The sequence below is a fragment of the Streptomyces sp. NA02950 genome (assembly GCF_013364155.1).
Taxonomy (GTDB): Bacteria; Actinomycetota; Actinomycetes; order Streptomycetales; family Streptomycetaceae; genus Streptomyces.
Genome location: NZ_CP054916.1, coordinates 4,447,763 through 4,503,117, shown reverse-complemented (window position 1 = coordinate 4,503,117; position 55,355 = coordinate 4,447,763). Strand labels below are relative to the sequence as shown.

The following is a 55,355-nucleotide window of genomic DNA, read 5'->3' as shown; positions in this document are numbered from 1 at the left end:
GCCGTGACCGCACCGCGTAGGGCGCCACCGCCGTCTGCGCGTACGCGTTCCGCTGGATGTCCAGGTAGAGCCGGCCACGCCGGTTGGCCTTGCGGGTCTCCGTGGTCAGCCGGTCGGGGTGGCGGGCGGCCAGTACTTCGGCGGTGTCCCGGGCGAAGGTCCGCACCGTGTCGAAGTCCGCGCCGCGGTCGAGCCGGACGACGACATGGAGGCCGCGTGAGCCGGTGGTCATCAGCTGTCCGGGCAGTCCGATGTCGCCGAGCAGTGCGCACACCCGCCGGGCCGCCCACCGCACCGCCTCGAAACCGGACTCCCCGGGCGGATCGAGGTCGAAGACCAGCCGGTCGGGGTGGTCGGGACGGTCGGCGCGGGAGAGCCAGCGGTGCGGGGTGATACACGCCTGGTCGACGAGGTAGACGAGGGTGGCGCTGCCGTCGCACACCACATGGGTGACCTCGCCGCCTTCTTTCGGCAGCACGGCCCGGCGCACCCAGTCCGGAAAGTAATCGGGGGCATTCTTCTGCATCAGCGGCTTTCCGCCGATTCCGTCCGGATGGCGTTCCATCATCAATGGGCGCCCGCGCAATTGCGGCACCATGAGCCGGGCGACCGCGCGATAGTGATCGACAAGATCGGACTTGGTGATTCCGTCATCGGGGAAGAGCACTTTTCCGGGCCGGCTGATCTCGACTGTGTGATGCCCGGCCCTGACCTTCCGTACATCGGGCCCTTTCGCGCTCATAACGGGCGTCCCCTTTCGTGGGCATATCGAGGCCGAGTAACCGTCGGGATCCGTGACTAAACTCGTCAGTCCTGAAAAAAGGATGGACAGTGAAAGCGGGGGAAAACATGGCGAGATCGGGTGCGCTCGGACCGCCGTCCGCGGGCGGCCGGAGCAGGCTTCTGCAGAGCCCGCTCGCATTGATGGACACCACCATGGACCAGCTCCGTACGCTGATCGTGGTCCACGAGGCCGGAACGGCCTTGGGCGCGGCGCGTGTTCTGGGACGGGAGCAGTCGAGTGTGCAGAAGCAGCTCGACACCATGAACCGCAACTTCCGTGAGCTGTGCGGCGAACCGCTGGTCCTCAAGCAGGGGCGCGGCAAGGACGTGCTGTTCACCGGCACCGGGGAAACCCTCGTCGCATTGGCGCGCGACACGCTCGGCGACTGGCTGGAGGGGATCCACGAGTCACGGCGGCGGCTCGGCCGAACGCTGATGGTGGGCACCACCCGCTTCACCCTCGGCTATCTGGCGGGTGCCGGGGAGCGGGTGGCCGAGGAGTTCCGGCAGCGCGGTATCGAGCTCAAGGTCGGCCATGTCCGCACCCGCGACGTACTGGCCAAACTGCGCGCCAAGGAGGTGGATCTGGTCTGCGGCAGTGTGGTGACCAGGCCCGGCGGTGACCATGAGCTCGGCGACTTCGATGTGATGGAGTGGCGCCGCAACGGTGTCTCGCTGCTCACCAATCTGCCCGAGGAGGAGCTGCCCGGCCCGACGGTCGAGGCCGGTGAGCTGCGCACCGTCCCACTGGTGATCTCGGCGAGCGGGCTGATGAACGGGGTACTGCACACCTGGTTCGGCGCCGACTACCGCGGCAAGCTGCATATCGCCGCCGAGATCGACACCGTCAACTACGGCTTCGAGCTGCTGCGTTCGGGGCTGCTGCGCGGCTGCATGCTGGTGACCAAGGGGGTGGCGGACGCCGCGGGCGATCCGCGCGTCGCCCAGGGTCGGGAGCTGCGCGCCGTGGAACTGGTCAATGACACCGGGCCCCGACTCGAGGTGCTGCTCGGCGCCTTCACCCGCCGCGGGGAGCGCGACCACTACGACGCCTCCCATCCGCTCAATCAGCTGTGGAGCGCGCTGGCGCTGGAGAACGAGCGGTGGCAGCGCGAGCAGCGCTGGCCCACGGCGGGTTTGGAGCCCGATCCGTTCGAGCTGGCCAACTCCTGGGATCCGAGCGAGAGCTGACGACGGCCGCTCAGCGCTCCGCGGGAAGTGCCGCGAGGTGCCGTCATGCGTCTGCGGTCGCGTCGTGGCCGTCGCGCCCACGCGGCGAAAGCCGCATATCGACACAAGCCCCGCCCCCCTTCGGGGCGCGACCGAACCGCACCGGACTTGAGCGAGGCCGCTCAGCGCCCGGTCCGGTGCAGATCCAGCTCGACCAGCAGGGCCCGGTGGTCGGTGTCGGGCAGATCCAGGAAGCGGGCCGTACGCGGCCGCAGCGCGTCGCTGACCAGGACGTGATCGATCTGCGTGCCCAGTGCCGGGGTGGTGGCGCTCGGCCAGCTCGGCGTCCGGGAAAGCCCCGCGGCGCGGGCGCTGTCCCGCATCCCCGTGTCCAGAATGGCCCGGAAGGCGGTATGGTCCTGGCTCGCGTTGAAGTCCCCGGCGATCAGGGTGGGGTGCTCGCCCCGCTCGGCGGCGTAGCTCCGCAGCCGTCCCAACTCGGCGCGCCAGATGCCCAGCTGGCCCGGCATCGGCGGCATGGGGTGGGCGACCTGCACCCGCAGCCGCTGCCCGGCTATCCGCGCCACCGCCCCGGGCATCGCCAGCTCACCGGGCAGCCCCTTCCCGTTCTCCAGCGGGAAGCGGCTGAGGATCGCCGAGCCCTGGGCGGGGCGGCCGGTGACCACGTTCCGGTACGGATACGCCGCGCGGATGTCGGCCGAGCGCAGCGCCGCCGCACAGCGCCGGTCGCACTCCTGGACCGAGACGAGGTCCGGCCGCTCCCGGCGCAGCGCGTTCAGCAGCCCGTCCGTGGCGCCGCCGAACTCCAGGTTGGCGGTCAGCACCCGCAGATGGGCGAGGACCGGGCCGCGCGGCGCGGGGGCGGGACCGCTGTCGTAGGGCTGGACGAACCAGGCGGTGACCGCGGCGGCGGTCAGCGCCCAGCCGCATCCCAGCGGCCAGCGGGCGACCACGCTGAGCAGCAGCCCGAGCCCGGCGGGGAGCAGCAGCCAGGGCAGGAAGGCCAGCAGCTGGGGGATCGGGGTGATGCCGTCGGTGTCGGCGGCCCGGCAGCCCACCACCACGCTCACCGCGGCCAGGAGGAGTGCCGCGCACCAGGCCGCCGCCTGCCGCCCGCGCCCGTCGGGGAGCCGTGCCAGCCGGCGGGCGGCTCTCCGGGCGGGTGCGGTGGCACGGTCCTCCGCGACGGTCGTCTCCACGCCGGGCCTCTCGATCGGAGCGGGATCCCACATTCTCTCCCGCGCCCAGGACGCCCGGCCGGGCCGCCCGTTCGGCCCGGCCGTCCGCCCCGCCGTCCCGGGCCCAACGGTCCAGTACGGAGATGATCTTGCGTAATCGTCAGCGTACGGCGTGTGAGCATTGACACTTCGTCAGAGGTTTGGTGTGTGCCAAAATGTTCCTCAGCGTTTTCGCGTGCTCCGGGGTCGGTGCAACTCCGAACCGGCGGTGACAGTCCGCGACCCGGCCGAATCCATCGGCCGGCCGATCCGGTGGAATTCCGGGACCGACGGTGACAGTCCGGATGGGAGGAGGTACGCGGCGGTATCCGTGGCGCACGGTGGGACCCGCCGGACGGCAGGGCGGCCCGGACCGTGCACCGCGCCGCTTCTGCCCGCGTCCCCGGAATCGATCCGCAGGGAACAGGGGCAGGAGGGCCACAGCCCATGGCAGTGATGGAGCAACGGGTCGGGACGGAACGTCTGCTGGCCGTGGAACAGGCGAGCGAGGCATTCGCCGAGGGCGGCTTCGTGGTCGTCTTCGACGACGCGTCGCGGGGGCGCGAGGGCCATCTCGTGCTCGCCGCGGAACACACCCATGAGGGCGCCCTGCGCCAGATGCTGGACCATACCTCCGGCGTGGTGTGTGTGGCCCTGCCGCACGACCGCGCCGCCCGGCTGTCACTGCCGCAGATGGTGGAGGAGAACACCGGTCTCCAGGCGACCGCCTTCACCGTCTCGGTCGATCTGCTCGGGCCCACCACCACCGGCGGCTCCGCCCTCGACCGCTCGCACACCATCCAGGCCCTCGCCGATCCGCGCACCACCCCCGAGCAACTGGGCCGCCCCGGTCATGTCTTCCCGGTGCGCGCGGTGCCCGGCGGGGTGCTGGAGCGGGCCGGATACCCCGAGGCCGCCGTCGATCTGTCCCTGCTGGCCGGGCTCTCCGGCGTCACCACGATGTGCGAGGTCGTCCGGGCGGACTGGAACACCGCGTGCCACGGCGACCTCAGCAGACTGGCCGCGAGCCGTCTGATGCCGATGATCTCGGTGACCGACCTGGCCGCGTACCGGCTGGCCGCGCGGGCGCTGGGCCGCTGAGCCCGCGTCCCGCGCCCGTGTCCCCGGCGGCCGCTAACCGCCGTTCCGCCGCAGCGCCAGCACCGTTGCGACGGTGTCCGCCTGGTCCGCCGGTTTGTCCTCCCGGTAGCGCAGCACCCGGGCGAACCGCAGGGCGACCCCCGCCGGATAGCGCGAGGAGCGCTGGAGACCGTCGAAGGCCACCTCCACCACCAGTTCCGGACGCACCCGCACCACCCAGCCGTCGTCGCTGACGGCGATCGCGAGCAGTGCCTCGGTCTGCCAGGACAGCAGCTTGTCGGTGAGCCCCTTGAACGTCTTGCCGAGCATCGCGAACGTGCCGTCCGGCCGCCGCGCGCCCAGATGCAGATTGGACAGCTTCCCGGTGCGCCGGCCGTGCCCCCACTCCGCCGCCAGCACCACCAGATCGAGGGTGTGCACCGGTTTGACCTTGAGCCAGGAGGCCCCGCGCCGCCCCGCGCCGTACGCCGACTCCAGCCCCTTCACCAGCACCCCTTCATGCCCCCGGGCCAGTACGTCGGCGGCGAACTCACCGGCCGCGCGCCGGGTTTCGGGATCCTCCGGGTCCTCGGCCACCAGCCGCCGCACCCGCCGGGGCTCGGGCGCCACCCGGGCCAGTTCGCCGTGGCGCTCCCGGGCCGGGAGCCCCAGCAGCTCGCGGTCGTCCACGGCCAGCAGGTCGAAGAAGACCGGGGACAGCGGCAGCGCCGCCGAGGCCCCGGCCACGTCGAGGCGGGAGCCGACCCGGGCGGAGGTCTCCTGGAACGGCCGCGGCCGCCCCTCGGCGTCCAGGGAGATCACCTCCCCGTCCAGGACCGCCCGCTCCACCGCCAGCTCCCGCGCCGCCGCGACCACCTCCGGCAGCCGCCCGGTGATCTCGTCGAGGGTGCGGGTGTAGATCCGTACGTCGTTCCCGTCCCGGTGCACCTGGACCCGGATGCCGTCCAGCTTCTCCTCGACCGCGCAGGGGCCGAGCCGGTCCATGGCCTCGTCCAGGTCCTTGGCGGTCTGCGCGAGCATCGGCAGCACCGGCCGCCCCACCTCCAGCCGGAAGTCGGCCAGCGCCTCCGGGCCGCGCCCCAGCAGGGCTTCGGCCACCGCGCCCAGCGAGCCGCCCAGCATCACCGCCCGGCGCACCTCCACCGGCGGCGCACCGGCCGCCGCCGCGAGCCCCTCCACCGCCAGCGCCTCCAGCGCGCCCTGCCGCAGCTCCCCGCTCAGCAGCCCGAGCAGAAAGCGCTGCTCGTCCTCGGTCGCGGAGCACATCAGCTCGCCCACCATCTGCTTCCGCGCCGCGGCCGCGCCGGTGCCCGAGACCGCCGCGATCCGGTCGAGGGCCCGGTGCACCTCCAGCACCGTGAGCCGCGGCTCGTCGGCGGGCTCGTACCGCTCCCGCAGGGTGGACCAGCCCACCCCGGTGCGGCGCTGCGGCAGCCTGCCCGAGAGATACGTGATCACCACCGGGGCCTCGGCAGGCTCCGTGCGGCGGAACAGCCCGGCCAGGGCGGCGGTCTTCTCCGAACGGGCGGAGGTGGCCGCCACCTTCCGGGAGGTCCGCGCGACATCTGCCAGCAGCATGGCTTCAGCCTGCCCCGCCCGGGGCCCGGCCGCACCCGGGCCGGAGGGGCCCGCGCCGGGGGGGCCGGGACGGCGGAAGCGGCATACATTGGCACAGGGGGCCGGGTGGAGGCGGGTGCCGACACAGGGAGCGCGCCACGGGACAGCAGATCGACTACGAGGCCATCTTCGAGGCCATCCCGACCCCGGTGCTGATTCTGGGACGCGACCTGGTCATCGTCGCGGTGAACGACGCGTATCTGCGGGACACCCAGCGCACCCGCGAGGAACTGGTCGGGATGCACGTCTTCGACGCCTTCCCCGAGAACCCCGACGACCCGGAGCACACCGCCACCCGCAGTCTGGAGTCCTCGCTGCGCCGGGTGCTGCGCACCGGGGAACGGGACACCATCGGGATGCTGAAGTACGACATCCCGGTGGCGGGGGAGGGCGGCGGTTTCGAGGAGCGGTACTGGAGCCCGATCAACACTCCCGTGCTGGACCGGGAGGGCCGGGTCGAGCTGATCATCCACCGGGTCGAGGACGTGACGGAGTTCGTCCGCGGGCACGAGGAGGGCGGCGGGGCGCGGTCCCCCCTGAGCCCACGGGCCGAGCACATGAGCGCCGACCTCTATATCCGCACCCGTGAGCTCCAGGAGCTGAACGAGCGGCTGCGGCAGGCCCACGCACGGGAGCGGGCGACCGCGCTCGCGCTCCAGCGGGCGATGCTGCCCGCCGGCTCACCGGAGGACCATCCGTACGCGGCCGTGCGTTACCGACCCGCCGTGGGCTCGCTCAATGTGTGCGGCGACTGGTACGAGCTGACCGAGCTGTCCGAGGGCCGGATCGCCGTCGCGGTGGGGGATGTGGTGGGGCAGGGGCTGGAGGCGGCCTGTGTGATGGGACAGCTGCGCAGCGCGCTGTCCGCCGCGACCCGGGTGGTGGAGGGACCCGCCAATGCCCTGGAGGTGCTCGGGCTCTACGCGCGCTTCGTCGAGGGGGCGCTCGCCGCGACCGCCGTGCAGGTGGTGATCGACCCCCGTGCGCACACCGTCGTCTACAGCTGTGCGGGCCATCCGCCGCCCGCGCTGCTCCATGCCGACGGCCGGGTGGAGCTGCTGGACGGGGCGACCGACCCGCCCCTGGGCGCCCGGGTCGAGCAGCACGTGCCCCGGCCGCAGGCCGATGTCCACTACACCGCGGGGGCTACCCTCGTCCTCTACACCGACGGGCTGATCGAGCGCCGGGACGAGGACATCGACGTCGGGCTGGAGCGGCTCACCGCCGGCCTCGCCCGGCACAGCGGCCAGGGTCCGGAGGAACTGGCGGACGCCCTGCTGGCGGACCTCGGTGTCACCGGCGGCCCCGCCGCGGATGACACCGCGCTCGTCGTCATCGGGCTGTAAAGGTCTCGCGGGGCCTTCCGCCGGGGCCGCGGTGGTGCTCAGACGGTCGCCGGGGCCGCGGTGGTGCTCAGGCGGTGCTGCGGCTCTGCGCGGTGCACAGCGCCCAGATGACGAAGCCGTCCACGACAAGCAGCACCATGGCCCACACCGGGTAGTACGGCAGCCACAGGAAGTTGGCGATCAGAGCGAGTCCGGCGAGCACCACACCGGTGACCCGCGCCCACATCGCCCCGGTGAACGCCGCCAGGCCGGCCACGATGAGGACGATGCCGAGGATCAGATGGACCCAGCCCCATCCACTGAGATCGAACTGGAAGATGTAGTTCTGCGTGGTGACGAAGACCTCGTCGTGGGTGACGGCCGCGATGCCCTGGAACAGGGTCATCAGACCACCGAAGATCATCATGACCGCCGCGAAGACGAGCCGTCCGCTCACCTCGGGGGTGCGTGGGGCGGCGGCTCCTGTCTGGACTCCACCGGCGTGACTGGCCATTTCGGCTCCTCCATCAGGCGCTATCGAAGACCATATGGTTCCGATAAGGGGCGATTCAGGTGAATTTGCCCCTCTTAAGGTTGACACAGACCGCCCGGCTCGGCACCCCGCGTGGCGGGACCCCGCAAGATGATGGAGCGTCACCGAGACGTCACGGACTGTGCTCGGTGTGGGCGGGGCCCCTGGGTGGAGCTCGCCTTCCGGGGGCCTCCGGTGTAGATGTAGGGGTATGGCCCGGTTTATGGGTCGATCGTGGGCTGCCCGTATGTTCCCCGGTCGGCGCCCACGGAGTCAGCGGCGTGAGCGCCCGGAGGTGCCGGGGCGGCGCTCGCGGTCGCGGCTGAGCGTCCGCAGCGTGGCCGGTCAGGTCCTCGTTCTGCAACTGGTGATCGTGCTGCTGCTCGGCGCCGCGGCCACCGTGGCGCTGGTGCTCCAGGTACGCCGTGACTCCACCGAGGAGGCGCGGGGACGGTCGCTGGCCGTCGCCGAGTCCTTCGCCAGCTCCCCCGGGATCGTCCGGGAGTTGCAGAGCCGTCATGCGACCGCGCTGCTCCAGCCGAAGGCCGAGGCCGTCCGCAAGAAGTCCAATCTCGACTTCATCGTGGTCACCGACGACAGGGGCATCCGGATCACCCACCCCGTGCCCGGCCTCATCGGCAAGCACTTCGTCGGCACCATCAAGCCCGCGCTGGCAGGCGGTCGGGTGACCGAGATCGTCAACGGCCCCGGTGGCGAGGTGAGCCAGGCGGTCGTCCCGGTCTTCGACGGCCATCAGCATGTGATCGGTCTGGTGAGCGCCGGGATCCTGGTCAAGAAGGTGAGCGGGTTCGTCGACCGCCAACTGCCCCTGCTCATCGGCGCCGTCATCGCCTCGCTCGCCCTCGCCACCGGCGGTACCACCCTGGTCAGCAGACGGCTGAGACGGCAGACCCGCGGTCTGGACCCGGTCGAGATGACCCAGATGTACGAGCACCACGACGCGGTGCTGCACTCGGTGCGCGAGGGGGTGCTCATCGTCGGCTCCGACGGCCGTCTGGTGCTCGCCAACGACGAGGCGTCCCGCCTGCTGGACCTGCCGCCCCGGCCCGAGGGGCGCCCGGTCGAGGACCTCGGCCTGGAGCCGCACATCACCGATCTGCTGGTCTCCCGTCGGGTGGTCACCGACGAGGTGGTGGTGGCCGGTGAACGGCTGCTGGCCGTGAACAACCGCCTCACCGACCGCGTCGGCGGCCCGCCCGGCAGCGTCGCCACCCTGCGCGACTCCACCGAGTTGCGCGCCCTTTCCGGCCGCGCCGATGTGGCACAGAAGCGGCTGAAGCTGCTGTACGACGCCAGTGTGGAGATCGGCACCACCCTCGATATCGGCCGGACCGCCGAGGAGCTGGCGCAGATGGCGGTGACGCGGTTCGCCGACTTCGTCACCGTCGACCTGGCGGAGCCGGTGGCGCGCGGTGAGGAGCCGCTGGCGGTGAGCGGGGTGGAGATGCTGCGGGCGGCGGTCCACGGCCTCAGCCGCGACCACCCCTTCTACCCGGTCGGCAAGCACTTCTCGTTCGTCGCCTCCACCCCCCAGGCGTGGGGCTACGGCAGCGGGCGGCCGGTGGTGGAGACCGATCTCGCCGAGGCCACCGGATGGCAGGCCCAGGACCCCGAACAGACCGCCAAAGTCGTCGAGTACGGCGTCCGGTCGCTGGTCACCGTGCCGCTGCGGGCCCGGGGCGTGCTGCTGGGGATGGTCAACTTCTGGCGGATGAAGGAGCGGGAGCCCTTCGAGGACGAAGAGGTCTCGCTCGCCGAGGAGCTGGCCTCCCACGCGGCGGTGTGCATCGACAACGCCCGCCGCTACACCCGCGAGCACACCATGGCCGTGACCCTCCAGCACAGCCTGCTGCCGCGCGCCCTGCCCGCCCAGAGCGCCCTGGACGTCGCCTTCCGCTATCTGCCGGCGGAGTCGGGGGTGGGGGGTGACTGGTTCGATGTGATTCCGCTGCCGGGGGCGCGGGTGGCGCTGGTGGTGGGTGATGTGGTGGGGCACGGTCTGCATGCGGCGGCGACGATGGGTCGGTTGCGGACGGCGGTGCACAACTTCTCCACGCTGGATCTGCCGCCGGACGAGATCCTGTCCCATCTCGACGATCTGATCGCCCGGATCGACCAGGACGAGAGCCCCGGTTCCCTGGAGCGGATCGAGGGCCTGGAGGCCGCGGGCGAATCGATCATCGGCGCCACCTGTCTGTACGCGATCTACGATCCGGTGACGCGGCGCTGCACGATGGCGCGTGCGGGCCATCCACCGCCCGCCGTGGTGAGTCCGGACGGTTCGGTGGAGTTCCCCGATCTGCCCGCCGGTCCACCGCTGGGCCTGGGCGGGCTGCCGTTCGAGACCGCCGAACTGGAACTGGCCGAGAACAGCAATCTGGTGCTCTACACCGACGGACTGATCGAGGACCGCCGCCGGGAGATCGACACCGGTCTGGAGCTGCTGCGCGACGCCCTCTCCCTGCCCGGCCGGACACCCGAAGAGATCTGCACCCACGTCCTGGACGAGATGCTGCCCACCACCCCCAGCGACGACATCGCGCTGATCGCCGCCCGCACCCGGGTGCTGGGCGCGGGCCGGGTGGTGTCCTGGGAGGTCGCCTCCGATCCGGCGGTGGTGGCCGGGGTCCGCGCCGCCGTGCTGCGGCAGCTGGAGCAATGGGGCCTGGGCGACTGCGGGTTCACCGCCGAACTGGTGCTGAGCGAACTGATCACCAACGCCATCCGGCATGCCACCGGCCCGATCCGGGTGCAGCTGCTCCGCGACCGCGGGCTGATCTGCGAGGTGTCCGATTCCAGTAGCACCTCACCGCATCTGCGCTACGCGGCGACGACGGACGAAGGCGGCCGCGGGCTGTTCCTGGTGGCGCAGTTCGCGGACCGCTGGGGCACCCGGTACACCCCGGACGGCAAGGTCATCTGGGCCGAGCTGGCGCTGCCGTAGCGGGGTACGGGCGGGGTCGTGGCGGAACGCGGGCCCGGCCGCGGGACGTTCACGTTTACGGCGCTCGGTGGAGGTCGTGTGAGGGTTCCCGCGCTACTGGATCCATTGTCTCCGATCACGGGGCCGATTTCCGGCCTTTCCTCGGAGGGATACGTGACATCACCTCAGAACTGTTCACCTTTGTCCCGGTAAGCGGCGTGCGGAGGTCCTCGGCGGGTGATGGGCCGTCATCGTCCGCCTACTGAGCGGTACCGGTCAAAAATGCGTGAGCAGTACTAACATGTGCCGCCCACGGCTTGATGTCGGCGTGGTCCCGTCTCAACCCCAACGAACGCGCCCATGAGGACCTGATAGATGTCAGCACATATATCCAGCCATCCCTACAAAGGACCTTCGCTGACGCGGCAGGCTCTGGCCGTCCCGCTGCTGGCCGCCGTCGTCGCCGGCGGCGCGGGGCTGTGGGTGACGGCCGAGGTGCCCGCCACCGACCGCACCGCGGTCGCCGTCTTCTGCGGGGCGGCCGCCGTCCTGCTGGCGGTGGCCCTGGCGGTCGCCGCCTTCCGGTCGCGGTCCATCGGCCGCCTCCAGGAGCGGGTCACCACGCTGGAGCGGGAGGCCGCGGCGAAGGAGCTGGAGGCCGCCAGACTCGCTGATGAAACGATTCCGGCAGCGGTGAAGCGGTTGCGGGACGGCGGGTCGGCGGACACCGTGCTGACCCAGGTGACCCGTCCGGTCAGCGCCGCCCACCAGCGGCTGCTGCGGGTGCTGGTGCAGGAGATCGGCACCGGTGAGCGGATGCGCGCCTCCGCGATGGCGGCGTGCGCCAACGCCGCGGGCCGGGTCCAGGCGCTGGCCACCACGATGCTCGCCGATCTGCGCGAGATGGAGAACCGGCACGACGAGAGCGTCCTCGGCGACTTGCTGAAGCTGGATCACACCACCGCCCAGGCGGGCCGGATCGCCGACTCCATCGCCGTGCTCACCGGTGCCCGCTCCGGGCGCCGCTGGACCAAGCCCATCGTGATGGAGTCCGTGCTGCGCGGCGCGGTCGGCCGGATCAGCGCCTTCCAGCGGGTAAGGGTCCACTCGGCCAGCAACGCGGCGGTGGCCGGTTACGCCGCCGAGGGCGTCATGCACGCGCTCGCCGAGCTGATGGACAACGCCGCCAGCTTCTCGCCTCCCACCGAGGAGGTGCATGTGTACGTCGAGGAGACGCACACCGGCGTCGTGGTCACCATCGAGGACGGCGGTCTGGTCATGGGCCCGGCCGCGCTGGCCCGGGCCCAGAAGGCGGTGTCCTCCGAGGCGCTGGACCTGACGACGCTGTCCGGCACCCGGCTCGGGCTCGCGGTCGTCGGCTGCCTGGCCCGCAAGCACGATCTCACCGTCTCCTTCCGGCCGTCCGCCCGTGGCGGCACCGGCGTGGTGGTGCTGATCCCGCAGCAGCTGATCACCCACATCAACCAGGACGCCGTACTCGAGCCGCCCGCCCGCGCCCGTGCCGTCGACGCGGCCCGGCAGGCGTCCGCCACCCCGTCCGCGCGGGTGGTCGAGCGCGCCGGCAGCGCCCCGGCCAAGGCCCCGGCGGCCGCCGAGTCCCCGGCCCCGGCACCCGCCCCCGGTACGCCGTCCCCCGCCGCCCGGCCCCCGCGGTCGGTCAACGGCCTGCCCAAGCGGCGCCGCGGCGAGACGCTGGCGGCGGCCTCCCGGCCCGTACCGCCCGTCTCGCCGGAGGCCGGCAAAGAGGGGAAGACCAGCCGTCCGTGCCCGGAGGAGGCAGGAGCGCGTTTCGGCGCCTTCCGCCAGGCAACCCGCAAAGGCTCCGCCGCCGGTGCCGCGCGTAACGCCGAGTCGACGGAGCCCGCAGAGCACATCGAGTCCGCCGAGTCCGCCGAGCCTGCTGAGAACGACCAGCCGTGACAGAAGGAACGTCGATGAACACCACAGACCGCAGCTTGGACTGGCTGCTGGAGAACCTCCTGGAGAAGACCCCGGGTTCACGGCACGCCCTGGTGCTGTCCCGGGACGGCCTCAAGCTGTGCCTCACCTCCGGGCTGTCCGTGGACCAGGCCGACCAGCTGGCGGCCATCGCGTCGGGCATCCAGAGCCTCGCCCACGGCGCGTCCATCGAGTTCGGCGACGGCAGCGGCGGGGTCCGGCAGTCGATGACGGAGTTCCACGGGGGAATCCTGTTCATCGTCGAAGCCGGTGAGGGCGCCCATCTGGCCGTCGTGGCCCATGACGAAGCCGATGTCGGCGTGATCGGCCACAACATGAACGAGCTGGTCGAGCAGATCGGTGACTATCTGCGGGCCGCGCCACGGGTGGCCGCGGGCGGCGCCGCCGGGACCAACGCATGATCCGAGGGGCGCTCGACAACGAGGACCCGGACCGGCTGTACACCATCACCAGTGGCCGAAGCCGCGCCGACGAGAGCGTCTTCGACATGGTCACGCTGATCGTCAGCGAATGCGAGCCGGTGCCGGGCATGCAGTCCGAGCACATCAAGATCCTCCGGATGTGCCGCAGTCCGCTGTCGGTCGTGGAGCTCTCCTCGTATCTGGACCTGCCCGTCAGCGTCGTCAAGATCCTGCTGTGCGATCTGCTCGACACCGGCCGGATCACCGCGCGCCATCCGCACGCGGCCCGCCCCGGCGGGCGGCTGCCGGAGCCCGAAACCCTGAAGAAGGTGCTCGTTGCACTCCAGAACCTCTGACAGCGCCGTACGCGCCCCGCTGCGGGAGAGCGCGAGCGACGGCCTCAAGATCGTGATCGTCGGCGGGTTCGGCGTCGGCAAGACGACGATGGTCCAGTCGGTGAGCGAGATCCGTCCGCTGAGTACCGAGGAGACGATGACGCAGGCGGGCATCGGGATCGACGACGCCTCCTTCGTCCAGCACAAGACCACCACCACGGTCGCCTTCGACTTCGGCCGGATCAGCCTCGACGAGCAGATGGTGCTCTATCTGTTCGGCGCCCCCGGCCAGGAGCGGTTCTGGTTCCTGTGGGACCGGCTGTTCTCCGGGACCCTCGGCGCGGTCGTGCTGGTGGACACCAACCGGCTGGCCGACTCCTGGTACGCGCTGGACCGCCTGGAACACCACGGCACCCCGTTCATCGTGGCGCGCAACAACTTCACCGAGCCACAGCACTCGCTGGAGGAGGTGCGGGAGGCCCTCGATCTGCCGCCCGAGGTCCCGGTGATCGACTGCGATGCCCGTAAACGCGACTCCTGCAAGACCGTGCTGGTCACGCTGGCCCGCTATCTCTACTCCCTGTCCGCCACCTCCGCCGTGGAGAGCACCGCGTGACGACTCCCGACCCCGCCCTCGCGGCCGCGGCGGACAACCCGCCCGTCCCGGCCGAACCGCTCACCCCACCCGCCCCGGCGTCCGCGCCCGCAACACCCGGCCCGGAGTGCCCCTTTCACCCGGACGCGGTGCCCACGCCCACCGCACGCTTCCAGGACGACCCGGACGAGCTGTACCGGCAGCTCCGCCGGGACCACGGCCCCGTCGCGCCGATCCTGCTCGACGGCGACGTCCCCGCCTGGCTGGTCCTCGGCTACCGGGAGCTGCACCGCGTCACCTCCGACCCCAAGGTCTTCGCCCGCGACTCGCGCCGCTGGCACGCCTGGGACCGCATCCCGGCCGACTGGCCGCTGATGACCTTCGTCGGCTACCGCCCGACGATGCTGTTCACCGAGGGCGCCGAGCACCAGCGCCGGTCCGAGGCGATGTTCGACGCGCTGTCCTCGGTGGACCAGTTCGAGCTGCGGTCCGGCTGCGAACGGGTCGCCGACGAACTGATCGACACCTTCGCGGGCAGCGGCCGCGCCGATCTGGTGGCCGACTACGCCGGCCGGCTCCCGCTGCGCGTGGTCACCCGGCTGTTCGGCCTGGACGCCTCCCAATCGGCCGCCCTCCTGCGCGACATGCTCGACCTCGCCAACGGCAGCGAGGACCAGGCGGCCGCGTACCAGCGGATGTACGACCGGATGGCGGCGCTGGTGGCCAAGGTCCGGGTCAACCCGGTGCCCAGCATCCCCGAGCGGCTGGCCGCGCACCCCGCGGGCCTCACCGACGAGGAGATCGTCAACGATCTGATCGGCACCGTCTACGCCAGCCACCAGCCCACCGCGGACTGGATCGGCAACGCGCTGCGGCTGATGCTCACCGACGAACGCTTCGCGGTCACCATGGCGGGCGGCCGCCGCAGCGTCGGCCAGGCGCTCAACGAGGTGCTGTGGGAGGACACCCCGGTCCCCAACTTCATCGGCCGCTGGGCCGCCGAGGACACCACGCTCGGCGGACAGCACATCAGGAAGGGCGACTGCCTCGTCCTCGGGATGGCCGCGGCCAACGCGGACCCCAACGTCCGCCCGGACTTCCGGGCCGGGGCGTCGGGCAACCAGGCCCATATGTCCTTCAGCCACGGTGAGCACGGCTGCCCGGAGCCCGGGCGCGAACTGGCCGAGGTCATCGCCACGGCGGCGATCGAGGTGCTGATCGACCGGCTCCCGGACGTGACGCTGGCCGTGGCGCCGGAGGAGCTCCAGTGGAACTCCTCCGCCCTGATGCACGGAGTGGCCGCCATGCCGGTCACCTTCACCCCGGCGCCGCTGGGCTGAGTCCCGGCGCCGCGCCCGCGCCGCCGCCGGACAGCCGGACGCCCCGGCCGCGAGGGCCGGGGCGTCCGGTGCGGGAATCGGATGCGGGAATCGGGAGCCCCGGCTCAGGACGGGGCGCGGGCCCCGCGCGCCTTGAGCATGTCGGCCATCAGCGCGATCTCCGCCTGCTGCCCCTGGACCATCGTCCTGGCCAGCCGGGTGACGGTGGAGTCCTCGGCCAGCTCCACCGCGCCCCGGGCCATCGCCACCCCGGCCCTGTGATGGGCGGTCATCAGCTTCAGATAGAGCACCTCGGCCTTCTTGCCCTTGGCCGAACGCAGCTTGTCCAGCTCGGCGTTGGTGGCCATGCCCGGCATCAGCGAGCCGTCGTGCGGGGTGTACCGCCCGCCGTCGTCCATGCCCTCCATCCCCTCGTGGTCCATCGAGCCATGGCCCTTCGAGCCGTGCTCCATCCACGTCATCGGGGGGTCCTCGGAGGTCACGTCGAGCCCCCACAGATCCAGCCAGCCGAGCATCATCCCGCGCTGGTTGGCCTGGGTGTTGATGATGTCGTAGGCGAGCCGCCGCACTTCCTCGTCGTCGGTGCGGTCGCGCACGATGAACGACATCTCCACCGCCTGCTGGTGGTGGACCGCCATGTCCCGGGCGAACCCCGCCTCGGCGGAGGTCGTCGAGGGGGTGCCGGTGTCGGTGCTGCCCTCCGAGCGGTCCGTCATGAGCCACAGCACCCCGACCGCGACCAGGGTCAGCACGGCGACCGCCGCGGCGACACCCGCCACCAGGGGCTGGCGAGACGCCCGGCCGAACCCGGCCCGGACACCGGTCATGAAGGCTTCCCCCCGGTGCAGGCGGCGCCCGGTTCAGGAGTCTGGTCGCCCTGCACGAACGTGCTGAAGAAGGCGGCCACTCGCGGGTCGGACGCCTTGTCGATCTTCAGCTGATGCCCCCAGGCGTTCAGGATGATCGGGGACTTCTGGCCCGGGTACGGACTCATCAGGGAGTACTGGGTCCTCTCCACCCGCGCCTTGAGCGTGGCCACGTCCTTCGCCGACGCCTTGTCGGTGTAGGTCACCCACACCGCGCCGTGCTCGAGGGAGTGCACCGCGTGCTCGTTCTCCAGCGGCTTGTCGTAGACGTCGCCGGAGCAGTTCTGCCAGACCTGGTTGTGGTCCCCGCCCACCGGCGGTGACATGGCGTACTTGACCTTGCCCCGGACGTGGGTCTGGGTCAGTCCCTTCCATGTGGTCATGCCCTTGAACGTACCGGTGCGCACGGTCTGGGAGGTGACCTTGGTCTTCTCGTCCTTGTCCCCGGTGTCCACCAGGAAGTAGCCGCCGACGGCCAGACCGGCGACGATCACCGTGCAGGAGGTGATGGTCAGGATCCGGTAGCGGCGCTCGCGGGCCTTCTCCGCGCGGCGCAGCTCTTCTATCTTCGCGCGGCGGTCGGAGGCCGCGCCCTTCGTCTTCGAGCCCTTGGAACCCATGGCTGTAGTCAGTCCTCGCAATTCGCGCACTGGATGGGTGAAGTGATCGCGTGTACCGGCCTCGGTCTAGGTCCGCAGGACCTGGAGCTGATGGAGGCCGAGGGCGTGGACGGTGCGGTCGGGCGGTGCCCGGATGGAGTCCGCGGTCCGCGGTGCGCCGGGTGGCGGCGCCTCCGTGGGCAGGGGCGGGGGGACGGGGGTGGGCACCAGCGCCTGGCCCGTGCCGCGGGGGCCCGCGACACAGTTGTCGCCGCCCCCGGGGCCGTCCGGATCGGACGGGTGGTCCTGCTCCGCGCGGACCGGCTGGGCGCCGAGGGCGAGGAGGTCGGGCGCGGTCGTGGCCGCGTGGTGGGTGCACCCCGCCGACGGCGGGACGTGGTGCGCGGCGGGGTGGACGCACGACGGCATCACCCAGAGCACCGCGGCCAGCAGCAGGGCGGCGCGCCACAGCCCGAGGAGCGCGGTGCCGTACACCACGCTCCTCGCTATGCCGCCGCCTGCCTCCCGCCGTGTTCCCATCGCGCCAGATCGTAACCAGTGGGCTTGCCGCGACTGAATGGCCACACGGCCCCATCGCGCCTCTGGCGCCGCCCGGTCGCGCCGCCGGAGCGGGTCGGGGGCGGGCCGGAGCGGGTCAGTCGTGCCGGGGCAGGCCGGACAGCTCGTGGTCGGCGTGGCTGAGGGCCTCGGCGACCAGCCGGGCGAGGTGTCCGTCCTGGAGTGCGTAGACCACCCGGCGGCCGTCCTTGCGGGAGGTGACCAGACCGGCCAGCCGCAGCTTGGCGAGGTGCTGGCTGACGGCCGGGCGGGCGGCGCTGCAGGCGGCGGTCAGGGCGGTCACATCGGCCTCACCCGCGGTGAGCGTGTGCAGCAGCACCAGCCGGGTGCGGTCGGCGAGCAGGCCGAGGAGGCGGGCCGCGCGGTCGAACTGCGCGGCGCTCGGTGCTCGCTGATGCGCACGGTGCGCATCTGATAGGTGCATGCGTGCGCTCATACGCACATAATGGCTCTACGGGGAGACCGTGTCCAGCGCATGTCCAGCGCATCGGGCCAGTCGGAGGAAAGGGGAGCGTCGTGGACGACCGGCACGGAGACCACGGACATCAGGACGGCCACCACCACGGGCCCACCGGCCGGTGGGCCCGGCTGCGCCACCGGGCCGGGCATCTGCTCCGCCCCCATTCCCACGACTCCGCCGACCGCACCGACCACGCCCTGGAGACCTCCGCGCGGGGCATGCGCGCCCTGTGGGTCTCCCTCGCGGTGCTCGGCACCACCGCCCTGGCCCAGGCCGTGGTCGTGGCGCTGTCCGGCTCGGTCGCGCTGCTGGGCGACACCGTGCACAACGCGGCGGACGCCCTGACCGCGCTGCCGCTCGCCGTCGCCTTCGTCCTCGGCCGCCGCGCCTCCACCCGCCGCTTCACCTACGGCTACGGGCGCGCCGAAGACCTGGCCGGGATCGCGATCGTGCTCACCATCGCGGCCTCCGCCGCGTTCGCCGCCTGGACCGCCGTCGACCGGCTGCTGCACCCGCGGGAGATCAGCCATCTGCCCGCGGTGGCCGTGGCCGCCGTCATCGGCTGCGTCGGCAACGAATGGGTCGCCCGCTACCGCATCCGCGTCGGCCGGGAGATCGGCTCGGCCGCGCTGATCGCCGACGGACTGCACGCCCGCACCGACGGCTTCACCTCGCTCGCCGTCCTGGCCGGCGCGGGCGGCGCGGCGCTCGGCTGGCGGTCGGCCGACCCGCTGGTGGGGCTGGCCATCACCGCCGCCATCCTGCTGGTGCTGCGCGACGCCGCCCGCGAGGTGTTCCGCCGGGTGATGGACGCCGTGGACCCGGAGCTGGTCGACGCGGCCGAGCGGGCGGTGACGGCCGTCCCCGGCGTGCGGGGCGTGGGCGAACTGCGGCTCCGCTGGATCGGCCACCGGCTGCGGGCGGAGGTCGCGGTGGTGGTCGACGGGCGCTTGCGGGTACGGGAAGCCCACCGGGTCGCCGTCGAGGCCGAACACGCCCTGCTGCACGCGGTGCCGCGGCTGACCGCCGCCCTGATCCACGCCGATCCGGCACCGGTGCCCGGCGCCCCCGACCCGCATGCGCCGCTCGCCCACCACGCCGTCCCGCGCACCGCCGCATAGCCCGTGTCCGGTGGATCACCCCGGGCCCGTACCATCGCGGGCCGGAGGTGGTGCCGATGGCGACCACAGATGGCGGACGGGTCCTGGTGACCGACGACGACGCGGCCATCCGGCGCTCCCTGGAGCGCGGACTGCGGCTCAACGGCTTCTCCGTGTCCCTCGCCGACGGCGGTCGCGCCGCCCTCGCCGCGGTGCGCGACCACGCCCCCGACGTGGTGGTCCTGGACATCTCCATGCCGGACCTGAGCGGTATCGAGGTGTGCCGGGCGCTGCGCGGCGACGGCAACGACATCCCGGTGCTGATGCTGTCCGCCCTCGACGAGGTGTCCGACCGGGTCGCCGGACTCCAGGCCGGGGGCGACGACTACCTCGTCAAACCCTTCGCCCTGCAAGAGCTGGTGCTGCGGCTGCACGCCCTGCTGCGCCGCCGCCCGCCCGCGCCCACCGACCGGGTGCGCGTCGGTCCGCTGGAGATCGCCCCCGAGGCGCGCGAGGCATGGCTGGACGGGGCGCCGCTGCCGCTCACCCGGCGCGAGTTCGAACTGCTGGAGGTGCTCGCCCGCAACACCGGGATCGTGCTCACCCGGGACCAGTTGCTGGACCGCGTCTGGGGCTACGACTTCGAGGTGCGCACCGACGCCGTGGACACTTTCGTCAGCTATCTGCGGCGCAAGATGGAGGCCGGCGGACGGCCGCGCATGCTGCACACCGTGCGCGGAGTGGGCTTTGTGCTGCGCACCCCCGACGGCCCGGGCGGCCGTACGTCATGAGGCTGGCCACCCGTATCGCGCTCGCCGTGGGGGCCGCCGTCCCCGTCCTCGTCCTCGCCTCCGGCTGGGTGCTGTTGCGGCTGGTCGCCACCGATCTGCACCACGAACAGGACGCCCGGCTGCGCCGCGCGGCGCAGGCGGTGGCCCCCGACGCGCGGGCCCTGCTGCGCGCCACCGCGTCGGGCCGCCAGGCGGCCCAGCAGAACCGTGAACGGCGGCTGCTGGGCTCGGCCCTGGACATGGGCATCCGGCTCAACGGTCCGGGCGGCACCGTCGCCGCCGGGCCCCGGCCGGACGACAGCTCCGTGGCCCTGCCGGAGGTGTCCGGACGGCCCGTCACGGTGCGCGCGGACGACGCGAGCTGGCGGGCGCTGTCCCTCCCGGTGTCGATCGGGCAGCGGCAGGGCAGACCAGCGGCGCGGGGCACCTTGTGGCTGTTCTCCCCCGACGCCACCAGCGAGGCCGAACTCTCGCTCGTCCGCCGCCGCGTGGTGACCGTCGCGCTGCTGGCCGCCCCGCTCGCCGGGGCCCTGGCCTGGGCCGCCGCGTCGGGCACGGTCCGGCCGCTGCGCCGTCTCCAGCGCCGTACCAGCGGGCTCGATCCGCGTACCAGCCCGGCCCGGCTGGACCACCGGCGCACCGGGATCGCCGAGGTCGACGATCTGGCGGCCACCCTGCGAACCGTGCTGGACCGCTACGACCAGCAGGCCGCGCGCACCGCGGAGGCGCTGGAGACCGCGCGCTCGTTCGCGGCGGCCGCCTCCCACGAACTGCGCACCCCGCTGATGAGCATGCGCACCAACCTCGACATCCTCGCCGAGTACCCCGAACTGCCCGCCGCCGACCGCACCGAGGTGCTGGCCGACCTCGGCGAGGAGCACGAACGGCTGCTGCGGCTGCTGGTGATGCTCCGGGCGCTGGCCCACGGCGATCTGGTGGAGGCCGACGCCTTCGAACCCGTCGACCTCGCCGAGGTGGTGGAGGCGTCGGCGGCCGATCTGCGCCGCCGCCACCCGGAGGCCGACGTGCGGGTGACCGCCGCTCCGGGGCTGTGGGCGCACGGCTGGGAGCAGGGGCTGCGCTCGGTGGTGGACAACCTGCTCACCAACGCGCTGGTGCACGGCACCCCGGACGGCCGACCGGCCCGGATCGACGTGGCGTTGGGGCCGGAGCGGGCACCGGACGGCCCGGCCGCGCTGCTGACGGTGGACGACCGGGGGCCGGGCATACCGCCCGAGCTCCGCGAGGAGGTCTTCCAGCGGTTCCACCGCCGCCCGGACAGCCCCGGCTCCGGGCTCGGGCTCACCCTGATCGCCCAGCAGATCGCGCTGCACCGCGGCACGGTGGCGGTGGCGAACCGGCCCGACGGGCGGCCGGGCGCGCGGCTCGCCATCCGGCTGCCGGTCCTGGCGGACGGATCCGTGGCGGCCGCCGGGGGCGGGGAGGCCACCCTGCCGCTGCTGCGCCGGGACTGGTACTCCGGGCCCGGCCCGCACCCGGGGGCCGGTCCACAGGAATTCCACAAAGAGCGTCCCTAGCGTCCCGTCCGACAGGCAGGTACGGCCTACGGAAGGACGACACCATGCACCGCGGAAAGAGCGCGGCCGTGGCCCTCGCGGCCACCGCCGCCCTACTCGGCACGGCGGGTCTCGCCCAGGCGGACGGCAGCGCCCCGGCCTCGAGCCCGGCGGCCACCCCGAACGCCGACGGCACGGGAGCCGACGGCAAGGGCGGCGACGGCAAGCGTGGCGACGGCAAGGGCGCGAAGGGCAGGGGCAAGGGCGGCAAGGTGACCGGGGACGGCGCCAAGGCGCTGTGCAAGCGCGCCCCGAAGATCGACAGGCGGCTGGAGCGGGCCCTGAAGCGGCTGCGCGGCCCGGAGACCCGGCGCGGCTCGATCGCCCGCGTCAAGAAGCGGGCCGAGAACGCGAAGAAGGCGGGCCACACCGAGATCGCCACCTTCCTCAACGACCGGCTGAAGTTCCGCAAGGCCCTCGTCCCCACCCTGGAGAAGCGCCAGAAGGACCTGGCGAAGGTCCAGAAGTGGTGCACCGCGCACCACCACGGATCCGCGTCGTGACCCGCCGTACGGCGGGGGCCGCGGTCGCCGCCGCGGTGCTCTGCGCCGCGCTGGTCACCGGCTGCGGCGGCGGCTCGGACAGCTCCGGGACGTCGTCGGGCGCCACCCCGTCGGCCACCGATCCGGCCCCGTCGTCCTCCGAACTCGCCGAGCTGAACCGGCTGGTGGACGACGCCGAGTCGGCCGCGAGCGCGGCGGAGGCCGACGCCGACAAGAACGGATGACGGCGGAGGCGCGCGGGTGCGGGCGGGCTGAGGGTCCGCCCCGCACCCGCCCCTTCCGTCTGTGCGCCCCGCCGGTTCACACCTTGCTGACCGGGGCGATCAGCCCGGCGACGGACCCGGCCGGCACCGGATTGGCGTGGGCGCTCACCAGATCGCCGCGCTCCAGGAACCCGGTGCCGCTGACGTCGACGTGGACCCGCAGTCCGTAGGCGTCCCCGGGGACCAGCTCACCGGGCACCTTGACGCTGAAGGGGACATGGCCTCCGGGGCTCAGCGGCACATCGGTGAGCACCTGCGCGCCCACCACCGACGAGGGCATGTCCGCGCGGGACACATTGCGGACCTCCACCACCACCCGGGCCGCCTGTCCCACCGGGGTGTCGGCGGGCAGGGACACGATGCCGCTCAGGACGCTGCTCATGCCGGGCCGCCGCTCATCGCTCACCTCACCGTGGGGGAAGGAGGGCTTCCCCCGCATTCCGCCACAGGTTCGCCCGCGGCCGGAGGTCTGATACGCCCATCCGGGTGGCCCGCCGCCCGGGGAGCGGCCCGGGCCCGGCCTCGGACCTGTGTCTATGTCCGCAGGTCAGAGCGGCCGGCTCAGGTCGGGCATCAGGTCGGGCATCAGGCCGAGCAGGGGCTGCCGCCGAGGGCGAAGCCGCGGGCCGCCCGCACATCGCCCTCCTTGTCGGCGGTGAAGCCGAAGGAGATCGTGCCGCCCGCCTCCACCCGCGCGTTGTAGCTCTTCGCCGTCACGGTCACCCGGTCGCCGTCCTGGGTGTACTCGCCGTCCCACAGATGCTTGACCTCCTGGGAGCCGGGGAGCGTCCAGCTGACCCGCCAGGTGTCCAGGGCCTTGCGGGAGGTGACGGTGACCTCGGCCTCGAAACCGTCGGGCCAGGACTCGACGACCTCGTACCCCGCCGTGCAGGCGGGCGGCTTGGGAGGATCCTCGGGCCGGTGGTCCGCACCGGGCCCGGGGGTGTGCTCCGTCGGCGACGGACGGGGGGAGCGCGGAGCGTCCGGCTTCTTGCGGTCCTTATCGCCTTTGTTGTCGTGGTTGCCCTTGTCCTCGGACGGTTCGGGGGTGGTGGGCCGGTCCGTGTCTTCCGGCGCCGTCCCCGGGGGCACCCCGTTCGGCAAGGCGGTGCCCGGGTCCCGCGGTCCGGCGCTGTCCCGGTCCTCGTCCTCGGAGGAGTCCGGCCCGACCAGCGTGGCCAGTCCGGCGAGCAGCACCACGGCGGCCGCCGACAGCGCCACCGTGGTCCGGGTTCTGCGGTGCCGTCCGCGGACGGCCCGGCCGCCCGCGGTGGCGACCCTGCCGCGCAGCCGTCTGAGCCACGGTATGTCGAACCGGTCCAGCAGCCTTTCCCATAAGCGCGGCCGGACGGCGTTCGGGGTCGCCGCCGAGCGGGTGGGCTGGGCGCCGGGGGCCTGTGCGGCGACCAGACGGCGCCGTTCGAGATACGGGTGCCCGCCCCAGCCGAGCACTCCGCCCGCCAGCGCGCCGGGCAGTCCGCCGCCGTGCAGATAGAGACAGGCGGAGGCCTCCCGGCACCGTGCGCACCCCGCCAGGTGGTCCCACAGGTCGGCGGGTGAGGGGGCGTCGGGCGAACGGGTCGCCGCGTCCAGCAGCTTGGCGTAGCTGACGCACTCCCCGGCGGTCAGGGACTCCACATGGTTGCGCCGACAGCGCTCCCGGTAGGCGTGGCGGACCCGGTCGATCTCCTCGGCCGCGGTCAGGGCGTCGCAGCCCAGTTCCCGGGCGACCGCCTCCACGGACCGCGACTCCACCTCGACCGACCACAGCAGCGCGCCGTCCGCCTCCGGCAGGTCCCGCAGCCCGCGCAGCGCGAGCGGCTGCTCCCGGCGCGGCACGGCGTAGCGGGCCGCCTGGTCGGAGCCCAGCCAGAGCCGCAGATCGGAGTTGAGGCGGTCGCCGTGGCGGTTGGCGTTCCAGTCGGCGGCGGTCTTCCGCACGGCGGCCAGCAGCAGCGGCAGCCAGGGGAGGCGCTGCCAGCCGCGGGTACGGAGGTTGCGGGCCTGCCGGATACCGCGCCGGAACGCCTCGGTGGCCAGCCGCATACCGTTCTCGGGGCTGGTGGTGCACAGTTCGGCGTAGTCGGCGACGGCATCCCAGTAGGCGTTGAGCAGGGCGGTCGCGGAGACCTCGGCGTCGGGCCCCTCGGAGGGAGGGGCGGCGTGACCGAGCGGCACGTTCGCGCCGTTCCGGAGAGATGAGTGGTGGGACATGGGCGCAGATTCCTCACTCATGAACAGCGGCGCCCCCGCCGGGGGCAACCCTCTCACATCAGGCCGCGGAGTGGCAGCCAACAGCACGGGACTGCCTCGGAGTTAGGGGTTCCCCTTATGGGGTGCGCCGAGCCTTTCACGGGTGTGAGCAGGCTGACAAGGAAATCTGAGGAGTCCCTGTGGGGCGGGGGTGGCCCCACCTGACGGGCTGTTCGAGCGGTCGGATCGAGGTTAACTCCGGCCGTTCGGGACCGAAACCCCTGTGCGGCGACCCGGGACGGGGGCCCGGGCCGCCGCGGTGGGGGAGCGGCGGGGGACCGGCGGAAGGAGGAGTCGCCGAGCGCCGCGTCCGGCGGTGGATCAGGGGGTGGTTCGACGCGGAAGACCGTTTCCCCCAACCCTATGCCAAAGTGTTTGCATCAACCACCAGTAGCCCGAGGCAATGAAAGTGATCCGGCCAGGGGGGCGGTAGGGCGTAGGGCCCCGGGGAATGCCGGTGTGCCTCCGTGGCCTTGGGCGGGATGAGGGCGCCTTCGCCATGCCCGGAAAGCACGACGGTCCCCACCAGGGTGGGGACCGATCAGCCGTACCCGGGTAGCCGGCCGCGGGTACCGTTCTGAGCGTCTAGGTCAGAACGGAGTTCAGCATGCCACAGAGCAATGAGGAACACATCGGCGCTCGAATCGCGGACTACCGGAAACTGCGCCAGCTCACCCAGACTGCCCTCGCTCAGCGCGCGTTCCTTGCCCGCAGCACCATCGCCAAGGTCGAGCGGGGTCTGGCGCCGGCCACACCCTCGGTCGTGGCCGCCGTCGCCCGAGTCCTCCAGGTCGATGTCGCCGTGCTCAACGGCCAGCCGTACATCTCGGAGCTCCAGCAAGACCACCTCGATCGCCTCATCTCCCCGTTGTCGGAGGCGTTGGATCTCTACGACCTCGGACCCGACCCTCACATCGCCCCCCGGCTCATCGGCCAAGTCGAGGGCGACGTCAGGGCACTGTGCGCCGGGGCCTCCGCTACGGAGTACAGGGACATTGGTTCGAAGCTGCCTGGCCTCCTTGGGGAACTCACCACGATGGTCAGCCTCCTGCCTCCGGGCGAGGAGTACCGGCGCGCGGCCTCGTCGCTGAGCTGGTGCTACTGGGTCGCCTACGAGTTCGCCTACCGGGTCGGCTACCACGATCTGGCGTCTACCGCGCTGGAGCGCATGGGCTGGATGGCCGAGCAGGCGCAGGACCCGCTGCTGCTCGCCATCCGTTTGAACAAGCGCTCCAGCATGCTGCTCCGGCGCGGGAACAATCAGATGTCGCTACGGGTCATCGCGCGCGGCCACGATCTGGTCGATCAGGTCGAGCGGCCCGGAGACGTGGATGCCCTGGCCGTGACCGGGAGTCTGCATCTCGCGTCGGCCATCGCGGCCGCCCAGGCCAAAGACGCTGATGCCGTCACCGGATACATGGGTCTCGCGCACGAGACCGCCAAGGAGATTGGCCGGGATGTGCCGGAGGTGTACTGGTCCTCGTTCGGCTTGACGAACGTGCAGCACTTCGATGTCGCGACCAACGTGGAGCTCGGTGAACTCGGCGAGGCGGTCAAGCTGTCGAAGAAGCTGCACTTCCCCGAGACGCATCCTCGGATGCGGGTCGGCCGGTACTACATCGAGATGGCCCGGGCCTACGCCCAGATGGGCAAGGCAGAACCTGCCGAACGGTTCCTGGTCCGGGCTCGCCGGGTGGCCCCGCAGCAGGCCCGGTACCACCCTCTGGTGCGAGAGACGATCGGCACCTTGGTGCGTCGGCAGCGACGGGCGCCTGAGTCCTTGTCGTCGCTCGCTGCGTGGGTCGGCATGTAGCAGCGCGAAGGGGTGCCATTGTTCCGTATCAAGGAACACTGACGCCCCGACCGCTCGGCACGATGTGACGGTCAGCACACAGACCGTTGCATGGAGTCGACCATGACGAGCCGCACCCTGCCCTGGAAGCCGCCTCCCTCCGGGGGCGTCGAGCCGTTACCCGTCGGGAGTCACTGGGACGCCGTCCGCGTGGCGCAGCCCGTCGGCGAACGCGCCCTCCAGCACCTCGGGGCGGAGTCGGGGGCCGTCATCCAGGACACCTACGGCACCTTGTACTGGCTCGTCGCGGTCGGCTCCGCCCGCAGCTGGAATCTCCGCCAAGTCCGCGTGCTCACCGCGCTGGTCGACGAAGTGACGTATCTCGGTGTGCCCTCTGCCGACTGGCGTGAGGGCCCGCGCCCGCACTGGCGCGTACCGCTCGGGCCCGGCCGGTACCTGACCGACGCCCAGCGCCTGTGGGAGGCCCTGGCCGCCGCGGACCATGCCGAACTCGGCCCCCGCGTCGAGGGCCGACAGTTGTGCCACCGCTGCCAGTTGCCGACGGACGAGCCGGTCATCGTCGGCGAGGAGCACGGCGGCAGTCTCGGCGGCGGGATCACGTATGCCTGCCCCCGGCACGCCCGGGACTACCCGCCGTCCGACGCGGAAGCGCTGGTAACCGCCCTGCGCCGCGCCCGCGAGGGGGCCGGAGCCTGATGGCCACCCAGCAGACCGCAGCCGCAACCGCCACCCAGGTTGAGGAGGCGTGGCACGCGGTCATCAAGCACATCTCGGCTTGCCCGTCGTGCCTGACGCCTGGCGCGGGATGCGGGACGGGCGGGGCCCTCCTCGCCGCGTACACCGCTGCCACGCGCGAGCAGCGCGAGGAGAACCCCGATGCGTAGCGCCGCCCTTCGCCTCGTCCGTATCGCCCGCGCCGGGGTCATCGTCGCTGCGGTGTTCGCCTCACTGGCCGCAGTCGTTGCCCTGTGCGTCGCGGGCGACACGACCCCGTAGACGGGGTGGTTGCCTGGTGGTCTCGCTGTGACTCCGTTCGGCCAGCCACGGAGCGGGAGCAGTGACAGCTACTGGCGATTGCCAACCTCCACATCCAGCGTCAATAGGGCCTGAAGGCCCCGACCTCATCTCCACCCCTGCCGGATATAACCGAATCCCCTTTCCATGCCCACCCGGGGGTCCGTCCCGGCGCGGGCGGTGCACCACACACAGGAAACGGAAGAGAGAGGGAACCCATGCAGACCACTACGACGGCCCAACCGCGCATCCCCTGGGGCATTAGCCGGATGCGTCCCTACCCCAGCACCTACCAGCCCGGATACGCCACCGCCGAACTCGACCCCACCACCCAGACCACCGTCTTCCGCGACTCGCGGGGCGGCGTCGTGGAGATGGGCAAGCACGGCACGAGCAAGGGCACCGAGACGCAACCGCAGTCCACCAACCAGGACAGCCGCAACGACACCGACCACGACCAGGACAGCGAGCAGGACTGATGACCGACGCTGGACCGGTCGCGGTCGTCACCGAAGTGGACGATGCAACCGCCGACATGGTGATCACCGAACTGAATCAGCGCGGTGTCCCCGTGGTGCGGTTCGACCCCTCCGACATCGGTGACCGCCTCTTACTGTCGGCCCGGTTCGGCGCCAGCCCGGCGGCCACCCCCGTCGGCCACCTCCGGACCCCCTCCAGGAACACCGCCCTGGAGGGGGTGCGGTCCGTCTACTGGCGCCGCCCCACCTGGCCCTATTTCGAGCACCTGGACGACCCGGACGCCGGGTTCTCAACCGCCCAGGTCCGTCACGGCCTAGGCGGCACCCTGTACGCCCTGCCGCACTGCCGCTACGTGAACCACCCGCTCCACAACTACGCGGCGGAACACAAGCCCCTGCAATTGGCCGTGGCCGAACGCCTCGGCCTCACGGTCCCACCCACCCTGATCTCCAACGACCTGGCCGGCATCCGTGCGTTCATGGCAGAACACGAGCACGTGATCTACAAGGCACTGCGCTGGACCCCCTACCGGCGCAGCGACGGTGTAGGGCTGACCACCTGGACCGAACCGGTCACCGCCGACGAGGTGGACGAGAGCGTGACGGTGGTCCCGCACCTGTTCCAAGCCCGCATCAACAAGGTCGCGGACCTGCGGGTGGTCGTCGTCGGCCCGAAGGTGTTCGCAATCCGCATCGACTCCGATCTGTTGGACTGGCGGGCCGATTACAGCGCCCTGACCTACAGGCCCATAACCCTCCCGACCCGGATGGAAAAAGCCCTGACCGCCCACCTGGAACACTTCGGCCTTGCCTCCGGCAGCTTTGACCTGTGCATCACCCATGACGGTGACTTCCACTGGCTGGAGCTGAACCCCAACGGCCAATGGGGCTGGCTCGAAGACGAAACCGGGCTACCGATCGCCGCCGCTTTCGCTGACCTCCTGGAGCAAGGAGCCACACCGTGAACCCACTCGACCCCGTACGTCTCCGCCGCGCTCTGGCTGACCACCTGGAAGAGGGCGGCGTCCTGAAGACGCCTGCCTGGCGGAAAGCCGTGGAAACCGTCCCCCGGGAACTGTTCCTTCCCATGTTCTTCAAGCACGAGACGGGCCCGGACGGCCTCACCCACTACACCCCCGTCAGCCGCGACACCGACCCTGGCCAATGGCTGGCCCTCGTCTACCAGAACGACACATGGGTGACCCAGATCGACGGCCACCTGACCGCCGAGGCCGCCGACAGGCCGGTAACCGGCTTCCCCACCTCGTCCTCCACCATGCCCTCCACCGTCGTCGGGATGCTCGAATCCCTGGACGTGGACGACAACATGAACGTCCTGGAGATCGGCACGGGAACGGGGTACTCCACCGGCCTGATGTGCCACCGGCTGGGAGAGGACAGCGTCACCACCGTGGAAGTGGACCCGGCCGTCGCACAGCGCGCGGACGCAGCCCTGGAAGTGGCCGGATACTCCACCTGGACCATCACCGGGGACGGACTCCTGGGACACCCCCGCCGCGCACCGTATGACCGGACCATCGCCACCTGCGCCGTACGGCGCATCCCTTACGCATGGATCAGGCAGACCAAGCCCGGAGGGATCATCCTCGCCACGGTGGGCCCCAGCGCCTGGACCTACGGCACCGGTCTGGCCAAGCTCACGGTCAACGAGGACAGCACGGCGTCGGGCCGGATCATCGGCCGCACCTCGTTCATGCCGGCCCGCGCCGAAGCCGTCGTTCCTCTCTCCGGAGATCTCACGGCCCGCGCCGCCTACCCGGACACCGAGCGCAAGACCGGTCTTTCCCCCAACGTGCTGAACGACTGGATGCCGGCGTTTCTGGCACAGCTCGCCGCCCCCGGGGCCCAGCTCGTACGTACCATCAGCGACAGCCGAGAGACGGTGTACCTGTTCGACACCGGCCGGGAAGCGTTCGCCGCGCTGACCGCAGACGGTGACGAGTGGACCGTACGGCAGGGCGGTCCCGTGACCATCTGGGACGCCATCGAAAGCACCCTGACCGCCTGGCACGACGCAGGCGAACCGGACATCAGCACGGTCCGCATGGAGGTCACCCCCGAGGCACACGCCTACCGGATCGGTGAGGAACCGGCCCTCCGCTGGAAGCACCGGCACCAGCCATTGAGCGACTGATGGGCACCGCCCGGCGGACGCGACTGCCCCGGCCCTCCAGTCGCCTCTATGAGGCGGAGGGCCGGGGCTTACCCAGGCCAGGCAACGGGCGCCACCACGGTGGCCCGCTGTGGCGGCTCCCGGCAGAACTGGACACCGTCTGTAAAGCCCCGCGGCCGTACGTCCGCCTGCACGAAGGAGGCAATGAAGGTGATCCGGGCAGCGGAGCAGTGAAGTGCTGTCCTTCCGTACATGCGAGGAGCCATGCCCCGATCGCTTGCCTTATGCGATCCGACGGATGACTTTCTCCTCGCAGATGCGCCATGATGGCCAGATGCACAGGTACCGGATCGGCGAGGCGGCGGCCCTGCTGGGGGTCAGCGCCGACACCTTGCGACGTTGGGTCGACAGTGGGCGGCTGGCCGCGGAGCGGGACGAGCAGGGGCGGCGGATGGTGCCGGGGCCCGCGCTGGCCGCGTTCGCGCGGGAGGTCGCCCGGAGCGCGGAGCGGGAGAACTCCGGCTCCTCGGCCCGCAATCGCTTCGGGGGGATCGTCACCGAAGTGATCCTCGGCGATGTGTCCGCGCAGGTGGAGATCCAGGCGGGGCCGTTCCGGGTGGTGTCCATGATCAGCCGGGAGTCGGCGGAGGAGTTGAAGCTGGAGCCCGGCGTCCCCGCGGTGGCCGTGATCAAGTCGACCAATGTGGTCGTGGAACGACCGTGAACCCGGGCGCCGTGGCCGGATCGTGAAGGTCCGGGCCCGGTGCGGCAGAGAGGAAGAGACCCTGTGACCACCCGTTCCGCATCCCGTCGTGCCCTGCGCGTGGTCGGCGGCCTCGCCGTGGCGGCCCTGACGCTCAGCGGCTGTTCCTCGGACGACTCCGGTTCCTCGGACGACTCCGGCGACAGCTCCAGGAAGGCGGACTCCGGCTCCTCCTCGGACAAGCTGTCCGGCACGGTGACGGTCTTCGCGGCGGCCTCGCTGAAGGAGAGCTTCCACGCGCTCGGCAAGACCTTCGAGAAGCAACACCCCGGCACCAGGGTGACGTTCAACTTCGGCGGCAGCGACGCCCTCGCGGCGAGCATCACCTCCGGCGCTCCCGCCGATGTGTTCGCCGCCGCGAGCCCGAAGACGATGAAGACCGTCACCGATCACAAGGACGCCAAGGGCACTCCGGCCACCTTCGTCCGCAACCAGCTGGAGATCGCGACCCTCCCGGGCAATCCGAAGAAGATCAAGAGCCTGAAGGACCTCACCCGGTCCGGGACGAAGGTGGCGCTGTGCGCCGAGGAGGTGCCGTGCGGCGCCGCCGCACGGAAGGCGCTGGACGCCGGCCACCTCGAGCTGACGCCCGTCTCCTACGAGCAGGACGTCAAGGGCGCCCTGACCAAGGTGGAGTTGAAGGAGGTGGACGCCTCCGTGGTCTACAAGACCGATGTGAAGGCCGCGGGCGGCAAGGTGGCCGGGGTGGAGTTCCCGGAGTCGGCGAAGGCCCTCAACGACTACCCGATCGTCCCGCTGAAGAACGCGCCGAACGCCAAGGCGGCGACGGCCTTCGTCGACCTGGTGCAGTCCGCGCGGGGCCAGAAGGTGCTGAGCGGGGCGGGCTTCCTCAAGCCGTGACCACCGAAGCCACCGAAGCCACCGGAACCACCGGCGAGGCCGCCGAGCGGCTCAGCGGCGGGCCGCGGCCCCGGCGTACGGTCCGCCGGACCCGGGCCGGGGTCCCGGTGCCGCTGCTGCTGCCCGCGCTCGGCGGCTTCGCCTTCCTGGTGCTGCCACTGGTGGCACTGCTGCTCCGGGCGCCCTGGAGCGGTCTGTCCGAGCAGCTGACCAGCGCCGCGGTCTGGCAGGCGCTGCGGCTGTCGCTGATCACCGCCACCGCCGCGACCGCCGTGGCGCTGGTGCTGGGCGTGCCGCTGGCCTGGGTGCTGGCCCGCGCCCGCTTCCCCGGCCGCGGGCTGGTGCGGGCCCTGGTCACGCTGCCGCTGGTGCTGCCGCCCGTCGTCGGCGGCGTGGCGCTGCTGCTCGCGCTGGGCCGCAACGGCGTCGTCGGCCGCTGGCTGGACTCGGCGTTCGGCATCACCCTGCCGTTCACCACCACGGGGGTGGTGGTCGCCGAGGCGTTCGTGGCGATGCCGTTCCTCGTCATCAGCGTCGAGGGCACCCTGCGCGCCGCCGACCCCCGCTACGAGGAGGCCGCCACCACCCTCGGGGCGTCCCGCTTCACCGCCTTCCGGCGGGTCACCCTGCCGCTGATCGCGCCGGGCGTGGCCGCCGGGGCCGTGCTCGCCTGGGCGCGGGCGCTCGGCGAGTTCGGCGCCACCATCACCTTCGCGGGCAACTTCCCCGGCCGTACGCAGACGATGCCGCTGTCGGTCTATCTCGCGCTCCAGAGCGACCCGGCCGCGGCCATCGCCCTCAGCCTGGTGCTGCTCGCCGTCTCCGTCACGGTCCTGGCAGGGCTGCGCGACCGGTGGATGGCCGCCTCATGAGCACCCGGCCCGCCCGCACCACGCCCGCCGCGCGGCGGACCGGCGCCGAAGGTCTCGACGCCCATCTTGTCGTGGCCCGCGGCGACTTCCGGCTGGAGCTTCCGCTGACCGCCGCGCCCGGCGAGGTGGTGGCGCTGCTCGGCCCCAACGGCGCGGGCAAGACCACCGCGCTGCGCGCCCTCGCCGGACTCACCCCGCTCACCGCCGGATCGCTGCGGCTGGACGGCCGCCTGCTGGAGGAGCCGGAGCGGCGGATCGCCACCCCGCCCGAAGCCCGCCCGGTCGGCGTGGTGTTCCAGGACTATCTGCTCTTCCCGCATCTCACCGCGCTCGACAACGTGGCCTTCGGCCCCCGCTGCCACGGCCTGTCCAAGGCCGAGGCGCGCGCCGAGGCCGCCGACTGGCTGGCCCGGATGGGCCTGGAGGCGCACACCGGCGCCAAGCCCCGCGGACTCTCCGGCGGCCAGGCCCAGCGGGTCGCGCTCGCCCGCGCGCTGGCCACCCGGCCCCGGCTGCTGCTGCTCGACGAACCGCTGGCCGCGCTGGACGCCCGTACCCGCCTGGACATCCGCGCCCAGCTCCGCCGCCACCTCGCCGACTTCGAGGCGGTGGCGGTCCTGGTCACCCATGACCCGCTGGACGCCATGGTGCTCGCCGACCGGCTGGTGGTCGTCGAACACGGCCGTGTGGTGCAGGACGGCACCCCGGCCGAGATCTCCCGCCGCCCGCGCACCGACTACATCGCCAGCCTGGTCGGGCTCAACCTCTACCAGGGGCGGGCCGACGGCCACACCGTGGCGCTCGACGGCGGTACGGCCATCACCATCACCGAGGACCTCACCGGCCCGGTCTTCGTCGCCTTCCCGCCCTCGGCCGTCACCCTGCACCGCGACCGCCCCGACGCCAGCGCGCGCAACGTCTGGCGGGCCGAGGTGGCGGGGCTGGAGTCGCACGGCGACCAGATCCGGGTGGAGCTCACCGGCGAACTGCCCCTGCTCGCCGATCTGACCACCGTGGCCGTCGCCGAACTCGGCCTCCAGCCGGGCCGTACCGTCTGGGCCACCCTCAAAGCCGCCCAGACCCACGCCTATCCGGCCTGAGAACCCCTCCAGCGTCCCGCCGCGCGATGGCGGAACACCTGGCGGTAGGAGTGCGGGGAGACCCGCCACCTCGTCGGGCCCGCCGAGCCGTGGTCGCGGCGCACCAGCTGGAGGCGGAGGTCGATCACGGCGCCGGTGCCCGCCGAGGTCCACACGGTGCCGTCCCCGGTGCGGAGCGCGTCGGCGTTCGCCGGGCTGCTGCTGGCGGCCGTGACGGGGCTGGGCCCGCAGCCGCTGGTGCTGCTGACCACGGGGTCCTTCGTGACCGTGTACGCGGTGGGCGCGGCCGCGGCGATCCGGCTGCCGCCGCGCCGCGGCAAGGGCCGTACGGCGGCGTCCGCGGCGATCGTCGGGGTGGTGTTCCCGCTGGTGATGTCGGGCCGGTATCTGCTGTGGCCGCCGGTGGTGACGGGTGCCGCGCTGCTGTACGTACGCGGGGCCGGGCGGGAGCCGGTGCCGGGGCCGGTCGGTAGGGTCCGGCCCATGAACCGAACCGGCTCCCCGCTCGACCGGCTGCGCGACGACCCCCGGGCCGCCGAACTGGCCACGTACCCCTTCGACTTCGACCCCCGCTTCTCCGAGCACGTCGAGCCGGTGCGGCTGGCGTCCGGTGCCGCGCTGGAGGGGATCGGCAAGGACGCGGGAGGCGGTTCGTACTTCCTGTGCGGGGACGGCGGCGAGGAACGACCGGTGCTCCACGCCGACTCCGAGGGCTCGGCCGGGATCGTCGGCACCGGCCTCATCGCGGCGTTGCAGTTGCTGATCGGGGCGCCGTGCTGGGGCGAAGCGCTGGGCGAACTCGAGCGTAGGGGGCGGGAGCCGGACGACCGGGAGACCGAGGCCCTGCTCGCCTCCCTCGACGCCGAGTACAGCGAGGACTGCGGTATCGAGGACCTCGCCGGAAACCGCGCCGAGCTGATCGAGCGGCTGGGCCTGGCCCCGCTGCCGTCGGGTGCCCGGCTGCTGGACATGGCCCGCGAGGCGATGGCCCTCAGCCCGTCGTACGTCCTCCTCAACGAGGAGGGCACGGCCTACGGCCCGCTGTGACCCCGCTCCCCGGACCCGGCCTCAGGACGGGATCGGAACGGCCTGGCCGCTGACCCGGACCCGGGGGTCATCGGGTGCGACCTCGACGAGGAGGTCGCTGGGGCGGCCCATGTCCTCGCCCTGGCGGATCCGTACCCGCGTCTCCTCCGTGATCAGGCCCAGGGTCCGCAGATAGCCGCCGAAGGCCGCGGCCGCGGCGCCGGTGGCCGGGTCCTCGACCACCCCGCCCACCGGGAACGGATCGCGGGCGTGGAAGCCGAAGCGGTCCGGGGCCTCGCGCCACACCAGATGCACGGTGGTCCAGCCGCGCCGGGTCATCAGCTCCTCCAGGGCGGCGACGTCGTAGTCGAGGGCGGCCAGCCGCTCCCGGGTGGCGACGGCGAGGACGAGGTGGTCGTTGCCCGCGAAGGAGACATGCGGGGGCAGCGCCGGATCGAGGTCGTCCCGGGACCAGCCCAGGGCCGTCAGCGCCGTGTCCAGCTCGGTGTCCTCGGCCGGGCGGGACCGGGTGGGCACGCTGGTCAGGCTGGCGCGCGGCGGACCGTCGCCGTCCGTCGCCGTGTGCACCCGGATCTCCCCCGACGCGGTGTCGAAGACCAGCTCACCGGGGCCGTCGCGCTCGGCGAGGGCGACGGACGTGGCCACGGTGGCGTGGCCGCAGAACGCCACCTCGGCGCGCGGGCTGAAGAACCGCAGCCGGTAGCGGCGCGCGGCCTCGTCCCGCTCGGTGATGAACGCGGTCTCGGAGTAGCCGAGCCGGGCGGCGACGGCGGTCATCGCGGCGTCGTCGAGCGCGAGGTCGCCGGCGTCGAGGACCACACCGGCGGGGTTGCCGCCCGAAGGGTCGGTGGTGAAGGCGGAGTAGCGCAGCACATCGGGGAGGTGGTTCAGCGGTGCGGTTGTCATGGCAACCATGGTTACGCCCCCTGGTCATCGTGTCCAACGATTCCTTTCGCTGACTCCCATCGACGATCGCGATAGCCTGGAGAGGTGGACACCCGACTCCTGCGGACGTTCGCGGCCCTGGCGAGGACCGGGAGCTTCACCGCCACCGCCGCCGAACTCCATCTCGCCCAGTCCACCGTGACGGTCCAGATCCGTACGCTGGAGAAGGAGTTGGGTACCCGGCTCTTCGACCGGCTGCCCTCCGGAACCCTCCCGACCAGTACCGGCCGCCGTCTGCTCGAGGAGGCCGAGGACGTCCTCGACGCCGAGGCCCGGCTGCGCGCGGCCGCGGCGGCCGGGAGCGGGGACGCCGCGGACGGCGCGGTGGAGGGCCGGGTCACCCTGGGCGCGGGCGAGTCCCTGTGCGCGTCCCGGCTGCCCGGTGTCATCGCCTCGCTGCGCCGCAGCCACCCCGGGATCGACCTCGAACTCCACGCTGCGGGCACCGACGCGGCCGTGGAGGGGCTGCGCTCGGGACGGCTCGACCTCGTGCTGCTGCTGGAGCCGGAGGTGACCGACACCGAGCTCACCGCCCACGCCATCGCCCGTGAACCCCTGGTCTGCCTCTCCGGCCCGGAACACCCGCTGGCCGGGCGCGCGGTGGGCTGGGAGGAGCTGGCCGGGGAGCGCTTCTTCGTCCATGAGCAGGGGTGCTCGTACAGCGACCACCTCGTCCGCACCCTGCTCGCGCTGCCCGGTCCGGCGCCCCGGCTCACCCGCTTCGGCAGTATCGAGGCCGCCCGTTCGTGTGTGGCCGCCGGTCTCGGGCTGACGCTCCTCCCCCGCGCGGTGGTCGAACGGCAGCTCGCCGAGGGCGCGTTGGCCGAGGTCCACGCACCCGTCGTCCCGCCGGTCCCCGTACAGCTCACCCGGCACCGCCGCCGCTGGACCAGCCCGGCGGCGCGGGCGGTGGCGGACGAGCTGACGCGGCTGATGTCCGGGTGAGCGCAACGGTGCGGCGGCTCGGCGCGGCGGTGTGGCGTGGCGGTTCAGTGCGGCCGCTCAGCGCGGTGGTTCAGCGGGTCGCGACCCCGTCGTGGGCCCCGACCACCGGTGCGGTGCGGGTGTCCACGGCGTTCAGGGCGTCCAGGATCCGGGCCGCGCGGGCCGCGTCGGCCAGGTCCGCGACCTCCGTGCGGGTGGCCCAGCGCCAGGCGCGGGTCCGGAGGCCGGTGACGGGGGCGCCGTCGAGCGCCGTACAGCGGAAGACCAGGGAGACGACCAGCCCGGTCATGTCCTTGTAGACGCCGGTGAGCGTGGCCGGTAGCGCGATGGTGACACCCGTCTCGGCGAGGATCTCGCGGCGCAGCGCCTCGGGGATGGTGGCGGCCGCGTCGAGCGTTCCGCCCGGCGGCTCCCAGCCGCCGCCGTCCCGCCGCTTGACCAGCAGCGCCCGGCCCCGCGTGTCGACGACCACTCCGGCGACGCGCACGGAGTGCGGACGGTCAGCGCTCACGATTCTGAAGCCCTCTCGGCCGACGGGGCTTCACCGTAGCAACGCGCCTTCCGTACCGGGCCGCTGTTGTCCGGGGATGAGCAATGCCCCGCTCACGGCCCCCGCGTCAGCAGCGTCTTGGACACCAGCCGGTCCCGGGCGAAGCACAGCCGGTAGGCGTCGGAGGACATCAGCCCGGTGCTGTAGTAGACGCAAGTCCGGCCACGGGGCGGGGCCGGGGAGTCGTCGGGCGGCCCGTCCCGGGTGAACAGCGGCAGCCGTGGCGTCACGTCGTCCCGAGGGGTGCCCACCGCCAGCCGGTCGTACGTGCCCCGGTCCAGCACCGAGAAGGACGAACTCACCAGGCTGACGGGGATCATCAGCACCAGGATCCCGGCCAGCGCCGCCACCGGTGCCACCACGGCCTGGATGAGCTGGCGCCGCACCCGGCGCCGGGCCCGGGTCAGCTCCCGCCCGGAGGTGGTGAGCCGGGAGATGTCGCCCGCGGCACGCGGCGGGGGAGCGGTCGTGGCCGGGAGCTCGGCGGCCAGCTCGAAGCCGCCGTCCGGGGCCGGTCCCGCGCGCAGCACACCGCCCGCGAGCCGTACCCGCTCGTCGAGCCCCACCAGCCCCGCACCGCCGGAGGCCACCCCCGGCAGCGGGCCCGCTCCGCCGGGGGAGTTGACGACGGTGAGGGCGACGGCCGGAGGGTCCTCGGTCCGCACCAGACGGACCCGTACCGCCGCGCCCGGTGCGTGCTTGGCGGCGTTCGTCAGCCCCTCCTGGAGCACCCGGTGCACGGCCAGGGCGGCCATCGGCGGCAACCCGGCCGACTCGCCGCGGCGCTCCAGGGTGACGTCGAGCCCGGAGGCACGGGCGCGCGCGACCAGGGTCTCGGCGCTCTCCCCGGGAGGGGCGGCGGCGGGCCGGTCCTCCCCCTGCGTTTCCTCGTCCGCGCGCAGCACCCCGATGATCTCCCGCAGCCGCGCGGTCGCGGTGCCCGCGGCCTCCCGCAGCTCCCCGGCGGCCCGCTGCTGGCGCGGGGCGAGCGTGGCGTCGATCTCCAGGGCGGCGGCCCGCACCGCGATCAGCGTCAGCTCGTGGCCGAGCGAATCGTGCATGTCGCCCGCGATCCGGGCCCGTTCGCGGTAGCGGGTGCGCTCGGCGACGACCCGCTGTTCGCGCTCCATCCGGTCGGCCAGCCGCCAGCCCAGCCGCACCAGTTCGGCGTACTGGCGGCGGTAGCGGCCCAGCAGCCACGGCAGTCCGGCGGTGCCCAGCAGGGTCAGCAGCAGGGACGGCCACGCCCACAGATCCCGTTCGACCACCACGCACAGCGGCAGTCCGGCCACCGCCACCGAGCCGAGGAACCACAGCACGGGGCGGGCCGTGGCCGTCCGGCATCCGGTGAGGTAGCCGAACACCGCCAGCGCGGGCCAGTACAGCGGGGTGAACATCTGCGTGCTCAGGGCCAGGCTGAGTGCCACCGGGACCCCGAGCGCGGCCAGCGGCCACCGGCGGCCCATCGCCACCGCCGCGGCCAGCAGCGGTGCCGCGGCGGCCGCCACCACCTTGGCCCGGCCGTACGAGGAGAGCGCCGCCTCGGAGGCCGGCGGCAGCCACAACGCGAGCCACAGCGCCAGCCACCGCGCGGCGTCGAGGAGCCGGGAGGCCCACCCCCGCCCGTTCGCCGGTACCATCCGTCGGAACCCACTGCGCAGCATGGGACCAGCATCGTCGATCGGCCCCGTCGGGCGCCCCCGACGAAAGTAAGGAGACCATCCCCGGTCCGGGTCACTCCTGGGGCACAAGTCCCGCCTCGTACGCCAGGATCGCCGCCTGCACCCGGTTCCTGACCCCGAGGCGGGCGAGGACCTGGCTGACGTACGCCTTCACCGTGCCCTCGACCAGATGCAGCCGCCGGGCGATCTCGGCGTTGGACAGACCGGAGCCGACCAGGGCGAGCACCTCACGCTCGCGCCCGGTCAGCTGCTCGGTCCGGGCGCGGGCGTCGGCCCGCCTGCCCAACTGCCCGGTGCCCAGGTGGCTGATGACCCGCCGCGCCACGGACGGGGTGAGATACGCGCCGCCTTCGGCCACCGCCCGCACTCCGGAGATCAGCTCGCGCGGATCGCCGGACTTGAGCACGAACCCGGCCGCGCCGGAGCCGAGCGCGCTCGCGATGTACGCGTCCTCCGAGAAGGTCGTGAGCATCACGACGGCGGATTCGGGCAGCACCCGGCCGAGTTCGGCCGCCGCCTCGAGCCCGTCGAGCCGGGGCATCCGGATATCGAGGAGACACAGGTCCGGGCGGTGCTTCAGGGCGAGTTCCACGGCCTGGTGGCCGTCCCCGGCCTCGGCGACGACGTCGATGTCCCCGGCCGCGCCGAGGATGGCCGCCACCCCGGCGCGGATCATCGGCTCGTCGTCCGCGAGCAGCACTCGGATCATCGGCTCGGCCCTTCCCCCGGTCATGGGGCCCACGGTACCGGGGCGTCGGGACCGACTCGTGCCCGACGCCACCGCCCTCAGGCCGCCGACGCCAGCAGCGCGGTCATCTCCTCCCGGGCGCGGGCCACTCGGGAGCGCACGGTGCCGATGGGACAGCCGGTCGCCTCGGCGGCGTCCGCGTAGGGCAGCCCGAGCACCTGCGTCAGGAGGAACATCTCGCGCCGCGCCGGGTCGAGTTCCTCGAGCAGATCGAGCAGCGCCACCCCTTCGTCGAAGCCGGGGAGCCCGACGGGCTGGGCCCGTTCGGCGATCTCCTGCCAGTCGTCGGTGTCGAGCAGCCGGGGGCGGGCGGCGGCCCTGCGGTAGCGGTCGATGACCACGCGGCGGGCGATCGACAGCAGCCAGGTACGGGCGGAGGAGCGCCCGGCGAACGTCGGCAGCCCGGTCAGCGCCCTCAAGTACGTCTCCTGGAGGAGGTCGTCGGCGGCGTGCGGATCGGCGCCGAGGCGCATCACGAAGCGGCGCACATCGTGGCGGGTGGCGCGGACGAACCGCTCCACGGCGTCGGGGTCACCGTCGCGGGCGGCCAGGGCCCAGGCGGTGACCCGCCGGTTGTCCTCGACAGCTTCGGTCAGGGCAGCGGGCATCGTCGAACGTCCTTCCGGTGGCGGTGGACGGTCCGCGGGCACGGGTGCGGCGCACCGCGCACCGCGCGGTGGGCGCGGGGCGTGCGCGGACGGCGGCCGGGAGGGGCACGGGGCCCGCGGTACCGGGGCATCGATCCGGCGCCGGAACGGGCGCCGGTACTCCGCCCTCACCGGTGCGCCGGGAGAGGGGCACGCGGAGGAAGGGCGGTCAGTGGCAGGGGAGCGGATGCCCCGGCGGTCCTCTGCGGCGGATCACCTGCCACCGCAGCGCGCCCCGCAACCGGCGTGCGGCGGTGGGCACGGAGGACCACGCGGGCGGTTCGGCCGTCCCCGCGCCCAGCATCCGCAGGGCGATGCGCAGCGGTACGAACACGGCGGCCGCGAGCGCCCGGCCGAGCCGGAAGGCGGCGGTCTCACCGCGCCACAGCCACACTCCGCTGATGAGCGTGGCGAACAGATGGGCGAGGGCCATCCCGCCGCTGCCGTGCCAGGGCCAGTCCGGCCCCGCCGAACCCATCGAGTGCATCGAGTGCATCGAACCCACCGAGGCCACCGTGTCCGCGCCGTGGTGCATGGGCGCGGGCATCGGCATGGAGTGGTGCATGCCTCCGTGGGCGGGGGCTGCGCCCACCGTCGCCGAGAGCAGGAACAGGATGTGCAGCCCGCATTGTGCGATCACCGTCGAACCGGTGACGGCCAGCGCTCCGCGCTCCCGTCCGGCCGCCCACCACGCGACCGCCGTCGTCCCGGCGAACGCGCAGGCCACCGACCACAGCGGCAGGGTGACGCCGGACATCAGCGCGTGTCCGAGGGCCGTGACCACAACGCACACCGCCGCGAACACGGCGGCTCGCGCGAGGCGGAAGGTCGACCCGGTGGCCATGGCCGTCATCGTGCCAGCGGCCGCCGCGCGGGACAGGAGCCCCGGCCGAATCTTCGTCCCCGCATGACAAACGGGGGCAGTGTGTGCCAGCTCACACCCAGAACTCCGGAACTCAGCCATCCACTTGACCGACCACTTGACCGGCACCCCTGTGCCGTCGTGCGGACCGCCCCCGTGCGGCACGACCGACCTGCCCATCGATCCGGGAGCCGTCCATGACCGCAGAACCCCTCTCCGCCGCCGCGGACGCCGCCGCGGACGAGTCCCCGGACACCGCACGACCGGACACCGCACGACCGGACACCGCGTCACCGGATCCCGCACCGGAGAAGTCCCCCGGCACCGCCCGCCGCTTCTCCTGGGCGGCCCTGCGCCCCCTCGTGCTGCGGCTGCACTTCTACGCGGGGGTGCTGATCGCGCCGTTCCTGCTGATCGCCGCCGTCAGCGGACTGCTCTACGCGGGGTCCTTCCAGGCCGAGAAGATCGTCTACGACCACGAACTGCGCGTTCCCGTCGGGGACACCGAGCTGCCGCTCTCCCGACAGGTGGCCGCCGCCCGCGAGGCCCACCCCGAGGGCGAGATCAGCGCCGTACGGCCGTCGCCCGAGGACGGTGCCACCACCCGGGTGCTGCTGTCCGGCGTGACGGGCGTCGACTCCGGCCACACCCTGGCCGTGTTCGTCGACCCGTACACCGGGAAGGTGCGCGGTGCGCTGGAGCAGTACGGCTCGTCCGGCGCCCTCCCGCTGCGCACCTGGATCGATGAGCTCCACCGCGATCTGCACCTCGGCGAGACCGGCCGGCTCTACAGCGAACTCGCCGCCAGCTGGCTGTGGGTGATCACCGGAGCGGGTCTGGTGCTGTGGCTGGCGCACCGCCGCCGGGGCACCCGGCGCGGGGTGCGCGCCGTCGCCGTCCCCGACCGCTCCGCCACCGGCCGTCGGCGCACGCTGTCGTTCCACGGCTCCGTCGGGGTGTGGGTGGCGCTCGGGCTGTTCTTCCTGTCCGCGACCGGGCTCACCTGGTCCACCTACGCCGGGACGAGCGTCGGCGACCTGCGGTCCGCGCTCGGCCAGACCACCCCCGCCGTCTCCGCCACGCTGGACGGCGACCGTACCGGCGGTGGCGGTGAACACGCGGGCCACGGCGCGGGACCGGGATCCACGCCGGGGATGGACCACGGGGGTTCGGGCGGCGGCGGAGCGCACACCGCCGATGTGGGCCTGGACGCCGTACGGAAGGCGGCCCGTGCCAAGGGCCTGGACAACCCGGTGGAGATCGTGCCGCCCGCCGGGCCCGACCAGGCGTACGTCGTCAGCCAGATCCAGCGCAGCTGGCCGGAGAAGCAGGACGCGGCGGCCGTCGATCCGGCGACCGGCGAGGTGACCGACGTCCAGCGGTTCGCCGACTACCCGGTGCTCGCCAAACTCACCCGCTGGGGCATCGATCTGCACACCGGCAATCTCTTCGGCCTCGTCAACCAGATCGCCCTGGCCGTCCTGGCGCTGGCGCTGATCCTGCTGATCGTGTGGGGGTACCGGATGTGGTGGCAGCGCGGCCGCGGCTCCGCCTTCGGCCGTCCCGTCCCGCGCGGCGCGTGGCGCGAGGTGTCGCCGTACGTCCTCCTCCCGTCGGCCGCCGCGGTCGCCCTGCTCGGGTACTACCTGCCGCTGCTGGGGATCCCGCTGGCCGCGTTCCTGGTGTTCGACATCGTGCTGGGCCGGATCGCCCACCGGCGCCGCGACCGCGCCTCAGCGGGCGGGTGAGGGGCGGGCGGGGCCGGCGCGGCCCCGCCCGTCAGTCGCCCCGCGGGTCAGTCCTCGTCGTCCGCAGCCTTCTCGTCCGCCTCGGCCTTGGACGTGGTCTCGGACGTGGTCTCGGACGTGGTGTCCGGCTCGGTCTCCGGCTTGGCGTCGTCGAAGTAGGCGTCCAGCACCGCGTCCAGCTCCTCGGTCCACGTCTTCAGCAGACTCCGGGACGACGACTGGACCTCGACCTCGTACCAGCGGCGGTTGGTGGCGTAGACGGTGACGGAGAACCGCTTCTTGAACCGGGGGGTGTCGACCTCGACCGCCCCGATCTCGTCCCAGTCGAACTGGGCCTCCTCGCCGTCCATGCGGAGGGTGACGCCCGTGCGGCGCGCGACGATGCCACCGCGGTGGTCGGACGCCTCGAAGACGGGTCCGTCGCCGTCGTTCTCGTCAGCGTCGGCGTCCTCGGCAGCCCCGGCCCCGTCCTCGTCCTCCGCCGCACCCTCGGCATCGGCGTCGGCGTCAGTGTCGGCGTGGTCGTCGGTGGCGTCCTCGCCCTCGGCGTCCGTCTCGGCGTCCTCCTCGAGGACGTCCTCGGGTGGCCGTTCCGCGGTGTCCTTCGGGGGTTCCTCCTCCCCGTCAGCGGGGCGCGGGGACGTGAGCCCGGGGATGTACCCCGGGTCGGTCCCGGCGGCGGTGTGCATGGGCGGGATGATCGGACCTGTGCTCTGCTCCACGGCGGGCAGTATTCCCGATGAACCTGTGCGGGCGACAGGCCGTTCTCCCGCCGTTCCTCGTTCCGCCCCCGTTCCGCCGTCCGACGGCCCTGCTCGGACACCGTTCACGGGTGGGGGAAATCGCCCGACGACGGGTCCTGGTCCGGGCGTACCGGCCCCTCCTCGCGCGCGAAGAGATGGCTGAACTCCACGGACTCCGCGAACCGGACGGCCCACAGCGGCGTCTGCCCGCCCCCGGGCGGTGTCTCCGGACCGAGGGTGTACGCCGTGGCCGTCGTGCCGTCCACGGGGCCGCTGGAGTCCACCGAGGCAAAGCACCAGCCCCCTCGGCCTGGCGCCCAGGTGCCACTGGTCTGCCACTCCGCCCGGAGGACAAGACGGCCGGGGGCCGGGCAGTGCCACCGGAACCGGGTCGCGCTCAGCCCCTCACCGGCACTGGCCCAGACGCTCCAGCCCCGCCCGTCGGGCAGAAACCCCAGCTCGCTGGATTCCATCGCGCCGTAGTCGAAAGGCGCGCTGCTCCAGCGGCCCACCAGGCCGTCGTCCCCGTCCATGCCACAACCCCTCGCGCTCGTGGTGTGTCCCACTGTGCGACACACACCGGAAAGGGACACATATGCCGAGACACATCCTGCCGATCGGTGGCGTGGTGGCCGTGGTGACGGGAGTCGCTCTCGCCGCCACCCCCTCGTACGCCGCGCCCGGCACCGCCACGAAGGCCCCTGCCGCCCCCACCGCTCCGGCCGTCGGGAAGGCCACCCCCGCCGACATGGACGGCGACGGCTACGACGACCTCGCCACCGGTGCCCCCGGTGCCGCGGTCAAGGGCCATGCGAAGGCCGGATACGTGGCGCTGACCTTCGGCTCCGCCTCCGGTATCAAGGTGGCCCGCCACCAGGGGCTGACCCAGTCCCACGCCGGTGTGCCCGGAACGCCCGAGGCCGGGGACAGGTTCGGCTCGGCGCTGGCGATGGGCGACGTCGACGGCGACGGTCACGCCGACCTGGCCACCGTCGCGTACTTCGACGACCCGGCCGACGAGGGCACCCTCGGTGTGCTGCCGGGCTCCCGCTCCGGTCTGTCGAGCACCCCGCTCGGCCGCAACGTCGGTCTGCCGTTCGCCGGTTACCGCGCGGTGGCCGGCGATGTGAACGGCGACGGCAAGGCCGACCTCGCCGTCGGCGCGCGCGGCAAGTGGCGCGGTACGGGCGCCGTGAGCATGACCTACGGCAGCGGCGGCGGGCTCACCGGCGAGGGCTCCATCCTCTTCGGCCCCGATTCGTTCGGCTACGCCACGGACAAGGCGGGCTTCGGCTCGGCCCTCTCCACACCCCCGGCCCCCTGACGGACCGCGTACTGACATGTGTCATCGCCAGGTGGTGACGGCCGGTTCTGCCCACCGGCGCCGCCACCCGACAGGATCGGTACATCAGGAAGGAAGCACACCACCACCAGGGGGCGGACATGACCGGCACCATCACCGCGGAGCGGGAGCGGGAGCGGGCGGACGGACTCGCGGCCATCACACCGCTGCCGGTCTGGTTCTTCGCCTTCGAGGGTGTCTGCGGCGGTGCCTACGACCTCTGTCAGGCGTGGGACGTCGCCTGGGTGGCCATCGCCGCGCTCGGACTGGTCAACCTGGTGGTGGGGTTCACGGTGCTGCGCGGAAGGATCAAGCTGATCCGGGCCATGCTGAAGGGCTCACGCACCCGTAAGATCGCTTTCGGCCTGATCGGTCTGCGGCTGGGCCTGCACCTGCTCCTGGGCGTCGTCGGCGCCCAGGTCACCTCGGTGGCGGGACATGTGGCCATCGCCGTGACGATGACCGCGGCCACGATGGCCCTGCTCTACGTCGACCAGCGGATCACCTTCAAGGCGCTGGGCCTGCGCCCCGCGCCCGCCGCCTGAACCACGGGGACCACGGGAACGACGGGAACACGCGCGGGTACGCCGTCGCCCCGGCGGACACTTCCGGTCCGCCGGGGCGACGGCGTTGTGAGGAGCGTGTGCGGCGGAGGGTCGGCTCAGCCGCACTTGCTGCCGTTGTTGATGCAGCGCACCGCCTTACCCATCAGCCGCGACGACATCACGTTGATGAAGTCGCCGTGGTCCGTCACCGGTTTGTGCAGCTGCTCGGGGAAGCTGTCGACGGCGAACGCCGAACCGGGCTGGATCTTGTAGGTGATCCGCTGGACCAGCTGCGGAATCGCCCGGAAGCCCTGCGGACACGAGCCGTCGGCACGGGCGAACGCCACATGGGTGCGGTGGTTGGCGCTGTCGGTGTTCTTACCGTCCCAGCAGCTCTGGAAGTTGAACGTACGCACCACGTTGCTGCCGCTCGGGCACAGCGGATACTTGTCCTTGAGCTGCCGGTTCTCGAATCCGGTGCAGCTCCACGAGGCGTTGGCGTTGGCCGTGCCGTTGGTGAACGACTTGGCGTCACCGGTGATGATGCGCAGGAACTTCGGCATCGCGGCGACCTTGGTGACGGGGCTGCCGCGGAAGGTCAGCTTCACCGAGGCGGGTCGGAGGATGCGCCCGATATTGGCGTCCTTGCCTCCGCCGTCCTGGTTCGCGTCCTTCTCGTCGCTGCCGTCGCGCAGCCGCAGGACCGGCCAGTAGTGCGTCGAGCGGTCTCCGTTGGTGCAGGTGGTCCCGGCGGCGGCGAGATCCTGGTCGGTGGCGAACGCGTTGGTCTTGAGGTTGCCGACGTAGTCGTGCATGTGGTGCGCGCCGTTGCTCACACCGGGGGCGGCGATCACGTTGTCCGAGTTGAGATGCTTGTTCTCGTTGCGGCCGCAGCGCGTGGTGAAGGTGCCCTTCGAGGCGTTGCCCGTGAGCGCGGGCTTCTTGACGTTGGGCCGCACACTGCGGATGTCCACGAAGTCGGCCTTCTGCGGCCCGCTCTGCGGCGGCTGCTGACCGCCCGCGGCCGGAGTGGCGCCTCCGGCGGCCGGAGTGGCACCACCCGAGGCGGGGGCGGCACTACCCGAGGCGGGGGTGGCGCCGTCCGCGGCGTTGGTGGTGGCCGTGCTGTCCCGCTGTACCGTGCAGGACGCCAGCGAGGACAGTCCCTGCGGCCGGGACGCGACCTTGTCGATCGTCGTGGTGATGCGGATGAGCGCGGTGCGGCGCTGTGTCGACAGCGGCTCGAGCACCCGCGACTTCACCCAGTCCTCGTCCGCACCGGTTCCGCGTGCGGCCAGCTGCTGGTAGGCGTTGGCCACTTGGCTGTCCATCCGCGCCAGCTCGTCGTCCACCGTGGGCCGTGCCTGCTGCGGCACACGCGTCAAACGGATCGAGACATCGGGGCACTTGATGGTCAGCGTCTCCCGCGCGGACGTCTGCTGTTCGCCGGACTGCCCGGCCGAGGCGTCGTTGTCGGTCATCAGAAGGGCGCCGGCCCCGACACCCATCGCGGCCACACCGGCGACGGTCATGACGAGCAGTCGAGACCGTCTGTGTTTCTTTTTATTCACATGTCCACCCTTCATGGATGTGGTCATAGGAGATACGGCAACCGCGGCGATAGTTCTCAATGCCCGCCGAAATTTCTCCATGACGGCCCGAAGCGGCCTCTGACCCGGCACATCCCCCGGCCGCTACCGACTACCGGCCGTCAGGCGCGGCCTCCATCGCGGCATCCGGGGCCGACCGCCCTCCAACTCCCCCGCGCCGCCTCCATGAAGGCATGGCGCCGCTCCGCTTCCCCGGGAGACGGCAGCCCGATGAGCCTCCCGGTCGAGGATCGACTCCACCCGCTGCGCGGCGGTCGGGAACTCGAGGATGGCGTCCTTGGGTTCGGCCCGCTCGGTGTCGGCGCGCTGACGGTGATCGCGCTGTACCTCCACCCGCGCGGTCGGATGCTGTCCGACGAGGGTGCCCGCGGTCCCCGGAAAGACACCGTGCAGGGCGAGAACCGTTCCTCCAGTGATCCCATCCATGATCACAACCCTGTCAGGTACACCCGGGAGGGACGTCCCACCCCGTGGAGTGGAACCTCGTGCGCCGACGGGGCAGGCTGTATCCATGGGGTCGTTCGTCCGCTCACCACCTCGGCCGGGGGTGGACGATCACGGTCGGTTGGTCATCACACTCGAGCAGTGTGTGCCCTTCGCGATCGTGCTGATCGCGCTGATCATCGAGCTGACCCCCGCGCACTTCCTCTACACCGGCCCGTTCGTCACCGCGAGCCCGGCGCTGGCCGCGGTGACGATGGGCCCCAGGGGCACGATGGCGGCCGGGGCCTTCGCGCTGACCATCAGCGTGATCACCGCCACCTACAACGAGGCCTGGGGCAGTGACCAGGTCTACAGCAATCTCCTGGGCCTTCTGCTGGTGTCCGCGGCCAGCGTCACCACGAGTAGCGCCGTGCGTACGCGAAGACAGAGCGAACTCGACCAGATCCGCCGGATCGCCTCCGCCGCCCAGGAGGTCATTTTGCGGCCCGTCCCCGCCAGACTGGGCCCGCTGCGGGCGGCCAGCACCTACCTCGCGGCCGAGACCGGGGCCCAGATCGGCGGCGATCTCTACGAGGCCGTGCACACCCACTACGGGGTCCGGCTGATCGTCGGAGACGTACGCGGCAAGGGTCTGCACGCCGTCCGCGCGGCCGCCGCCGTGCTCAGCGCCTTCCGTGAAGCCGTGCACTACGAGGACGACCTGGCCGAGGTGGTCGACCACTGCGCGGCCGCGCTACGGCGCGAGGGCGCCGTGACGGGGGCGGTCGACCACGACGTCCGGGCGGAGGAATTCGTCACCGTCCTCGTCGCCCAGGTCCCGGAATCCTTCGTGGTCCAACTGGTCAACCGCGGCCATCCGCCCCCACTGGTCCTGAGCAACGGCAAGGTCCGCCCCCTGCTGCCCACCTCACCCCTGCCGCCGCTCGGCCTGGAAGACGTCTACTCCAGCCCTTCCGCCGAAGTGGAAAGCCATTCCTTCGCCCCGGGCGACCGTCTGCTGCTGTACACCGACGGCGTGATCGAAGCCCGGGATCGCGACAACAACTTCTTCCCCCTGGCCGAGGCCATGGCAGCGGTCCGCCCCTCCACCCCGTTGGCGTTCCTGGATGAGCTGCACGATCGATTGATGCGCCACACGGAGGGGTCATTGGCGGACGATGTGGCGATGGTCGTCGCCGACCGTCTCGAGGACGACCACGGCGCACGTCCCTCCACGCTCACGTGAACCACCCGGACCCGCCGCTGCCCGACGGCCGGCGGAACTCGCCGCGATCACCGCCGGTCGGCCGGTGCTCGAGGCGAACCGGGCTGTCGGTGGAATGGGCGCAGCCAAGCACTCATTCGAATTCGATCGTACGTTTGATTTTTGCGTACCGGCGTGCGCCCGCGCCGGTGGCGGCCGACCCTGGACGCAGGGGATCGGCCTGCTGAACGGCGCCCGGCCCGCACTCCACGGCCCAGTGCGCGAGCTCGGACCGAACCGGAAGGTGAAGATCACAATGGAGACACCCCCGATCGTTTCGCCGCAACAGTGGGAAGCCGCGCGCCGGCAGCTGCTTCTGGAAGAGAAGAAGCTGACCCACGCCCGTGACGAACTGGCCGCCAAGCGGCGGCGGATGCCGTGGGTGGCAGTGGAGAAGGAGTATGAGTTCGAGGGACCCGAGGGCAGGGCCGGTCTGCTGGACCTGTTCGAAGGCCGTCGTCAGCTGATCGTCTACCGCGCCTTCTTCGAGCCCGGCGTATTCGGCTGGCCCCACCACGCTTGCCGGGGCTGCTCCATGGTGGCCGACCACGTTGGCCACCTTGCTCATTTGAACGCCCGCGACACCACGCTTGTCTTCGCCTCGCGCGCACCGCAGCCGGACATCGAGTCCGTGAAAGCGCGGATGGGCTGGACGATGCCCTGGTACACGATCACCGACGACTTCGACACCGACTTCGGGGTGGACGAGTGGCACGGCACGAACGCGTTCGTCCGCGACGGCGACAGCGTGTTCCGCACCTACTTCATCAATGCCCGCGGGGACGAGGCGTTGGGGAGCACCTGGAGCTACCTGGACATGACCGCGCTCGGTCGGCAGGAGACGTGGGAGGACTCGCCCGAGGGCTATCCCCAGAGTCCACCGTACGAATGGTGGAACTGGCACGACGCGTACGGGGACAGCGAGTCGGCGCCGGAGTGGCTGGCGCAAACCCGCCGAGGCCCCCGGGGCAGGCCCGGCTGAACCCTTCACCGGGCGGCTCACGCTCGTGGAAACCCGGCCTTGGGTGTGGGGTTGTCGCGGCGGGCGCGGTGGGTTCCGATCAGCAGCAGGGCGCACGCGAGCGCGAAGAGCGGCCAGGGCGTGAACGGGAGGACCACGGCGTCGACGACGGTCCAGCTGCGCGCCGGGGTGGGCAAGGCGGCGATCTACCGCCGCTACGCCTCCAAGGCCGAGATGGCGTTCGCTGCCACCATGTACGAGCGGCAGCTGCCTCCGTTGGCCGCCACCGGTTCCTTGCACGGGGACCTGCCGGCGCTGGTCCGCACGTTTCACGTTCGCATGGCCGCCCCGGCGGCCCGACAGCTGGCGCCGGCCCTGATCAGTGAACTTGCCGTCAATCCCGAACTGGCTACCCGGTTCCAGGACACCTTCCTGGCCGCCGAGCAGGCCGCCTTCGCCGACATCATCGAACAGGCCGTGGCCCGCGGCGAGCTGGCCGGGACCGTCGGCCCCGCGATGGCCCACCTGCTGCTGCTCGGCACCCTGGCGTCCGCCCTGTACATCCTCAACCTGCCCGTCGACGACGCGATGGTCGCCAACCTCGCCGCCACGGCAGGAATCACCGCCCTGGCCGACCCGCAGCACCACGGCGCCCCCGGCGGAGCGGCCGAGCCGCGCTGACAGGGCCGCTGCTGCGGCTGTTCGAAAGGCCCGGGGTCACGCGACCGCGACGAAAACGAGAGGGCACGGCGTCGCGGGCAGTCGGGGCCGACCCGGCGCTGACACGGCCTGGCGGGGCCGCGCTACCCGGTGGCGCACCGGTACCGCGGGCGTGCCGCGTGGACGGCGAGTCCGCCATACACTGATGTGGTACATGTGTTACCGTTGGTACATGTCCATGAAGCGCACCAATGTCTATGCCGACCCGGAAGACCTCGCCATCATCAAGGAGGCGGCCAAGCGCCGCGGCATCAGTGAGGCCGAGATCATCCGGCAGGGCATCCACCTTGCCGCCATGGCCAATCGCGTGTGGGACGAGCCGTTGTTCTCCCGCACCTTCGCCGGTCCTGGGCGCACTCTCGCCAAGGACGAGGTCCGTGACGTCGTTGCGGATGCCGCCCAGCGCGAGACCGATTCCGGAACCGCTGCGTGATCGTCGTCATCGCTGACACCTCCGGCTTGCTGGCCGCGCTCGATTCCACGCACCCGGAGCACCAAGCGGCACAAGAGGCGATCATGGTTGCCGGGCTGCTGGTCATGTCGCCGTTGCTGCTCGCTGAACTCGACCACGTAGCCACCCGCGAACTGGGCCGCGAGGCCGCGGTGAGCGCGATCGACGACATCCGGGGCTGGATGCGCCGCGGCCGTGTCTCCGTACCCGAGATCACCGAGGGACACCTCGGCATCGCTCAGTCCGTCCGATCCCGCTACCAGGCACTCGACCTTGATCTCACCGACGTGGTGAACGTCGCCCTGGCAGCCGACTACGACACCGACGCGATCCTCACCCTGGACCGCCGAGACTTCCGTGCAGTACGTCCCCTCGGTCATCACAAGGCGTTTCGCGTCCTGCCTGACGATCTTCCCCTCTGAAGGCCCCACACGCGGCGCGGAAGCCTTGACCTCGAAGGCCAGTTCGCCCTGCCCCCTGCGGAGTTGTCGACGCGTGCCAAGCAGGTTCGTCTTCTGAGCTGGCGAGCGAGGCCGGCGGCGCGCAGCGGTGGGCCTCTGGCGCAGGACGCTGAAGTGATCCAGGCAGTGAACGCGCGAGGGCGGGCGACTGGTAAAAGATCATGGACCCCGGAACGGGGGGTTCCGGGGCCCATGGCCACCCTTGGAATTCGGATGGGCAGTAACGCAGACCAGGTAAATCCCGGTGCGGCTGCGTCAGATGCCGACGCCGCCGGAGAAACCTGCCTCGCCGGAGGCAGGGCCCACCTGCCCGCTCAGGCCACCCGAGACCGCGCCGCCCAGAGCGGGCAGGCTGGGCAGGGTGGGCAGCCCGGATTCGGCACCACCCGTCAGGCTTTCGGTCCCGAGGCCGCCGGAGATGTTCTCCAGCTCGCTGTCGGCGATCTCGCGAGTTTCGTTCTTGGGCATGGCGTCCTTACGCATGACGGGCCTTCTCTTCCGCGTTTGTGGTGATGCTGGACCGTATCGAGCGACTTGCGGACAAGCTGATCCAGCCAGCTTGACGATCGTTCGCCACCCGGAAGCGGATGCACAACTTCCGAGTGGCGTGGATCAAACCACGTCTATGGCGAGCCAGCCACCCCGACCCGTCGGAAATTTCCTCAGACGTTTCGGTATCGCGGCATGTCATCAAGCGGGATTTGCGACCGGATGGTGACAACTTCTTCACCTGCCAGTGGTGGCCGAGCTCAGTGGAAGGGCTGACATCGCCACCCGAACGACATATCAGTCCGTGAAGATGCCGTCTGCCCTCCATGAAGGCGCGAGCCAGAGACGGGAGTGTGCCTCTCCTGTGCAGATGATGCGCGGGTTTACCGAGCCTGAGTGCTATGACATTGTGTCGCCGGATTTCGGGTTCACCTGAGGTGTCATGTTCGGAGGCGTTCCCTCTTGGATTGCACCGCTCGAGGAGATTTCGCCACCGCAGCCCTTGCGGTGGCCACGTTGCCCAGCGCCGTGTCAGCCCCCGCGGGGAGGCCAACTCCTTCAGGGCGCGCCGAATTCATCCAGCACGCCCACTCGCCCACTCGCCATCGTGCTCCCCGACGCCGCTGCAACTGGCTCCCGGCAGGTGGCGCTCACCGGGCGAACTGACCCGTGTCGGCGCGGGCCGGGACGCCGTGCAGCCGTGCGTAGGCGCCGCCGCGGGCCAGCAGGTCCGTGTGGGTGCCGGTTTCCACGATCCGGCCCTGGTCGAGTACGAGGATCCGGTCGGCGTGCGGGGCCAGAGCGAGGTCGTGCGTGATCATGATGGTGGTGCGGCCGGACATCAGCCGCTGGAGCGGACCGATCACCTGCCGCGCGGCCGGCGCGTCGAGCCCGGTGGTCGGCTCGTCGAGGACGAGCACGGGGGCGTTGCGGAGCATCGCACGGGCGATGGCGATGCGCTGCAACTGGCCGCCGGACAGCCGCGCGGTGTGCGGGTCGATACGCGTGTCGTACCCCTGGGGAAGGGCGGTGATGAAGTCATGGGCGGCGGCGGCCCGCGCGGCCCGCACGATCTCCTCGTCGGTCGCGGCGGGGCGACCGCAGGCGATGTTCTCGCGGATGGTGTCGTGCAGGATCAACGTCGTCTGCGGCAACAGGGTGATGTTGTCCCGCAGGAAGGCCACACGGGTGGCGTGCAGAGGCACGCCGTCCAGCCGGATGCACCCGTCGGTCGGGTCGTAGAAGCGCAGCAACAGCGTGGCGAGCGTCGACTTTCCGACCCCGCTGGCCCCAGTGAGCAGGACGAACTCCCCTGGGCTCGCGATCAGTGAGACGTCGCTGAGCGTCTCCTTGTCGGCGCCCGGGTAGCGGAAGGCGACCCGGTCGAATTCCACCACCCCCAGCACGTTCCACTGCCCGGCGTCCGGGGCCACGGATGGATCGGTCTCGGACGGATCGGCCACGGACGGGCCGGTGTCGAGGATCTCCAGCAGGCGTTCGGCGCCGGCGGTCGCGGCGGTGAGGGTCAGGCCGAGCTGTCCCAGATTGCGCAGTGGGGGATAGAGATAGCCCAGGAAGGCGGCGAAGGACAGCAGCTGCCCGATGGTCATGCGGCTGTGCGAGATCTCCCATACGCCAAGCCCGATGACACCGAGTACGCACAGTGTCTCGATGACCTCCACCAGTTGTTCGTACCGTTCGCTCGCGCGGGAACCGGCCACCGAGGCCCGCATCCACGCGTGGGCCTCGCGCTCGAGCCGCCCTTCCTCGGCGGACTTCCGGTTGTATGCCTGCGTGAGCACGACGTTGGCCAAGGACTCCTCGACGACGGAGGTGATCGCCCCGTCGGCGACCCGCTCGTCGCGCGCGGCGGATCCGATCCGGCCGGAGAACCTCCTGCCGGTCAGCCACAGCACGGGTGCCATGACGAAGGTGGCCAGCGCCAGGTCCCAGCGCAGCCACAGGGCGGCCGCGGCGAAGAGGACCGTGCTGAAGGCGGCCGATGCCGCGCCCACCACCCCCGACACGACCATCTGCTCGATGGCCTCGACGTCTCCGGTGAGCCGTTCGACGAGATCGCCCTGCCGGTGCCGCTGGAAGAAGTCCGGTGACAGATCCTGCATGTGACTGAACACGCGGGCGCGCAGCCGCAGTACGAAACGCTCGGCGGTCCACACGGCCAGGGAATTGCCGACATAGCCGACCACGGCACCGACGACCGCGACGACCAGCCACTGCCCCGCCGGAGACCAGAACGCGTCGAGCGAGCCCTTCTGCAGGGCGTCGTCGGTGAGATTGCCGAACAGCAGAATCGCGGCGGTCTCGGCAAGGGCGGCGATGATCACACACACGAGGATCAGCGCCAGTCGACCGCGGTCTCCCTTGGTCAGCGGCCAGAATCGCACGAAGGCCCGGCGTATCGGGAGGCTGGGAGTCGCTGCTGCCCCGTCCGCGCCGCCGTACGGGCCCGCGGCCGCGGGGTGCGCCTGGGGAGCGTCCGGGCCCGCACCGGCCCGGCCCTGGGAGGCGGTCGGCCGCTGCTGCGGGACCGGAGGCATGCGCCCCCGCACCGTACGCGCCGGTCCGGGACGGCGATGGCGGCCTCGGACCGGCGGCGGCATCACACGGAGCCGCACCGTCTGCTGGTCGTCGTATTCGGTCACTGGCTCTCCTGCTCCTCGGAACCGGCCCACAACGCGGAGGGCGGGCCCCCGGCGCGATGCCGGGGACCCCGCCCCTTGTCAGCTCCGCCTGGCTCAGTGACCGATCGGGCGACGCTTCGGCTTCCGGGCCGGCTTCGGCTTGGGCGCAGGCCGCTTGTGAGCCTTGTCAGCGGGCTTTACGGGAACGACCTTCTTGAAGCTCATCAGATCTCCTTGGAGTTCGCTTTGACTCGAATGCCAGAGCCGTTCGGCTTCGACGTGGAAGACATTAAAAACGCTTTCTGAGGAGAACCCAGATCTCAGCTGTGAGTTGTCTATGGCCGGTCAACCATGAATTACTCGATGATTTCGGGAACCGAATGTGAATGCCTTGCGTCTCGCGGGCGCGCGTCAGCACCGCCCTTACGGACGAACTGATCCGCCGACTGCTTCGGCTGCACATCCTCCCGACTTTCGAGGGCGGGGATGTGGACGGGATTCCGCGCTCGATGACGGGCTGATCCGCCGCAGCCGAAGGAGACGCCGCCCCGGCCTTGCGGATGCGAGCCGGAGCCAGGGTGCACCTGCTGGTCAGACTTCCACCGTCGCGAGATGGTCGGCGGTTCCCCCGTACCACTCGACCAGGAAGAGCGTGGCGTCGTCGGTGGTGACCCCGCCGCGTTCCCGCATCAGGGCGTGGGACAGGCCGCGCACCATCTCCTGCACGCTTTCGCCTATGTACCCCGCACGATCCACGAAGTCGAGCAGTCGCTCCTCCCCGAACTGCTCCTCGCCGGTGCGGTGCTCCTCGACGAGACCGTCGGTGAAGAACAGGATCCGGTCGCCGCGGGACAGTGACTGCTCGCTGATCTGCGGGATGGCGCCGCCGAAGCCGACGGTCAGAGTACCCGGGCTCTCCAGCGCCTGGATGACGCGGTGGTCGCGGATCAGCAGGGGCGCCGGGTGGCCGGCGTTGACCCATTGCAGGTGGCCGGTTCCGATATCCAGGCGCATCATCTGCGCCGTGACGAAGTGGTCGGGTCCGAACTGCTCGTCGATGGCCGTGTCCATGGACATGTACAGCTCGGCGAGTCCGACGTCGGTGCGTCTGGCGTGCCGGTAGGCGCCGACGGCCACGGTCG

The 55,355-nt window shown here is 71.9% G+C and carries 57 protein-coding genes and 1 riboswitch (2 of these 58 running past the window's edge); of the genes, 34 read left to right on the top strand and 23 right to left on the bottom strand.

Annotation, left to right across the window (positions count from 1 at the left end; translation table 11 throughout):
• A protein-coding gene (gene ligD, locus HUT19_RS19575) for a non-homologous end-joining DNA ligase (protein WP_176181718.1) crosses the window boundary here: on the bottom strand, window positions 1-742 show its 5' portion. Its footprint begins 191 nt before the window's first position; only the first 742 of its 933 coding nucleotides appear in the window; the start codon lies at window positions 740-742; the stop codon falls past the left edge of the window.
• Window positions 743-924: 182 nt separating this feature from the next.
• Between ligD and HUT19_RS19570 the strand changes: the two genes are divergently transcribed.
• On the top strand, window positions 925-1,974 hold the full coding sequence (locus HUT19_RS19570; RefSeq protein WP_254885659.1) for a LysR family transcriptional regulator: 1,050 nt from the start codon (window positions 925-927) through the stop codon (window positions 1,972-1,974).
• Between the two features lie 161 nt (window positions 1,975-2,135).
• Here HUT19_RS19570 and HUT19_RS19565 read toward each other — a convergent pair whose 3' ends face one another.
• Complete coding sequence (locus HUT19_RS19565; RefSeq protein WP_254885658.1) at window positions 2,136-3,173, bottom strand: endonuclease/exonuclease/phosphatase family protein; 1,038 nt, start codon at window positions 3,171-3,173, stop codon at window positions 2,136-2,138.
• Between the two features lie 210 nt (window positions 3,174-3,383).
• Window positions 3,384-3,514, top strand: a riboswitch (FMN riboswitch).
• A gap of 124 nt (window positions 3,515-3,638) precedes the next feature.
• Between HUT19_RS19565 and HUT19_RS19560 the strand changes: the two genes are divergently transcribed.
• Entirely contained in the window at window positions 3,639-4,292 is a 654-nt protein-coding gene (locus HUT19_RS19560) for a 3,4-dihydroxy-2-butanone-4-phosphate synthase (RefSeq protein ID WP_176181716.1), read from the top strand.
• Window positions 4,293-4,325: 33 nt separating this feature from the next.
• On the opposite strand, the gene HUT19_RS19555 is transcribed toward HUT19_RS19560, so the two are convergent.
• Entirely contained in the window at window positions 4,326-5,870 is a 1,545-nt protein-coding gene (locus HUT19_RS19555; RefSeq protein WP_176181715.1) for an ATP-dependent DNA ligase, read from the bottom strand.
• Between the two features lie 149 nt (window positions 5,871-6,019).
• Here HUT19_RS19555 and HUT19_RS19550 point away from each other — a divergent pair, with 149 nt between their 5' ends.
• Complete coding sequence (locus tag HUT19_RS19550) at window positions 6,020-7,255, top strand: PP2C family protein-serine/threonine phosphatase (RefSeq protein ID WP_254886190.1); 1,236 nt, start codon at window positions 6,020-6,022, stop codon at window positions 7,253-7,255.
• Window positions 7,256-7,322: 67 nt separating this feature from the next.
• On the opposite strand, the gene HUT19_RS19545 is transcribed toward HUT19_RS19550, so the two are convergent.
• A complete protein-coding gene (locus tag HUT19_RS19545; protein ID WP_176181714.1) occupies window positions 7,323-7,748 on the bottom strand; it encodes a hypothetical protein in 426 nt (141 codons plus the stop codon).
• A gap of 265 nt (window positions 7,749-8,013) precedes the next feature.
• Here HUT19_RS19545 and HUT19_RS19540 point away from each other — a divergent pair, with 265 nt between their 5' ends.
• The 6 genes from HUT19_RS19540 to HUT19_RS19515 all read left to right on the top strand — a co-directional run bounded on the left by HUT19_RS19540 (window position 8,014) and on the right by HUT19_RS19515 (window position 15,361).
• Window positions 8,014-10,731: a SpoIIE family protein phosphatase gene (locus HUT19_RS19540; protein ID WP_254885657.1), complete on the top strand. Its 2,718-nt coding sequence runs from the start codon at window positions 8,014-8,016 to the stop codon at window positions 10,729-10,731.
• A gap of 354 nt (window positions 10,732-11,085) precedes the next feature.
• Complete coding sequence (locus HUT19_RS19535; RefSeq protein WP_176181712.1) at window positions 11,086-12,651, top strand: sensor histidine kinase KdpD; 1,566 nt, start codon at window positions 11,086-11,088, stop codon at window positions 12,649-12,651.
• Between the two features lie 14 nt (window positions 12,652-12,665).
• Entirely contained in the window at window positions 12,666-13,091 is a 426-nt protein-coding gene (locus HUT19_RS19530) for a roadblock/LC7 domain-containing protein (RefSeq protein ID WP_176181711.1), read from the top strand.
• Window positions 13,088-13,447, top strand: coding sequence for a DUF742 domain-containing protein (locus tag HUT19_RS19525; RefSeq protein ID WP_176181710.1), 360 nt, complete (start codon window positions 13,088-13,090; stop codon window positions 13,445-13,447). The genes HUT19_RS19530 and HUT19_RS19525 overlap by 4 nt, the downstream gene beginning before the upstream one ends.
• Window positions 13,428-14,042, top strand: coding sequence for an ATP/GTP-binding protein (locus tag HUT19_RS19520; RefSeq protein WP_176181709.1), 615 nt, complete (start codon window positions 13,428-13,430; stop codon window positions 14,040-14,042). The genes HUT19_RS19525 and HUT19_RS19520 overlap by 20 nt, the downstream gene beginning before the upstream one ends.
• A gap of 128 nt (window positions 14,043-14,170) precedes the next feature.
• Window positions 14,171-15,361 carry a cytochrome P450 gene (locus tag HUT19_RS19515; RefSeq protein WP_176187059.1) on the top strand — a complete coding sequence of 397 codons (1,191 nt, stop codon included), beginning with the start codon at window positions 14,171-14,173 and terminating at the stop codon, window positions 15,359-15,361.
• A 104-nt stretch (window positions 15,362-15,465) separates the two neighbouring features.
• Here the strand turns inward: HUT19_RS19515 and HUT19_RS19510 are convergent, their stop codons facing one another.
• The 4 genes from HUT19_RS19510 to HUT19_RS19495 form a co-directional block, all read right to left on the bottom strand.
• Window positions 15,466-16,188 (bottom strand): DUF305 domain-containing protein, encoded by a 723-nt coding sequence (locus HUT19_RS19510; protein ID WP_176181708.1) that lies wholly within the window; start codon window positions 16,186-16,188, stop codon window positions 15,466-15,468.
• Entirely contained in the window at window positions 16,185-16,847 is a 663-nt protein-coding gene (locus HUT19_RS19505; RefSeq protein ID WP_176181707.1) for a DUF3105 domain-containing protein, read from the bottom strand. The genes HUT19_RS19510 and HUT19_RS19505 overlap by 4 nt, the downstream gene beginning before the upstream one ends.
• A 66-nt stretch (window positions 16,848-16,913) precedes the next feature.
• Complete coding sequence (locus HUT19_RS19500; RefSeq protein ID WP_176181706.1) at window positions 16,914-17,366, bottom strand: hypothetical protein; 453 nt, start codon at window positions 17,364-17,366, stop codon at window positions 16,914-16,916.
• Window positions 17,367-17,481: 115 nt separating this feature from the next.
• Entirely contained in the window at window positions 17,482-17,841 is a 360-nt protein-coding gene (locus HUT19_RS19495; protein ID WP_176181705.1) for a metalloregulator ArsR/SmtB family transcription factor, read from the bottom strand.
• Between the two features lie 152 nt (window positions 17,842-17,993).
• Here HUT19_RS19495 and HUT19_RS19490 point away from each other — a divergent pair, with 152 nt between their 5' ends.
• The 5 genes from HUT19_RS19490 to HUT19_RS19470 are packed head-to-tail and all read left to right on the top strand — an operon-like array spanning window position 17,994 to window position 22,060.
• Window positions 17,994-18,986, top strand: a complete 993-nt coding sequence (locus HUT19_RS19490; protein WP_254886189.1) for a cation diffusion facilitator family transporter — start codon at window positions 17,994-17,996, stop codon at window positions 18,984-18,986.
• 56 nt (window positions 18,987-19,042) lie between these two features.
• The gene (locus HUT19_RS19485) at window positions 19,043-19,756 is read left to right on the top strand and encodes a response regulator transcription factor (RefSeq protein ID WP_176181703.1); all 714 of its coding nucleotides are present in this window, start codon (window positions 19,043-19,045) and stop codon (window positions 19,754-19,756) included.
• Complete coding sequence (locus tag HUT19_RS19480) at window positions 19,753-21,294, top strand: HAMP domain-containing sensor histidine kinase (RefSeq protein WP_176181702.1); 1,542 nt, start codon at window positions 19,753-19,755, stop codon at window positions 21,292-21,294. The genes HUT19_RS19485 and HUT19_RS19480 overlap by 4 nt, the downstream gene beginning before the upstream one ends.
• Before the next feature lie 44 nt (window positions 21,295-21,338).
• The gene (locus HUT19_RS19475) at window positions 21,339-21,836 is read left to right on the top strand and encodes a hypothetical protein (protein WP_176181701.1); all 498 of its coding nucleotides are present in this window, start codon (window positions 21,339-21,341) and stop codon (window positions 21,834-21,836) included.
• The gene (locus tag HUT19_RS19470; RefSeq protein ID WP_176181700.1) at window positions 21,833-22,060 is read left to right on the top strand and encodes a hypothetical protein; all 228 of its coding nucleotides are present in this window, start codon (window positions 21,833-21,835) and stop codon (window positions 22,058-22,060) included. The genes HUT19_RS19475 and HUT19_RS19470 overlap by 4 nt, the downstream gene beginning before the upstream one ends.
• Window positions 22,061-22,136: 76 nt before the next feature.
• Here the strand turns inward: HUT19_RS19470 and HUT19_RS19465 are convergent, their stop codons facing one another.
• Both HUT19_RS19465 and HUT19_RS19460 read right to left on the bottom strand, forming a co-directional pair.
• The gene (locus HUT19_RS19465) at window positions 22,137-22,481 is read right to left on the bottom strand and encodes a YbaY family lipoprotein (protein ID WP_176181699.1); all 345 of its coding nucleotides are present in this window, start codon (window positions 22,479-22,481) and stop codon (window positions 22,137-22,139) included.
• A gap of 203 nt (window positions 22,482-22,684) precedes the next feature.
• Window positions 22,685-24,313, bottom strand: a complete 1,629-nt coding sequence (locus HUT19_RS19460; protein WP_176181698.1) for a cellulose-binding domain-containing protein — start codon at window positions 24,311-24,313, stop codon at window positions 22,685-22,687.
• A 646-nt stretch (window positions 24,314-24,959) separates the two neighbouring features.
• On the opposite strand from HUT19_RS19460, the gene HUT19_RS19455 reads away from it, so the two are divergent.
• The 11 genes from HUT19_RS19455 to HUT19_RS19405 all read left to right on the top strand — a co-directional run bounded on the left by HUT19_RS19455 (window position 24,960) and on the right by HUT19_RS19405 (window position 34,435).
• Window positions 24,960-26,165 carry a helix-turn-helix domain-containing protein gene (locus tag HUT19_RS19455; RefSeq protein ID WP_176181697.1) on the top strand — a complete coding sequence of 402 codons (1,206 nt, stop codon included), beginning with the start codon at window positions 24,960-24,962 and terminating at the stop codon, window positions 26,163-26,165.
• A 102-nt stretch (window positions 26,166-26,267) separates the two neighbouring features.
• A complete protein-coding gene (locus tag HUT19_RS19450; protein ID WP_254885656.1) occupies window positions 26,268-26,861 on the top strand; it encodes a hypothetical protein in 594 nt (197 codons plus the stop codon).
• Window positions 26,861-27,049, top strand: a complete 189-nt coding sequence (locus HUT19_RS19445) for a hypothetical protein (protein ID WP_176181695.1) — start codon at window positions 26,861-26,863, stop codon at window positions 27,047-27,049. Before HUT19_RS19450 ends, HUT19_RS19445 begins: the two co-directional genes overlap by 1 nt.
• A gap of 348 nt (window positions 27,050-27,397) precedes the next feature.
• Window positions 27,398-27,658, top strand: coding sequence for a putative ATP-grasp-modified RiPP (gene tgmA / locus HUT19_RS19440; protein ID WP_176181694.1), 261 nt, complete (start codon window positions 27,398-27,400; stop codon window positions 27,656-27,658).
• On the top strand, window positions 27,658-28,623 hold the full coding sequence (gene tgmB, locus HUT19_RS19435) for an ATP-grasp ribosomal peptide maturase (RefSeq protein ID WP_176181693.1): 966 nt from the start codon (window positions 27,658-27,660) through the stop codon (window positions 28,621-28,623). Before tgmA ends, tgmB begins: the two co-directional genes overlap by 1 nt.
• Window positions 28,620-29,813, top strand: a complete 1,194-nt coding sequence (tgmC, locus tag HUT19_RS19430; RefSeq protein WP_176181692.1) for an ATP-grasp peptide maturase system methyltransferase — start codon at window positions 28,620-28,622, stop codon at window positions 29,811-29,813. The genes tgmB and tgmC overlap by 4 nt, the downstream gene beginning before the upstream one ends.
• Before the next feature lie 313 nt (window positions 29,814-30,126).
• Window positions 30,127-30,516 (top strand): molybdopterin-binding protein, encoded by a 390-nt coding sequence (locus HUT19_RS19425; RefSeq protein WP_176181691.1) that lies wholly within the window; start codon window positions 30,127-30,129, stop codon window positions 30,514-30,516.
• Between the two features lie 63 nt (window positions 30,517-30,579).
• A complete protein-coding gene (modA, locus tag HUT19_RS19420) occupies window positions 30,580-31,416 on the top strand; it encodes a molybdate ABC transporter substrate-binding protein (protein ID WP_176181690.1) in 837 nt (278 codons plus the stop codon).
• Entirely contained in the window at window positions 31,413-32,288 is an 876-nt protein-coding gene (locus HUT19_RS19415; protein WP_176181689.1) for an ABC transporter permease, read from the top strand. The genes modA and HUT19_RS19415 overlap by 4 nt, the downstream gene beginning before the upstream one ends.
• Complete coding sequence (locus HUT19_RS19410; protein ID WP_176181688.1) at window positions 32,285-33,388, top strand: ABC transporter ATP-binding protein; 1,104 nt, start codon at window positions 32,285-32,287, stop codon at window positions 33,386-33,388. The genes HUT19_RS19415 and HUT19_RS19410 overlap by 4 nt, the downstream gene beginning before the upstream one ends.
• A 135-nt stretch (window positions 33,389-33,523) precedes the next feature.
• Window positions 33,524-34,435 (top strand): hypothetical protein, encoded by a 912-nt coding sequence (locus HUT19_RS19405; protein ID WP_176181687.1) that lies wholly within the window; start codon window positions 33,524-33,526, stop codon window positions 34,433-34,435.
• Between the two features lie 21 nt (window positions 34,436-34,456).
• Here HUT19_RS19405 and HUT19_RS19400 read toward each other — a convergent pair whose 3' ends face one another.
• The gene (locus HUT19_RS19400; RefSeq protein ID WP_176181686.1) at window positions 34,457-35,341 is read right to left on the bottom strand and encodes a PhzF family phenazine biosynthesis isomerase; all 885 of its coding nucleotides are present in this window, start codon (window positions 35,339-35,341) and stop codon (window positions 34,457-34,459) included.
• A gap of 84 nt (window positions 35,342-35,425) precedes the next feature.
• On the opposite strand from HUT19_RS19400, the gene HUT19_RS19395 reads away from it, so the two are divergent.
• Window positions 35,426-36,325, top strand: coding sequence for a LysR family transcriptional regulator (locus HUT19_RS19395; protein ID WP_176181685.1), 900 nt, complete (start codon window positions 35,426-35,428; stop codon window positions 36,323-36,325).
• A gap of 70 nt (window positions 36,326-36,395) precedes the next feature.
• On the opposite strand, the gene HUT19_RS19390 is transcribed toward HUT19_RS19395, so the two are convergent.
• From HUT19_RS19390 to HUT19_RS19370, 5 genes are all read right to left on the bottom strand, one after another.
• A complete protein-coding gene (locus tag HUT19_RS19390) occupies window positions 36,396-36,836 on the bottom strand; it encodes an NUDIX hydrolase (RefSeq protein ID WP_176181684.1) in 441 nt (146 codons plus the stop codon).
• A 92-nt stretch (window positions 36,837-36,928) separates the two neighbouring features.
• Window positions 36,929-38,515, bottom strand: a complete 1,587-nt coding sequence (locus HUT19_RS19385) for a sensor histidine kinase (protein ID WP_176187056.1) — start codon at window positions 38,513-38,515, stop codon at window positions 36,929-36,931.
• Window positions 38,516-38,609: 94 nt separating this feature from the next.
• Window positions 38,610-39,266, bottom strand: coding sequence for a response regulator transcription factor (locus HUT19_RS19380; protein WP_176187053.1), 657 nt, complete (start codon window positions 39,264-39,266; stop codon window positions 38,610-38,612).
• Window positions 39,267-39,343: 77 nt separating this feature from the next.
• Window positions 39,344-39,913 carry a sigma-70 family RNA polymerase sigma factor gene (locus tag HUT19_RS19375; protein ID WP_176181683.1) on the bottom strand — a complete coding sequence of 190 codons (570 nt, stop codon included), beginning with the start codon at window positions 39,911-39,913 and terminating at the stop codon, window positions 39,344-39,346.
• 208 nt (window positions 39,914-40,121) lie between these two features.
• Entirely contained in the window at window positions 40,122-40,796 is a 675-nt protein-coding gene (locus HUT19_RS19370) for a hypothetical protein (RefSeq protein WP_254885655.1), read from the bottom strand.
• 215 nt (window positions 40,797-41,011) lie between these two features.
• Here HUT19_RS19370 and HUT19_RS19365 point away from each other — a divergent pair, with 215 nt between their 5' ends.
• A complete protein-coding gene (locus HUT19_RS19365; RefSeq protein ID WP_176181681.1) occupies window positions 41,012-42,562 on the top strand; it encodes a PepSY domain-containing protein in 1,551 nt (516 codons plus the stop codon).
• Window positions 42,563-42,609: 47 nt separating this feature from the next.
• Here HUT19_RS19365 and HUT19_RS19360 read toward each other — a convergent pair whose 3' ends face one another.
• A complete protein-coding gene (locus HUT19_RS19360; protein WP_176181680.1) occupies window positions 42,610-43,284 on the bottom strand; it encodes a hypothetical protein in 675 nt (224 codons plus the stop codon).
• 104 nt (window positions 43,285-43,388) lie between these two features.
• Window positions 43,389-43,838 (bottom strand): hypothetical protein, encoded by a 450-nt coding sequence (locus HUT19_RS19355; protein WP_176181679.1) that lies wholly within the window; start codon window positions 43,836-43,838, stop codon window positions 43,389-43,391.
• 62 nt (window positions 43,839-43,900) lie between these two features.
• Here HUT19_RS19355 and HUT19_RS19350 point away from each other — a divergent pair, with 62 nt between their 5' ends.
• Complete coding sequence (locus HUT19_RS19350; protein ID WP_176181678.1) at window positions 43,901-44,629, top strand: VCBS repeat-containing protein; 729 nt, start codon at window positions 43,901-43,903, stop codon at window positions 44,627-44,629.
• Between the two features lie 119 nt (window positions 44,630-44,748).
• Complete coding sequence (locus HUT19_RS19345; protein WP_176181677.1) at window positions 44,749-45,192, top strand: hypothetical protein; 444 nt, start codon at window positions 44,749-44,751, stop codon at window positions 45,190-45,192.
• Between the two features lie 116 nt (window positions 45,193-45,308).
• On the opposite strand, the gene HUT19_RS19340 is transcribed toward HUT19_RS19345, so the two are convergent.
• Window positions 45,309-46,724 (bottom strand): DUF1996 domain-containing protein, encoded by a 1,416-nt coding sequence (locus tag HUT19_RS19340; protein ID WP_254885654.1) that lies wholly within the window; start codon window positions 46,722-46,724, stop codon window positions 45,309-45,311.
• Window positions 46,725-46,886: 162 nt separating this feature from the next.
• A complete protein-coding gene (locus HUT19_RS19335; RefSeq protein ID WP_176181676.1) occupies window positions 46,887-47,228 on the bottom strand; it encodes a hypothetical protein in 342 nt (113 codons plus the stop codon).
• A gap of 139 nt (window positions 47,229-47,367) precedes the next feature.
• Here HUT19_RS19335 and HUT19_RS19330 point away from each other — a divergent pair, with 139 nt between their 5' ends.
• The 5 genes from HUT19_RS19330 to HUT19_RS19310 all read left to right on the top strand — a co-directional run bounded on the left by HUT19_RS19330 (window position 47,368) and on the right by HUT19_RS19310 (window position 51,043).
• Entirely contained in the window at window positions 47,368-48,471 is a 1,104-nt protein-coding gene (locus tag HUT19_RS19330; RefSeq protein WP_254885653.1) for a PP2C family protein-serine/threonine phosphatase, read from the top strand.
• 274 nt (window positions 48,472-48,745) lie between these two features.
• Window positions 48,746-49,471: a DUF899 domain-containing protein gene (locus HUT19_RS19325; protein WP_176181674.1), complete on the top strand. Its 726-nt coding sequence runs from the start codon at window positions 48,746-48,748 to the stop codon at window positions 49,469-49,471.
• A gap of 120 nt (window positions 49,472-49,591) precedes the next feature.
• Window positions 49,592-50,131 (top strand): TetR-like C-terminal domain-containing protein, encoded by a 540-nt coding sequence (locus tag HUT19_RS19320; protein WP_254885652.1) that lies wholly within the window; start codon window positions 49,592-49,594, stop codon window positions 50,129-50,131.
• Window positions 50,132-50,342: 211 nt separating this feature from the next.
• Window positions 50,343-50,603, top strand: a complete 261-nt coding sequence (locus tag HUT19_RS19315) for a CopG family transcriptional regulator (RefSeq protein ID WP_176181673.1) — start codon at window positions 50,343-50,345, stop codon at window positions 50,601-50,603.
• Window positions 50,600-51,043, top strand: a complete 444-nt coding sequence (locus HUT19_RS19310) for a PIN domain-containing protein (protein ID WP_176181672.1) — start codon at window positions 50,600-50,602, stop codon at window positions 51,041-51,043. The genes HUT19_RS19315 and HUT19_RS19310 overlap by 4 nt, the downstream gene beginning before the upstream one ends.
• Before the next feature lie 294 nt (window positions 51,044-51,337).
• On the opposite strand, the gene HUT19_RS19305 is transcribed toward HUT19_RS19310, so the two are convergent.
• From HUT19_RS19305 to HUT19_RS19295, 3 genes are all read right to left on the bottom strand, one after another.
• Entirely contained in the window at window positions 51,338-51,565 is a 228-nt protein-coding gene (locus HUT19_RS19305) for a hypothetical protein (protein WP_176181671.1), read from the bottom strand.
• A gap of 656 nt (window positions 51,566-52,221) precedes the next feature.
• Complete coding sequence (locus HUT19_RS19300; RefSeq protein WP_176187047.1) at window positions 52,222-54,192, bottom strand: ABC transporter ATP-binding protein; 1,971 nt, start codon at window positions 54,190-54,192, stop codon at window positions 52,222-52,224.
• 612 nt (window positions 54,193-54,804) lie between these two features.
• A protein-coding gene (locus tag HUT19_RS19295; RefSeq protein WP_176181670.1) for a PP2C family protein-serine/threonine phosphatase crosses the window boundary here: on the bottom strand, window positions 54,805-55,355 show its final stretch. Its footprint extends 694 nt past the window's final position; 551 of the gene's 1,245 nt are visible here — the last part of the coding sequence; its start codon lies off the right edge, out of view; its stop codon occupies window positions 54,805-54,807.

What these genes read in the sequence shown, in the direction of transcription:
- HUT19_RS19325 (WP_176181674.1), top strand. Translation starts at nt 48,746, where the DNA reads ATGGAGACACCCCCGATCGTTTCGCCGCAACAGTGGGAAGCCGCGCGC.
- HUT19_RS19375 (WP_176181683.1), bottom strand. Translation starts at nt 39,913, where the DNA reads ATGCCCGCTGCCCTGACCGAAGCTGTCGAGGACAACCGGCGGGTCACC.
- HUT19_RS19400 (WP_176181686.1), bottom strand. Translation starts at nt 35,341, where the DNA reads ATGACAACCGCACCGCTGAACCACCTCCCCGATGTGCTGCGCTACTCC.
- HUT19_RS19355 (WP_176181679.1), bottom strand. Translation starts at nt 43,838, where the DNA reads ATGGACGGGGACGACGGCCTGGTGGGCCGCTGGAGCAGCGCGCCTTTC.
- HUT19_RS19500 (WP_176181706.1), bottom strand. Translation starts at nt 17,366, where the DNA reads ATGGGAACACGGCGGGAGGCAGGCGGCGGCATAGCGAGGAGCGTGGTG.
- HUT19_RS19425 (WP_176181691.1), top strand. Translation starts at nt 30,127, where the DNA reads ATGCACAGGTACCGGATCGGCGAGGCGGCGGCCCTGCTGGGGGTCAGC.
- HUT19_RS19315 (WP_176181673.1), top strand. Translation starts at nt 50,343, where the DNA reads ATGTCCATGAAGCGCACCAATGTCTATGCCGACCCGGAAGACCTCGCC.
- HUT19_RS19465 (WP_176181699.1), bottom strand. Translation starts at nt 22,481, where the DNA reads ATGAGCAGCGTCCTGAGCGGCATCGTGTCCCTGCCCGCCGACACCCCG.
- HUT19_RS19460 (WP_176181698.1), bottom strand. Translation starts at nt 24,313, where the DNA reads ATGTCCCACCACTCATCTCTCCGGAACGGCGCGAACGTGCCGCTCGGT.
- HUT19_RS19540 (WP_254885657.1), top strand. Translation starts at nt 8,014, where the DNA reads ATGTTCCCCGGTCGGCGCCCACGGAGTCAGCGGCGTGAGCGCCCGGAG.
- HUT19_RS19345 (WP_176181677.1), top strand. Translation starts at nt 44,749, where the DNA reads ATGACCGGCACCATCACCGCGGAGCGGGAGCGGGAGCGGGCGGACGGA.
- HUT19_RS19535 (WP_176181712.1), top strand. Translation starts at nt 11,086, where the DNA reads ATGTCAGCACATATATCCAGCCATCCCTACAAAGGACCTTCGCTGACG.
- HUT19_RS19485 (WP_176181703.1), top strand. Translation starts at nt 19,043, where the DNA reads ATGGCGACCACAGATGGCGGACGGGTCCTGGTGACCGACGACGACGCG.
- HUT19_RS19480 (WP_176181702.1), top strand. Translation starts at nt 19,753, where the DNA reads ATGAGGCTGGCCACCCGTATCGCGCTCGCCGTGGGGGCCGCCGTCCCC.
- HUT19_RS19450 (WP_254885656.1), top strand. Translation starts at nt 26,268, where the DNA reads ATGACGAGCCGCACCCTGCCCTGGAAGCCGCCTCCCTCCGGGGGCGTC.
- HUT19_RS19570 (WP_254885659.1), top strand. Translation starts at nt 925, where the DNA reads ATGGACACCACCATGGACCAGCTCCGTACGCTGATCGTGGTCCACGAG.
- HUT19_RS19340 (WP_254885654.1), bottom strand. Translation starts at nt 46,724, where the DNA reads ATGACCGTCGCCGGTGTGGCCGCGATGGGTGTCGGGGCCGGCGCCCTT.
- HUT19_RS19455 (WP_176181697.1), top strand. Translation starts at nt 24,960, where the DNA reads ATGCCACAGAGCAATGAGGAACACATCGGCGCTCGAATCGCGGACTAC.
- tgmB (WP_176181693.1), top strand. Translation starts at nt 27,658, where the DNA reads ATGACCGACGCTGGACCGGTCGCGGTCGTCACCGAAGTGGACGATGCA.
- HUT19_RS19385 (WP_176187056.1), bottom strand. Translation starts at nt 38,515, where the DNA reads ATGGTACCGGCGAACGGGCGGGGGTGGGCCTCCCGGCTCCTCGACGCC.
- HUT19_RS19365 (WP_176181681.1), top strand. Translation starts at nt 41,012, where the DNA reads ATGACCGCAGAACCCCTCTCCGCCGCCGCGGACGCCGCCGCGGACGAG.
- HUT19_RS19560 (WP_176181716.1), top strand. Translation starts at nt 3,639, where the DNA reads ATGGCAGTGATGGAGCAACGGGTCGGGACGGAACGTCTGCTGGCCGTG.
- HUT19_RS19300 (WP_176187047.1), bottom strand. Translation starts at nt 54,192, where the DNA reads ATGCCGCCGCCGGTCCGAGGCCGCCATCGCCGTCCCGGACCGGCGCGT.
- tgmA (WP_176181694.1), top strand. Translation starts at nt 27,398, where the DNA reads ATGCAGACCACTACGACGGCCCAACCGCGCATCCCCTGGGGCATTAGC.
- HUT19_RS19530 (WP_176181711.1), top strand. Translation starts at nt 12,666, where the DNA reads ATGAACACCACAGACCGCAGCTTGGACTGGCTGCTGGAGAACCTCCTG.
- HUT19_RS19380 (WP_176187053.1), bottom strand. Translation starts at nt 39,266, where the DNA reads ATGATCCGAGTGCTGCTCGCGGACGACGAGCCGATGATCCGCGCCGGG.
- HUT19_RS19505 (WP_176181707.1), bottom strand. Translation starts at nt 16,847, where the DNA reads ATGGGTTCCAAGGGCTCGAAGACGAAGGGCGCGGCCTCCGACCGCCGC.
- HUT19_RS19495 (WP_176181705.1), bottom strand. Translation starts at nt 17,841, where the DNA reads ATGAGCGCACGCATGCACCTATCAGATGCGCACCGTGCGCATCAGCGA.
- HUT19_RS19545 (WP_176181714.1), bottom strand. Translation starts at nt 7,748, where the DNA reads ATGGCCAGTCACGCCGGTGGAGTCCAGACAGGAGCCGCCGCCCCACGC.
- HUT19_RS19305 (WP_176181671.1), bottom strand. Translation starts at nt 51,565, where the DNA reads ATGCGTAAGGACGCCATGCCCAAGAACGAAACTCGCGAGATCGCCGAC.
- HUT19_RS19445 (WP_176181695.1), top strand. Translation starts at nt 26,861, where the DNA reads ATGGCCACCCAGCAGACCGCAGCCGCAACCGCCACCCAGGTTGAGGAG.
- HUT19_RS19335 (WP_176181676.1), bottom strand. Translation starts at nt 47,228, where the DNA reads ATGGATGGGATCACTGGAGGAACGGTTCTCGCCCTGCACGGTGTCTTT.
- HUT19_RS19370 (WP_254885655.1), bottom strand. Translation starts at nt 40,796, where the DNA reads ATGGCCACCGGGTCGACCTTCCGCCTCGCGCGAGCCGCCGTGTTCGCG.
- HUT19_RS19410 (WP_176181688.1), top strand. Translation starts at nt 32,285, where the DNA reads ATGAGCACCCGGCCCGCCCGCACCACGCCCGCCGCGCGGCGGACCGGC.
- HUT19_RS19475 (WP_176181701.1), top strand. Translation starts at nt 21,339, where the DNA reads ATGCACCGCGGAAAGAGCGCGGCCGTGGCCCTCGCGGCCACCGCCGCC.
- HUT19_RS19350 (WP_176181678.1), top strand. Translation starts at nt 43,901, where the DNA reads ATGCCGAGACACATCCTGCCGATCGGTGGCGTGGTGGCCGTGGTGACG.
- HUT19_RS19525 (WP_176181710.1), top strand. Translation starts at nt 13,088, where the DNA reads ATGATCCGAGGGGCGCTCGACAACGAGGACCCGGACCGGCTGTACACC.
- HUT19_RS19555 (WP_176181715.1), bottom strand. Translation starts at nt 5,870, where the DNA reads ATGCTGCTGGCAGATGTCGCGCGGACCTCCCGGAAGGTGGCGGCCACC.
- HUT19_RS19510 (WP_176181708.1), bottom strand. Translation starts at nt 16,188, where the DNA reads ATGACCGGTGTCCGGGCCGGGTTCGGCCGGGCGTCTCGCCAGCCCCTG.